Below are 56360 nucleotides of genomic sequence, written 5' to 3'. Positions count from 1 at the left end.
CCCCGCAATCCGCGAGCGCGTGAGCGACCGCGACACCGGCGCCCCCCGCGCCGATCAGAAGCACCTTGTCCAGGGCCGCGCCGTCCATGTTCCGGCGGAAACTTTCTGCGAAGCCCCAGAGGTCGGTGTTATGGCCGATGCGCCTGCCGTCCCGAAACACGATGGTGTTCACCGAGCCGACGGCGGCCGCGTTGGGCGACAGCTCGTCGAGCAGCGGAATCACCTCCATCTTGAACGGGTAGGTGACGTTGAGACCGTTGAAACCGGTCGTCTCGGCCGCGTGCACAATAGCTTTCAGGTTCTGGTCTTCTTCAGGGAGGGTGTCCACGTCAACGATGCGGTAGACCCCGCGCAGTCCTTGCGCAAAGGCCTCGGCCATATGCATTTCGGGCGTTCTGGAGCGGGCGATGCCCCGGCCGATCAGCCCGGCCAGCAATATGTCGTTGCGAACGGTCACGCAGGCTCCTCCCAGAGACCTTTTGGTAGTCGAACCGGCCCTTGATTTGGGCATTCCTCCAGGCTCTGCGGCCCGGTGGAGGTCAAATTGTACTAAACGGTTAATTCTGTCAAGCGAAATGTACCAGACGGTTAATTATGGCTGGCGGCGTCATTGCATTTGCGCTAGAAAAGGGCATGTCGATGAGTGGAACACAGGCGCCGGACAAGGGATCCCCTCGCGCCGGCTGGAAGCAGGATCCGGAAGGGGTCAGGGCCAATATCCTGGCCATCGCGCTGGAGGAATTCTCCACCAACGGGCTGTCCGGCGCGCGCATGGACGAGATCGCCGCCAAGACGAAAACCTCCAAGCGCATGATCTATTATTATTTCGGCGACAAGGAGAGCCTCTATCTGAAGGCCCTTGAGGCGGCCTACAGGAAGGTGCGCCAGGGCGAGGAGGAGCTAGCGCTCGACCATCTGCCGCCGAAGGATGCCCTGGAGCGGCTGGTGGAATTCACCTTCGACCACCACCGCAACAACCCGGCCTTCATCCGCCTGGTCATGATCGAGAACATCCACCACGGCCGCTACCTGGAACAGTCGGACGAGATCAAGAGCCTGAACCGGGCCGCGATCTCAAAGATCGAGACGCTCTATTCCAGGGGCGTCGCCGACGGCGTTTTCCGCATGGGCATAGAACCCCTCAGGATCCACTGGCTGATCTCCGCCATGAGTTTCTTCAACGTCTCCAACGCCATGACCTTCTCCATGCTGTTCGGCCCGGAGCTGCAGACAGCGGACGGGCAGGGCGCCCTGCGTGGAGATGTGCGGGAGGCGGTGCTCAGGTTCGTGGCGGTATGATGGGAGGAAGCGGTTGGTGGGCTTACGGGGAAGTTTCTGCGGTTGAACCTGTCGTTGGGAGTTAGGTGGGCTATTGGGGCGAACCATCTCACGTTGAACGAACAACGTCAGATTTTAGGTGTCGGCTGTCAGAAAGGTCACAAGCGACTGCTTTGCGATCCCATTTCGGACGTTCGCGACTAGGTTTTTGAGTCCCTCAAGCAGCCCTTTTCAGTGCGTGATGCAAAGTCTTGATAAGGCGGGAAGTTGCCCTTCAGTTCACTAGCATCGACGGCAAAATGCGAGGAAAGCTGGCTGTTGAGGCCGTTAGAACCGAAGGTACAGTGGCGTTGGAGGGTGCTCCAGACAGGACACGGTTTCACGGTAAATGGCAACCGCCCAACTCTTTGTAATTAACGTCCACCACCTGCTTTTAAGCGATTTGCTGCTGCTCGAATTCTCGCACGTTGCGCGGCCTCGTCTGAAGCGTCGATATCTCGCACGGCATTTAGGAATTGTTTCATTGCAGACTGGGGAACATTATCCGTTATACAGAGTCCAAATAACGTAGGAGTAAGTCCCAAAGGTTTCCGTCCCCCTTTACCTCGTCGTGCTTGATCCAAGAGAAGATGGTTAATCAAGAACTGTGGATGAATCACTATATCCGAAGGAAGGTTTCGACGATTAAGGGCATGGATTACCTTCGCCTCCTCAGTCATCCACCAGGTGTTATAGCCATAAAGATCAGAGGTTACGCGCTCACCAAGTTCAATGCGCTCTGCATTTACGAATAACGCCATTTGGGCATCGTTCAGTGCAAGCTTGGCATGGCCTGACGTAGCGCCACGGTCCCGGGAGATGTAAATTTCGTCAGCGATTTCACCGGCGAGATCGCAATCAATCTTCGATGTTGCACCATCCAATTCCACGAATTCGAGACCGAATTTTTCTACGAGAAACGAGCCAAATTCATCTATGTCACGATTAGGATCCGAAAACCAAGCAGCGCTGCCAAACTGGTTTAAAAAATCACTCCAATCGCGAGGTTGGCGGGTGTGCCCCAATTGCTCCTTCGATTGGCTGCACCGCAACGACATGGAGTCAGACGAACGACCGCAAAGGGCCTTAACTTAAAATGGGGTAGCTCTGAAAGAATGCCCACTTCAATGTCTTTCAAGGCGAAACCCGCCAGTCAATTCACGGCCCCATTTTCGTCGTTCGCCACAACGTGGAACTCGTTAACAAACCGAGCGTTCTCTCCAGCCTTCCCCGGTTCTCGAAGAAACGGTCCAGCGTTTCGTCGCGCCGGAGCCGGAAGCCCGGTTACGAGTGTGGCTGACGCTGATAGGGGATATCCAGGCGTGAACAGGGATAGCGGCGTCGACGCTGGCGCACCACCTGATATTCCGCGACGACCTTTCCAACGGCCCACTCAATCGGGCACATCCGCGCCTTTCCCCCTAAAGCCGGGCCGCCTGGACATGCATCCAGTCGAAGTCCCGGGCCCGGCCGAGGCTTAGCCAGCCTTCGGCCTCCCAGAACTCCCAGAATTTGACGGCGTCCGGTTTTGCCAGGCGCGCGTGCATGCGGTTCCACTTCAGCCGGTTGCGCTCGGGGTCGAAGTCGATCGCGATCGCCCAGGAATGCATGGAGTACTTGGAGCCGCCCTTCATCAGCCGGCAATTGTAACAGCCGCCGAACAGGTTGATCCCTAGGTCCTCGATACCGTCGTCGCCATATTCCTTGAAGACACGGTCGAACACCCGGGCCGCGCTGTCGTGGACTTTTTCGTGAACCATGAAGCCGTCGATTGTCTCGTTCAGATCCCAGGCGATCTTCATCTCGAAAGGAAGGTGGAGGCGTTTCAGGGGCGGCTTGCAGACCGCGCCGAAAAAGCTCGGGACATCCTTTTGCCGAGGCCACGTGGTCTTGGTCGGTTCGGCCGGGTTGAAGGGTCCCGGCAAAGCTAGGGTGTCGCGCCAGTTGTCCTCTTCCGGCAGGCCGGCCTTCCGGCGATTGAAGGCGTCGAAGGCGATTTCCGTGCGCGGCCCGAAAAGGCCGTCGATCCGGCCCACGTCGATCCCGGAGCCGTGGCAGATCAACTGGCCGATGGCGATCTTGCGTTGGGCAAGATCCCAGGCGCGCCAGTTTCCGGAGATGATCGCATCGTTGACAACCAGGGCGTCGTTCACGGCTTTGCTGGTAGCCTGATCGAACAATCCGTTGATCTCACCCTTGTAAAAGCCCCACATTCTCAGGGCGATTTGCAGGTCTTCGTCGTCGATTGCCGAAGGGACAAGGCTGGATTGCGGGTTGGGCTCCGTCAGGCCGGATGTGCCGGTCGCGTCGTATCCGCCGGCGAAGGACCAGCTGCCCGGGAGGTCGGCCATGGCGGTCGCCATGACATCGTTCAGCCGATTGCGCCAGCCGGCGAGAAAAAACTGCGCTTTCGGATGTTCCAGATAGCGTGTCTTGCGCGCTTCGGCGAGCGCGACCGCGAGACGGACAAGCTCCTCCCGCGAGGCCCCGGCGACCTTCTTGGCCTCGGCGACGCTGAGCCGGCCGTTGCCGGTCAAGCCGGCCGCGTCCTCCAGAAAACGGGCCATCGTGCCCGGTCCATGGTTGACCGCCCCGTCCATCATGATCAGGTCGATGGGCCTTGGAAGGTGGCTGCCCTTGATGACGTCGAAATAGCGGTCTTTGAAAATCTCCTCCGCTTCCGGTTTTGTCAGGTCGCGGACTTCCTGCTTGGTCACGGACGCAACGCCCCGCCATTTCGCAAGGACCTTATGGGTGATCCCGAAATTCGTCGGGCCGCCCTTGTCTTCGGGGTGGTCTGCGTAGCCGCCTTCCCATTTGAAGACAGTTTCCATGATCTCGGTAAAGCGTGGCATCGTTTCTCCCCCCAATCGTTTCCGGCCGCAACCCGACGTAGCGATAAATGAGAATTTTTCTATATAGATTGATTAATTCTGCGATAAAACTGATAGATAATTAAACATAGGACTCGATGGCGATCAATTCTATTTTCGATTTATTTGTTAGATTGCTGAAGATAATATCTCAGAGTCGAATAAGTCGTTTGAAATCTCCACGAAAGCGCCTTGTTGTGTTTTCTCTTTCCGTAAGAGCAACCAAAAGTTCGCAGGCGGAAATATATAACCTGTCCGGGTCGGTGCCCTAGCAGGCTGTTGAAATAGGCCCCAATTTGTCATCAACTCTGTTTAGGCGCTGCGCTCTTCCTCCTTGCCGCCCCGGACTTGATCCGGGGCCTGCTCGCCGATCGGGTCGTTTCAAAACCTGCTGGTTTTCGCGAGCTTTCCGCTAAAAACTCTCTCTGGAAATGAGTGGGTCCCGGGTCGCGCTCCGCTTGCCCGCGGTGACAACGGAGGAGAAACGACTTTTTACAGCCTGCTAGGGGACCTGCTCTTGCCTTCCGCCCCCTTGACACACTCCAAAACAACCATATAACTAGAATTATAGTTATATCGAGGTGAGGCGGTCATGGTGCTTGAGGAAGCGGCTCAGGGGTTTGCGGCGTTGGGGTCGGAAGCGCGGTTGCAGGTGTTGTTGACGCTGGTCCGGGCCGGGCAGGCCGGGCTGACAGTGGGGGATATCCAGGCGCGGACGGGGATGGCGGCGTCGACGCTGGCGCATCACCTGAAGTTTCTCGCCTCTGCCGGACTGGTGCTCCAGGAAAAGGAAGGCCGCTCGGTGATCAGCCGGGCCGCCTACGACCACCTGGAAAAGCTCGCCGGCTATATCCTGAGCGAATGCTGCGCGGATGAGGTGGGGTGCCGGATACCGGCGAACGTGGGAGTTCTGGCGGATGACTGATGTTGTGAACACGTCTCTTGAAAGCGAGACCTCCGGCGGCTCCAGTTGCTGCGCGCCGAAGACGGCCTGTTGCACGGTGCCGGAAAGCAAATGGTCCTGGAAAAACAATCCGGGACGCAAGGTCCTGTTCTCGACCTGGACCCTCGTGATCGGCGTGCCGCTTCTGGTGCTCGTTCTGGACCGGCCGGAATTCGTCGACTTCGTCGCCTTCGCCGTGAAGGCCTTCCTTGGGACGCTGCCCTATATCGCGTTCGCGGTCTTCCTGATCGCCTGGCTGAAGGCGTCAGGGGCGGAATCCTATGTCGGCAAGGCCTTCGAGGGGCGGGAGACCCAGGCGATCATGCTGGCGGCGCTGTTCGGCGGGCTGGCGCCGTTCTGTTCCTGCGAGGTCATTCCCTTCATCGCCGGGCTGCTCGCCGTCGGCGCGCCGCTGTCCGCGATCATGGCCTTCTGGCTGTCCTCGCCGTTGATCGATCCGCCGACGCTCCTGATCACCGCGGGCGCGCTCGGCTGGCCCTTCGCCATCGGCAAGGCGGTCTTCGCGGTCGCGCTTGGGCTTTTCGGTGGCGCGGCGGTGGCGTTTCTGATGCGCACCGGCGTGTTCGCCGATCCGGTCCGGGCACGGTCTTCCATCGGTGGCTGCGGCTGCGGCACCTCTCCGGCGACCGGGCGTCCGGTCTGGCGGTTCTGGAGCGACGAGGAGCGTACGGGCAAATTCGTCTCCGAGCTCAAGGGCAACGCCTTCTTCCTGGTGAAGTGGCTGGCGTTGGCCTATGTGCTGGAGGCGGTGCTGGTCACCTATGTGCCCGCCGATCTGATCGCGCGGGTCGTCGGCGGCAACGGGCTCGGCTCCATCGTGATTTCCGCGCTGGTCGGCATGCCCGCCTATCTGAACAGCTACGTGGCGCCGCCGCTGCTGGCCGGTCTCATGGAGCAGGGTATGGGGTCCGGCGCGGCCATGGCCTTCATGATCGCCGGCGCGGTCAGTTCCATTCCGGCGATGGCGGCGGTCTGGTCGCTGGTGAAGCCCCGGGTCTTCGCCGCCTATCTCGGGCTGGGGCTGATGGGCGCGATCCTGTCGGGCCTGATTTTCCAGCTTCTTGTCTGAAGGTCACTCGTCATGAGAACCAATGTTACCGTCACCGTCGCGCCTCATGGAGAAGGGGCAACGCGGTTGCTCGCTCCGGTGGGCCTGCCGACGCCACATCAGATACCGGTCGGGTTCGAAGTTTCCGGCGGCGGCGTCGCGCTGACCGGGGAGAGCACCACGGGGCAGATGGCGGCGCTGATTTCAGCAGAGGCCGGGGCGCCGGTCGAGGTCCGCTACAGCTATCTGGACGGCGGGCCCGGCTATCCGGAGGCGGTGTTCACGCAGCACTGCAATCGCTTCACCCGCGCCGCCCGCGACCTCGTCTACGACGCCATCAACATCGCCGACGCGACGGCGGACGGGCACGCGGCGATCGCGGCGCTGGTCAACGCGGCGGCGGAGAAATTCCGCTATGCCCACCCCGAGGTGCGTTTCAACGACGGCTGCGAGGAGGTACCCTATCTCGCCTGCGGCCAGACGGAAGGCTCCTGCGTCGACATCAACACCTACCTGATCGCGAGCCTTCGGGCCGCCGGCCTGGAGGCGGGCTATGTTACCGGCTATTTCTTCCCGCAGGAAAAGAACGGCTGTTGCGACGACATGCATTGCTGGGTGGTGACACGGCACAAGGGCGTGGTGCTGGAATGGGACATCGCGCACCATCTTAAAATGGGCACGCGCGAGATCTGCTGTGGCCTCAATCCGAAACCGGGGGACCGGGTCGCCGTGGCCCACTCCATGGGACTGACGTTTCCAGAACTTGGCGTGACGTGCGAAAAGCTGATCGGCGAACCGGTCTGGGTGTGCGGCGGCAAGCTGGAAAAGGCGGAGGTGACGATCACACGGGAGATCGTGGAGAGGGCGGAAGCGGCGGCCTGAAGTTTCGTTTCGGGGATCGTGGGGTTGAAGCTCGTCGTCGCCGGTGAAGCGCTTGTTCAAATTCCCCTCAACCGGGCTCTTGCCGCCCTCAGTGTCTTCCCGGCCAGGCCGGGAGCGCAATTGAGCGGGGAACAGCGGACCGCGAATTCCAAGCTGCCTCTTCCAACGGCAAGCATCCGAAAACGCTGTCTTCGTGAAGTGGCCAAGGCGGTAGCGGGGTCATTTCCGTTTGCGGCTGAACACCATTTTCTGACCGGCGAGCTTTTCCTGCGTTCCGGTCCAGGCATAGGCCAGCAGGGCCGGTTCCTGCTTGGACACGGTGATCCGGTGCAGGTGTTCCGGCGGATTGAAGATCATGGACCCCGGCGCATAGACGCCCTGGTGGTTTTCCGAGACCGCGCCGGAGAGGCAGACATAGCTTTCCGTAATGCCGTTATGGGCATGGGCGGGATAGGTGCAGCCCGGCGCGAACAGCACGAGACCCAGAATGATGTCGGTCGTCAGCACGGGGCCGTTCGGACCGCAGATTTCCGCATAGGCGTAGTTTCTCTCCAGGCCCCGGGGCACCTTTTCATAGCCGTATTGCCAGATCAGGTGGTCCTGGACGCTTTCCACCGCGCGGATCAGGGTCGCGGTGCGTTCCAGCCGGCCCCGGTCGAGCGAACGTTTCAGATGGGCGGTGACCGGCTTGTGCGCGGGGGCATTGAAGCGGATCTCCGCATCGGCCTTGCTGACCCGGCTGATGGCTTCGCGCACGGTGCGCTGGTGGGCGCGTATCTTGTCGCTGCCGCCGGACGACATCAGGCGGTAGGCCTCGTAAAATTCGCGCAGGAGATAGCCCCAGTCCGGGTGATCGGACAGTCTTTGATGCGCGGAGGTCTGCATATCCATTTCCAGCACGGCAACACTCTCAAGACAGTTTTGGCGCGGGAGTGTAGGTCTTCCAGTCGGGTCCGCTTTCGTCTATCCGACAACCGCAAAGACGAAACCGGCATGACAAGGCAAATGGTCGCGCAGTTCGCCTCTTGCGCCCGCGAAGAGAGCGGCTAATCTGCCGCGATCACACCACAGGACATTTCACATGACAGTCGTAGTCGTCGGAGCCGGAATTTCCGGTCTTTCCACCGCATGGTCGCTGGCAAAGCGTGGCGTTCCGGTCATGCTTCTGGAGCAGGGGCCGGTGCCCAATCCCCTGTCGGCTTCCGGCGATCAGCACCGGATCATCCGCCGGGCCTATGGCGGACAGGGCGGCTATCAGCGCCGCATCGGCGACGCCTATGCCGCGTGGGACGAGATGTGGTCGGATCTCGGCGAAAAACACCTCGCCGAAACCGGCTTCCTGCTGTTGTCCCAGGACGACGGCGACGGTGCGGATAGCTACCGGCAGGGGCTGGTCGAGGGCGGATATCCGTTCGAAAAGATGACGCCGGCTGAAACGGCGGCCCGCTACCCGTTCGTCGATCCGGCGACGATCCGCTACGGTGCCTACAGCGACGAAGGCGGTGTGCTGCTTTGCCAGCGGATCGCGGCCGGAGTGAGGGACTGGCTCACTGCCAGGGGCGCGGAGGTGCGCGCGAACGCGCAGGTGACCGGCGTCGATGCCGCTGCCGGTTCGGTGACGCTGGCGGACGAGTCCGTGGTGAGCGGCGAACACGTCATCGTCACCGCCGGAGCCTGGACACTCGGCCTGTTTCCGCACCTGCGGGAGAGCCTGACGACCTACCGGACCGCGGTCGTCTATCTCACGCCGCCGGAAGACTTGAGGGCGGCTTGGGAGCAAGGGCCTGCGATCCTCGATCCGGGCGGAATCATCGACGGCTACGTGCTGCCGCCGGTTGCCGGCACGGGCCTGAAATTTGGCGCGGGCATTCACAAGTACAAGGCGCAACCCGACCAGGACCGGACGCCCGCAGAGGGCGAGGGCGAAACCCTGCGCAATTACTTTTCGCCACCCTTCGCGCGGATCGAGGAGTACCGTGTCGACGATGTGGTCACCTGCGCCTACACGTTCACCTCGGACGAGCATTTCTTCGTACAGAGCGAGGACAGGGTCACCGTCGTTTCGGCCTGCTCCGGACACGGCTACAAGTTCGGCGCCGTCGTCGGGCAGAAGATCGCCGAAGGCTACGTTTCCAGGGATATGGAAAAGGCGCGGGTCTGGCTGGAAGCGCGGGATTAGGAACAGACAGGGATGCCGGTCGAACGGGCAGCTTGTTGTGCGAAGTGACGCGCTTTCCGGGTGCTTCCCGCTGCACAACGACATGGATTGCCGGGTCAAGCCCGGCAATGCCAACCTCTTTCAGAGAGTAACCCGGACCATACGTCCTCAGGCCTTGGAGGACACCATCCGCGAGAGGCTGCGGTCCTTCAGGACGAACTGGTGATATAGCGCGCCAACCACGTGCAATGTGATCAGGATGATGAAAGCGGGTTTTGAGAACTCGTGGATCTCGCCGGCCGCGCGGATGCCGCCGAACCAGGCGGCCAGGCCGGTGATCGGAACGACGATCATCAACAGGTAAAGCAGTCCGTGAACGGCCTTCGCGGCGAGATGCTGCAGTTTCGATCCGGGAACCGGCGCGGGAACGCCACGCAGGATCACGATGAGCAGTCGAATGACGGTGAGCACCAGAATGGCGATGCCGACCCAGATATGGGCGTTGCCCATGAAGGCGGTCGCCGTGTCCGGCGTGCCGCCGTTGCGCAACGCGCGGCCGAGGTCGCCGATGCTGTCGCCGAACACGAGCTGGAAAAGGATCAGGGCTGCGATCGACCAGTGAAGAACAATATGGACGGGGCTGTAGGAAGCTGGCTGTGTCCGGGACATGGCGGGCTGGAACTCCTGACAAGTGGAAATAGCCTGATCTGTCTGCCACAGGCGGCGCCGTCGTCCTATCGATAGTCTGTATCAGTTGGTATCGGAATGTATCCGCGGGTTTCTGGAGGGCGGGAGGAATTCCACGGACTGAACGGCTTTGAAAGATCCGCTGGCGCGGCAGCCCCCGTGCGGTGGGGATGCATTCGTCCGATACCGGCCGCAAGCTCGGGAATGCGTTGCGGTTCCGAAAACCACGCTGGAAACATAAGCTTGCCAGCTGCCCTTTTGACGCTGAAGGTCGTCACACACAAGCCGTCAATCGAGACGCGCTTCAGATTCAGGCGACGAGCTGATATGGCAAATCGTTCCGCAATCAGAGGGAGTGAGCGCGCATGGTCGAAATCAGACGCCTGACTGGCGAAGAGTTGAAGGCGACATTGGACGCGGTCGCGCGCCTGCGGATCACCGTCTTCCGGGACTGGCCCTATCTCTATGACGGAACGCCGGACTATGAGGCCAGATATCTCGAGCGGTACGGTGAGACGGACGGCGCCGTGATCGTCGGTGCGTTCGATGGGGCCAAGCTGGTCGGGGCGGCGACCGGAGAGCCGCTCGGCGATGAGGTCGAGGCGTTCCGCACGCCGTTTGAAGATCGGGGCTTCGATCCCGCGAACATCTTCTACATGGCCGAGTCCGTGCTCGATCCGGCCTACCGGGGCAGAGGGATCGGACACCGGTTTTTCGATGAGCGCGAGGCTCATGCCAGGGACCTCGGCTTCCGCCAGGCTGCCTTTTGCGCTGTTGTCCGGCCGGACGATCATCCCCTGAAGCCGGTGTCCTATCAGCCTCTGGACACCTTCTGGCGCAAGCGGGGCTACGAGAAGCTGGAAGGCGTGATCGTCCGCTTTCCCTGGAAGGACATTGACGAGCCTGTCGAAACCGAGAAGCCGATGCAGGTCTGGTTCCGGTCACTTGCAGGCGATTGAGCCCGCTTGTGTTTTCCGGATATCACACCTAGTCTTCGTGGCAGGGAGAGGCATCTCAAATCCCGGCCGAGGCCGGCGGAGAGGGCTTTCATGTTCCGACCGTTTCACCGGCGCCGCTGCCGCCTGGCGCCGGCTTTCATCTGTTTTCTAGTCTTGCTTCCTCTCGGGTGTTCCGCCATGGCCGAAGACGAGCTTTCCCTGGAAGGTCCGCAGGGGCTCCTCAAGGGGGCATACGTCGAAGCCGCGGACAATCGCGCCGTCGTGCTGATTATTCCGGGTTCGGGGCCGACCGACCGAGACGGAAACGGCGGCAACGGGCTTCATGCCAACAGTTACCGGCTCCTGGCGGAAGGCCTGGCGGAAAAGGGTGTTTCGAGCCTGCGGATCGACAAGCGTGGCATGTTCGCAAGCGCAGCCGCGATCAGCGACGGCAACAAGGTGACCGTCGAAGACTATGCGGAGGATGTGCGCCGGTGGGCGGAAAAGCTCTCCAGCAGGAGCGGCCATGAGTGCATCTGGCTGCTCGGGCACAGCGAAGGCGGGCTTGTCGCGCTCAAGAGCGTTGAAACCGGTGGGGCTCCGGTCTGTGGCCTTGTGCTCACGGCGACGCCCGGCCGGCCGATCGGAGCGCTGATGCGCGAGCAATTCAAGGCGAACCCGGGAACGGCGCCGTTGCTGCCGGATCTCAACAGGATCCTGGCGACCCTGGAGAAGGGTGAGACCGTGGCGCAAGAGGACATTCCCCCCGGATTGCGCTGGCTGTTCAGTCCTGGACTGCAAGCCTATATGATCAACCTGTTTTCCCACGACCCCGCGCGATTGATGGCCTCTTACGCGGGACCGTCCCTGATCCTGCAGGGAACCGGCGACATTCAGGTCAAGGTGAGCGACGCGCGCCTCCTGAAAGAGGCGGCCGCGAACGCTACCCTGACCGTTGTGGAGGGAATGTCGCACATGCTGAAGACCGTGCCGGGGGAGGGGCCGGACTCCGCAATGGAGACTTACACGAACCCGCGCCTGCCTTTGTCGGAAGCGGTCGTCCCCGCCATCGCCGACTTCGTGCTGAGGCCGCGCAACCGCTAGCCTGGACCTGACGTTCGCTTCCATGCGCGGCCCGTCCGGAACGACCTTCGGAGCCGAAAAGGCCCCAGGTGCTGGGTCCGGCCGTTACTTCAAGGCCCACTGGATCGTGACATTTGCGCCGATGGTTTGCTCGCCGGTCTCAACCGGAACAGGGTTGGAGCTCAGCAGCGCCTTGGCTTCCGTGCGCATCATGACCGGTCGCGGCATCTGCGTTCCGGTTTCGGCAATCGACACGATCCCGCCGAGGTCGACACCAGCGGCTTTGGCGAAGACCTCCGCCTTGTGCCGGGCATCCTCGACCGCTTTCTTGCGGGCCTCGTCCAGTTTCTCGTCCGGATCGCTGACCTCGAAGCGGATGCCGTCGACTGAATTGGCGCCGTTGTTCACGACAAGGGTCAGAAGATCGCCGAGCTTGCCGATCTCACGGACATTGACTTCAATGCCGTTGCGCACTTCGTATCCGACGATGGCAGGTTGTCCGCCGGAGCTGGAAGAGGCGGTTTTGTAACGGGGGAAGATGCCGAACCCGCTGGTGCGTATGTCGCGCGGTTCGATCTCCTGCTTCTTGACGGCGGCAATGATCCTGGAGAGCGCGGCGCTGTTCTCCGACAGGGCGGCATCCGCGGTCTTTGCCGTGGACACGACCCTGGCCGTGATCACGGCCATGTCGGGGGAAACGGACACCGATCCTTGGCCTTCCATCGTGATGCTGGCGGCAGGCGTAGCCTGGGCCTGGACCGGTAAGGCGGCGGAGAGACCCGCGACCAGGCCGGCGGCCAGAAGCGTTGCGCGCATCAGGGACGCGTGTTGACGGAAGATCGGGGAAAAGCGGGGACGCATCGGAATATCCTTTTCAAAAACATGCGTTGTTTGCGGTGAACGTTCGCCGCTTTTTGCGGCGGCGTTAAGGCCTGCCGGTTCAGCCGCCGTTCATCTCAAAGGCCGTCTCTTCGCCGGCGGTCATCCGGGCAGCCTGTCGCCGCCGGCCACATCCTTGTCGAGAAGGCCGACATCGCCCGTTTGCGACAGCAGCACGGCGATCGGCCGGGAGCCTTCGAAGCGCGCACAGACGATGACGATCATCACGGTCAGCGGCACGCACAGCACCATGCCGACGACGCCCCAGACAGCGCCCCAGAAGGCAAGCGACAGCATGATCACGAGACCGGAGAGATTGAGGTTGGAGCCCATCAGCCTCGGTTCGATCAGGTTGCCGATCGAGAACTGGATCAGGCCGAGACCGGTCGCGATGGCGAAGAAGGGTCCGAGCGTGTCGTAATAGACGATCGCCAGAAGGCTCGGGAAAATCACGCCGATCAGGGAGCCGATGGTCGGAATGAAATTCAGAAGAAAGGCAATGAACCCGAACAACGCCGCATAGGGCAGGCCGATGGCCAGAAGGACGAGGCTGGTGAGAACGCCGGTCGCCACGGAGACGGCCGTCTTGATGGAAAAATAGTGCATGGTGGAGCGGTTGATCTCCGCCCGGATGGCAAAGGCCGCCCGGGCCCGCTCCGGATCGGGAAACAGACGTTCGAATTTCCGGTCGAAGGTCGATTGCTCCAGAATCAGGAACAGCACATAGATGAACACCAGGCTGGCGGAGCCGGCGATGGTCGTGACCAGGCTCGCTCCGGCGGTGACCATGCGCGGGACCAGCGATTCCGGCAGGAAGTCCCTGATCTCGATGGGGTCGTTCAGATGGAGCATGGCGGAGGCTTCGGCGATCACTTCCTCGAGCCGGTTCTGATAGTCGGGCGCGTCCCTGGCGAGCTGGGTCAGGTTGGAGGCGACGATATCGAGAACGAAGGTGCTGACGGCGAAGATCGTCAAAAGCGAGAGCGTGAAGCAGACAAAGCGCGGCAAGCGCCACGCACCCAGGGGGATCCGCCGAAAGGCATGGGCGAGCGCGTTGATCATGTACCAGACGATCAGCGCGATCACGAAGGGCAGCAGCAGAGAGCGGCCGACGACCAGCAGCCAGCCGATCAGGCAGACGAGCAGCAGGCTGAGGGTGACGGTCAAAAGCGGCGATCGCATGGGCGCTCCGGCGGGAGAAACGGGGATGCTCAAGTCTGAAATCCATTTAGAGCGCAAGCGGCAGTCGAACGGAACCTTTTTCGCGGATACCGCGGAACTCTATAGCAATCGGCGCATCGCGTCACAATCCAAGGCCTTTTTCCGCCCGGTCACGCAAAGCACTTGCCCCTGAAAATGGCCGTGGTATAGGGAGGTCGTGCCACGCAACCGCCATTTCCGGCGCCCTGCGGCACAAGGGCCTGTAGCTCAACTGGTTAGAGCCGTCCGCTCATAACGGATTGGTTGGGGGTTCGAGTCCCTCCGGGCCCACCATTCCCTTTAGAATCAATGCCTTAAGATCCGGTTTTCCCAGGTGGGACATTCTGGGGGGACATTTCGGTGTTCAATCCGGTCTATCTGGCTCAGTCTCGAAACGGCGTTTACTACTTTCGTTGGCCGCTGCCCGAATAGTTTCACGCATATGGAGAACCGCTCAGGTTCAAACTGCATATCAATATAAGAAGAGTATGATAGGTGTCGCGATTTGGCCGATTTCTTAGACCAAAAAGCGAACGCGGGAACGAACACTGGCTAACTGCTAAAAGCGTTGAGAGAAATTAGGAGCAATTTAGCGGCTCATTTTGGCGTTTTTCGAGAAGTGTGAGGTGCCGGGGCGTTAACCGAGATAAGTTTTTTAACTTCGTGAAATTCAACCTATGCGTTAATGTTGTCATATTATATTCAGGAGATTGGCAATACATGATTTTCACACAAAATGATGTTGTTGCGCAGAATTGTATTGTTTGCAGAAAAACACCTCTCAACGTTTTCAATGCCTTACGTTTAGTTGATGGTGCTGTCAGCAATAGGACAGCGCGTGCGTGCAAACACGGTTCAGTGTCACTGCGCTGCTGCCCTACCCCTGTGAGCGTTTGACATGCCCTGGCTGATAACGGGCGCATCCGGTCAGCTCGGAGGTGCGCTTCTTAAGTTGCTTGCCACAAAAGAGCCAAGGCAAGACACGGTGACCTGTATTGCCCGAAGTTGGCAAAAAATTCATAGCTACGATATCCGGGCGTTAGATTTGGCGGTTCCAGGGAACCTGCGTTTGTTGCTTGAAAGTGTTCGTCCGTCAAAGATTATACATCTGGCTTCGGTGGCGCGCCCTGACTTGGCCGAGGCAAACCCTGAAATCGGTCAGGCGATAGACGTAGAGGCGACACGTATTATTGCTGAATACTGTCAAGCGGAACATGCATGGATGTTCTTTGCGTCTAGCGATTTTGTTCACCCAGGACGTCCCGAGGGTCTCTATGGAGATCACGAAGATGCCCGACCGATATGCGTTTACGGTCGCCAAAAGGCTGCGGGTGAAGAGATCGTACTTTCGAAGCAGGCTGGAGCAGTTGGTCGCCTCGCCATGATGTATGGACAAGTGCTCCACGGCAGGCCTGGTGGTTGGACGGCGGTCGCGGAAAAACTAAAAAGCGGTGAAGACGTTTATGGTTTGACCGATGAACTCCGGTCGCCCATTTCATTTCAGCAGGCAGCGCGCGCGATCTTGTGTTTGGCTGAGGACCGTTTCATTGGGCAGATAAATATCGGCGGTCGCTCCACCGTTTCCCCCTTTGAACTAATGTGCGTCATTGCCCGATCTGCTTCTTCGAAATCCAGGGTTGTGGAGATTTCGCAGAAAGAATACGCACAGAAAATGAGAAGACCAAAGAATGTGTCTCTGGACTCCTCCAGACTAAGAGCTCATTTCGGTAACGTCATCTATCAAGGTGGCTGTCTGTCTGACCCAGTCGTCAATCAAAGTCAGGTGAGGCCAGACACGGTCGGGCGTACGTCGTGAAAGAGAATTGTCTTGGCATAATTATACCGGCTTGGAATGCTGCAAAGACGATCCATCGTTCGCTTAACGGTATTTTGGAGCAAATGCTGAATGGCGACTTTGATCGCATCATCGTCTTGGTCGTGGTCAACGACGGCTCCGCAGAGAGCCTGAAGGCCGCTGAGTTGTTTCGCGAGCGTTTCGAGGCCTCGGGTTTTGAATTTCGAGTTCTGACCTCTCCGAAAGGCAGACGAAATGCTATCATGCGAGCGGAAGCTCAATTGCCGCCGTGTCATCGCCTCTATCTGGATCAGGACGCCAGTTTGTCGGCAAACGCGCTAAAAGAACTCGGCAAGTGCTTTACCGAGGCCGCAGGCCCAAATTTTGCAACGTTCCAGATTTCGTTCACGCGCTCAAGGTCGGTGCTCGTGCGGGCATTCATGAGGGCTTGGTTATTTTCTCCTTATGTGCGCTCCTCCCCGGTTACAGCGGGCGTGTACGCCGTTTCGTATGAAGGAAGAAAACTCTGGACCGAACTTCCTGATATTCAAGCGGATGATAAATTCGTGCGTCTGCTGTTCAAGCCGCATCAGAGAAGGTTGATTGATTCCGCTCAATACGAGGTCCTCTCCGAACCGGGAGTTCTGGCGCTAATCAAAGCAAGATGCAGATACCGTAGATATAACGCGGAATTGGCCGAACGCTTTGCGAACCGGCAAGCCTACGATTTTCCTCGATGGAGCGGTATTGTCGAAACGTTAAAAGCGCCTCGCATGTGGATTGATGTCGTAGTTGCTTTATCGTTGCTTCTGATTTCTGGCGTCTATGGAGGTCTTTTTGAGCACCGACGCCGAAACTCATAGCAGGTCGAAGTCTATCCTCGAAATTGTCATACCGGCCCGTAACGAGCAGCGTTCCCTGGCGTTGACCCTGTGCGCGCTAGTCTGCGAAGCCGTAGATTTTCGTTTGAACGTTATCGTGGTGGGCAATGCGGAAGGGCTTGATACGATGCGTCGTATCGTTGAGGACTTTCAACCAGTCTTCGCTGACCGACATCATGCACTCGTTTTCGTGACAGAACATGAGCCTGGCAAACATGCTGCGCTTAACAGGGGAGACGCGGCCCGGATCGGTACGGGACCGGTTGTTTACTTAGACGCAGACTGCATTTTGCTGCCAGGTACGCTTGGTGCTATCGGACATGCGCTTGACAAAGATATGCCTTGTTTCGTGTCTCCGCCACTGATTACCGTGCAGCCAACCGGCGTCTTGGCGAGGTCATATTTTAGGATATGGTCGCAGCTACCTAATGTCGGTCAACGGCCGATAGGAGCTGGCTGCTACGCAACAAATGCTTCAGGCAGGTGCCGTTGGAATGCGTTTCCGGAAGAAGCTCCAGACGATGCCTACGTGTGCAACTTGTTCTCGAGCGAGGAGAGCCACTTCGCAGGTACTGGAAAGTTTTTTGTCGGGGTTGAAGGTGTCAGTCTTCTGAGATCTGTTTCCCGATGGCGGCAGTCAGAGATGCTCTCACAACAAGATCCTGGAAATACAAAACGCAAGAGTAGCTGCCTCAGGTTGCTTGGGCAAAATTTTAGCAGTGCTCCAGGATTCTTGCTTGTTAAGACGATGTCCCGGGTCGTGCGTTGCCAACGGTGGCCATCCTGGATTCCCCCTCGGCAGCAAGCGGGGGCATCGATACAAGGGCGGCCAAGAGTGCGCATCGTGATTGTTGCCAAAAACAGCGAAAATCATCTGCTCTGTTGCCTTCAAAGCTTGAAGTCCAAATGGGCGGATCTGGAAATAATCGTGATTGACAACGCGTCTTCTGATGGAGGCGTAGCGACTGTTGATCAGTTTAGCGCGTGCGTGACCTTAGTGCAGAATACGGTGAGACAAAGCTTTGCGTTTTCTGCCAACCAGGGAGCGCGGTTGAAAGGGGAATACGATTATCTTTTGCTGATAAATCCGGAAGCTGTTGCGCAGGAAAACCTGATTGACACACTCTTGGCGCTGGCGTTTGCCAAACCCGACGCAGGTATCTATGGATGCGAGGTGAAAGATGCAGACGGTCACATCGACCCGTCAAGTTACTTGGGCTATCCGAGCCTTTGGTCTGCAATTTGCTTTGCGACTTGTCTGGGTGCCCAGAATGGTCCGGCGTGGCTTGATCCCGATATGCCTGGTAGTTGGAAACGGGACGACACAAGGGCCGTACCAGTGCTTCCGGCAGGTCTCCTGCTTATAACAGCGGATCTGTGGCAGCAACTGGACGGGCTGGACGAAGATTTTTTTCATTGTGGAGAAGACGTCGATTTCTGCCTTAGGGCACGAGAGGTGGGAGCCTATCCAACCTTTACGCCAATTACGTCCTACGTTTATGCGCGCGGATGCTTTCACCAAAGTACGTCAAATATGCAAGTGGCCATCTTGCGAGACACGATGAAACTCTACCGGAAACACCTTCCACCGTTTTCTTTCAAACTGGCGAGGTTGCTGCTGTCGTTTGGCGTCTGGGCACGCGCGAAGGGGAAAGGGTTTGCTCTCTTTCGTGGCGAAAGCTGGCCGGAAGTTCTGGTGCGCAAAAAAGAATGGCTTTAGTCGACAATTCGGCAGGAGGTTGCGCAATGCGTTTGATAAGACTGATCCAAATGGTTTGAAAATCTCAAATAGAACCTTTTTAGCGAATGCGAGGCCTCTTAAAGCAAGCCGGTTAGGGGGGCATAAGACTTGGCATGTCCGACTGTCGGGATGCCGTCAATTCTTGCGGAATAATGTTCCGATATTTCAGGGCGTCGGGCGTTGTTTTTTGCCGAAGATTGAATCGACTGCCGCCATTGATCCGGGGCCGAAGGCGCCGTCTATGGGGCCGTCGTAGAGGCCCTGATCCTTGAGGCGCCGCTGCAGGGCCCGGGCCGGTTCCTTGCCCCATGTGCCGTCACGCAGGTTTGACCGGGTGCTTTCGGCGCCCTGCCGGAGCGCCAATTCGAGCCATCGGGCGGCTTCGAGGGGGTCGCTTCGCACGCCATAGCCGTTGGCGTAGGCGTTGCCGACATTCTGCATTGCCAACGCATTGCCCAGATCGGCCGCCTTGCGGTACCAAGCCAGTGCCTCGCGCAGGTCCTGTGCAACTCCTTCTCCGTAATCATATGCCAGGCCGACATTGTTCGCGGCGTCGGAATGGCCGAGATCGGCTGCCTTGCGGTACCAGACGAGCGCCTCGCGGTGGTCCTGTTTCACGCCTCTTCCATTGAAATAGGCATTGCCGATTTCATACATTGCCACCGGATGGCCGAGGCTGGCGGCCTTTCGATACCAGACGAGCGCCTGGCCATGGTCCTGATCGACACCCCATCCCCTCGTGTAGTGAACGCCTATGTTCGCCATCGCTGTCGACTGGCCGAGATCGGCGGCCTTTCGATACCAACTGAGCGCTTCGCGGTAATCCTGCCGGACACCGGTTCCCTTGGCATGGACGACGCCGATGTTGACAAGTGCGGCCGAATTCCCGAGCGTGGCCGCCTTGCGGAGCCAGGCAAGGGACTGTTCGTAGTCACCCGACTTGTAGAGGCTGCGTCCGTACTGGAACAGAAGACGGGGCTCGTCGGGATAGGTTTCCACGGCCGACCGGCATGCGGGAACGGCGTTTTTTGCGTCCAGGCCTGCGAAGGATACCCCTTTGACATCCCCTGGTTTCATCTCGTCATCGGGAAATGCCGCGAGCCGGTCGCACTCCGTCACCGGTGCGGCCGAAGTCGTCGTTTCCGTTGGCCGGGAAAGCGCGCGCAACCGGTCTTTCGCCAAGCCAGCGGATGCACAAGAGGCGAACAGGCGGACATGGCTTTCATAAAGAGGTCTGGAGCCAAGGTCCTTGATCGCCTTCCACTGGATGTCGGCTTCGCCGCAGCGGTTCGAGGAAGCCGGTTGCTCGGCACCGTGCAGTGAGGCGACCGCTTGTGGCGGTGTAACCGGTTCCGGCGCTTTCAGATAGATGCTCTGCCCCGGCAGGCGTCCGTATTCGAAGGGCACCTGTCGCCTGTTGGTCTTCTCCTGGACGTAGTCGGCGACCTTTCGGAACAGGAGATTGATTTCGAGCCCGGGCTGTTCCAGATAGGTGAGCAGGCCTTCGGTATAGGGGCTGTGATCTCCTGCCCCGTCGAGGGCGGTCGTGCCTGCGGCGGCTGCGTAGCTCACAAGGATCCCCGGCTGGACCTCGATTTCGGCCAGTCCGCGTCCGATTGAGCGCGTCGCCAGCGTGCGGCGCATGTCACGAACGAAGGGGTTGTCACGGCAGGCGTCGAGCAGAACCAGCCTGAGGCCCCTGGCGCCTTCGAGGGCTGCCAGAACCGTGTCGAGCGACACCGCCTCGAAACGAACCCGATTGTCCGAGACAAGCCGGGCGTCCGTCGGTACCAGGTAATTCCGTCCGTCCATTTCCATGCCGTGTCCGGCATAATAGACGATCGCGATCTCGGCTTTGCTGACCCGGTCGGAGAAGTCCGCCAACCGGCTTTCGAATTCGTGTTTGGAAAGGTTCAGGGACAGGGTGACATCGAAGCCGAGACGGCGCAGCGCGGCTCCAACCGCTTCCGCGTCGGAGACCGGATTGGCCAGGGTTCCGACATTCCGATAGGCGGCATTGCCCACCACAAGCGCGACCCGACCGCCCGCGAGAGAAGCCGGGCCGGATATGAGCAGGAAAAACGCCAAGAGGGAAAGCAATGTCCCTGAAGAAACCGAGAGAGTTCTGAGCAATGGCAGCATCAGTCAACCGAACTCCGTAAAAACCGTTGTTTTGTTCGAGCGGTCTGCGTTCAGCAAGGCCTTCAACGCTAAAGGGAAGGCGGCAGTGTTAAAATCAAACAGTAATATTCAGCAATCTAACCACAGGGTCGGCCGAAAAGCCATGAATTAACGCAAAGGTATTTCTGTCGCCGGAGTGGCATTTTCCAGAAACGGCAAACTCAAGGCGCGGGTCTGTTGCGCCTGATCTGCTGCGGGATTTGTCAGTGTGGCGGCAAGGCGGTTTGTCTTGTGCTTAAACCCCTCCATTCGCTGACGCGTGGTTATGCATTCGCAAGCGTCACCTCGGACCGGATCGAACGAGTTGATGCATACAAGATCTTGGACTTGCCGGTCATCAGTGCATGAAAAGCCTTGCGGTCGAGAGGGGTCTTTTTTTGAAAATTTGAGATCCGCAGTGATAACCATATGAAAAAAAATCAGTTTTTGAATTGGGCGCGTCGATGGGCGGCCGGGCTCAAACCTTGAAACGGGGTTCAGCCGTTCCCTTGTCTGCGTGCTCGTGTATGCTTTCTGCCATCTTTTCCAAGGCCGCGAACGAAAGGTTAGAGGCAGGGACATGGCGGAAGCGACGGGCAGCAATCATACAATTCGGGCGCTGACGGAGATCAGGAAACGCATCCTGAGCGGCGAGCTTGCCGGCGGCGAGCGGTTGTTTGAGGTTCCGCTGGCCGAAATGCTGAACATTTCCCGTACGCCGGTGCGCGAAGCGATGTCCCGCCTGGCGGAAGAGGGGCTCCTGGAGCGGGCCAAGAGCACCGGTTTCGCGGTGCGGGCCTTCGGCGTCGAGGATGTAATCGACGCAATCGAATTGCGCGGGGTGCTGGAAGGCACCGCCGCGCGGCTAGCGGCCGAAAGAGGTGCCGATCCCGAGCTTTTGGCGCAAATGACGGAGGTCGTGGAGAGGCTGGATGCCTGCTTCCGGGACGACAGCGTCGATTTTGAAATCTACTCCAGGGGAAACGAGGACTTTCACCGCATTCTGACGCGGCTTTCCGGCAGTAAGATCATCGAATGGGAACTCGACCGCGTCGTGCATCTTCCCTTTGCCTCGCCCTCGGCCTTTCTGCCCGACAAGGTCAACCTGCAAAGCCGGCAGTCCTCGCTTGTCTTCGCACAGGCGCAGCACAGGGAAATTCTCGCGGCGATCAAGGCGCGTGAGGGAAGCCGGGCAGAGGCTTTGGCGCGCGAGCACGCCAGGACCGCGCGCCGGGATCTTGAGGAAGCGATGAAGAAAAAGGGCGAGGCCGGCCAGTTGCCGGGCCTCGCCCTGGTGGTGACCTGAACGGAAAGGCCGCGCGCCTTCGCCTTGAGACCGGGAGGAGCGAGCGGTTGGCGATGGCTTGCAGGCCCTTCGGGAAGGGGGTGTCCTGCCCTCGATGTATGCATCAAGGCGGGTGACGGCAAATTTTTGAGTGGCAAAGGGGTTAAAATGCGATAGGTATGTATACATGTTGACTTGACTTTTGGGAGGAAGAGATATGTCGGCAACCAGTTTAGCGGCGGTTTTGAGCCAAAGTGGCAATGTTGTCCAACTGCTGCGCAATTCCAAAATCGGAATGTATGTATACCCTGTGGTGACGCCGGAATTCAGCAACTGGCGTCTGGAGCAGCAGGCCTGGCGCGAGTCGGCGGTGCTTTTCGATCAGTGTCATCACATGGACGAACTGATCGTCGAGGGGCCGCAGGCGGAGGAATTCCTCGCCTATCACGGTATCAATTCGTTCTCGAATTTCAGCCTCAACCGCGCGAAGCATTTCGTTCCGGTCACGCCGAACGGCCATGTGATCGGCGACCACATCATTTTCCGCGAGCGCGAGGACAAGTTCATTCTTGTCGGGCGGGCACCGACATCCAACTGGCTGCAGTTCTGTGCGGCCTACGGCAAATGGAATGTCCGCATCAAGCACGATCCGCGCTCGACGTCGCGTCCCGAAGGGGAGCGGGTGCTGCGGACGCATTACCGCTACCAGATCCAGGGGCCGGATGCGCCTAAGATCTTCGAGAAGATGAACGGTGGTCCAATCCCCGATATCAAGTTCTTCCACGTGGACTGGATCAATATCGGCTCCAAGAAGGTGCAGGCCCTGCGTCACGGCATGTCCGGTGCGCCCGGGCTTGAAGTCTGGGGTCCTTATGAAGACAAGGCCTATGTCCTGTCGGTCATTCTGGAGTCGGCAAAGGAAGCGGGGGTCAATCTCGTGCGCTGCGGCAGCCGCGCCTATTCGACCAACACGCTGGAATCGGGCTGGATTCCCTCGCCGCTGCCCGGCATTTACACCGGCGACGGCATGCTTGCCGAATACCGCCAGTGGCTCGGTGCCGACAGCTACGAGGCGACCGGTGCGATCGGCGGGTCTTTCGTCTCCGACAATATCGAGGACTACTACGTCAATCCGTTCGAACTCGGCTACGACTTCTACATCGGCTGGAAGAAGGACGATTTCGTCGGCAAGGCCGCGCTCGAGAAGATGAAAGGCCAGACCAACCGCAAGAAGGTGACCTTCGAGTGGAACCGCGAGGACGTGCTCAAGGTCATCGCATCGGCCTTCGAGCAGGGGACTCCCTACAAGTGGATCGATTTCCCGCAGCCGAACTACGCCTCGACCAGCGCCGACATGGTGATGAACGGCGACAAGATGGTCGGCATGTCGATGTTCAACGGTTACTCCTACAACGAGCGCTGCATGCTGTCGCTCGGCATCGTCAATGCCGACGTCCAGGTCGGCGACGTTCTGACGCTCAAGTGGGGCGAGCCAGAGCCGACGGCAAAGACATCGACCGAAGCGCACAGGCAGGCGGAAATCCGGGTCCGGGTCTCGCCGACGCCGTATTCGAGCGAAGCCCGCGAGAACTACGCGGACAGCTGGCGGACCAAGACCGCGGTCTGACCGGTGAGGGCGTCCGGTGGAGGAGCCGGATGCCCGCTGCTCCGGTCAGGAGCCAAAACAAGCGAGTTAGCCGGGGGAGCTGCCACTAAAATCGAAATCGCCATTTACGCCGCCGCAGCGTAAGGTTTGAGGAGGTTGGGCAACAATCGCAAAGCGTGGGCCGAGCCTTTAACCATTGGGAGGAAATTGCATGTTCAATCTGACAGTGGGTCGTTCAGTCGCCGGAGCCGCGTTCGCCGGCGTCCTCGCCGCTCTTGCCGTCACGCCTTCGGCCCAGGCCGAAACGTTGAAACTGGCGCATTGGGTGCCGCCCGCGCATACGCTGACCGCGTCCACCATCGAGCCCTTAAAGAACGGTGTGGAAGCTTCGTCGGGGGGCGGTCTGACGATCGACGTCTATCCGGGTGGAGAACTCGGACGGGGCCCGCTTGAGCAATATGTCCGTGCCGTGCAGGGCGTGGCCGACATCACCTGGGGTCTGCAGGGCTACACCTCGTCGCAATTCCCGAAAACGATGGTGTCCGAACTGCCGGGCGTTCTTCCGGACGGCAAGGCCGGCTACGAAATCCTCTGGGACGCCTATGACGCCGGTCAGATCTCGGGAGAATTTCCGGGCACCGTGCCGCTGGCGCTGTGGCTGTCGGAACCCAACATCTTCATCATGAAGGATCGCGATATCCGCAAGCCGGAGGATCTCAAGGGCTTGAAGATCCGGGTCTCCGGGGCCGCCGCGGCTGCCGTCATCGAAGCGCTCGGCGCTACGCCGGTCCAGATGCCGGCGCCCGAGATCTACAACGCCCTGCAGACCGGTCTGATCGACGGCGTGGTGACCGGCGCCAGCGCCGTGACCGACTTCAAGCTCGACGAGGTGGCGAACAGCTACACCATCGGCGCCCCGCTCGGCCGCATCTCCTTCTATCTCGTGATGAACAAGGCGAAATACGACGGGCTTTCCGACGACTTCAAGAAGGCAATCGACGACAATTCCGGGCGCAAGCTTTCCGCCAGCGCGGAGGCCGGCTGGAACGCAAAGGCGAATTCGACCATCGAAGCCCTGAAGGCGTCCGGCGACAATACGGTCATCGAGCTTTCTGACGCCGAAATCGATGCGTTCGGTGCGCTGACCATTCCGGTTACCGAGAAGATCGTAACGGGTGCCGGGGCCGAGGACGTCCTCGCGACCATGTCCGGTCAGTAAGGCGCCCGTGTTGCCGGTACTCAAAAAACTCGCGGACAGGTTGATCGGCCTGTCCGCGATCTTCGGTTCGATCGGTCTTATCATTGAGGTCGTCGTTATTCTGGTGGATGTCACCGGGCGCTATTTCGGCGCGCCGCTGACCGGAGCCCAGGATATTTCCCAGATGACCATGGTGATCGTCGTGTTCGGCGGGATGGCTCTTTGCGACAAGCTCGGCGGGCACATCTCGGTCGATGTCTTCGAGCATGTCTTTCCGCCGCGGTTGCTCTGGTTCGGAGATGTGATTGGGCCCTTGCTCGGTGCCGTGATTTTCTGCGGAATTGCCTGGACGGTCTGGGAATCGGCGGCGCTGTCGAGGATGCTGAACCTGGCGACCAATATCATCTATCTGCCGAAGGCGTGGTTCCAGTACGTGATGGTGGTGCTGTCGCTGATCACGGCGTTCGGAATGGTGTTGCGGGCGCTTGAAATCGCCTGGAGCGGTGTTCCGCTGTCGCACAAACCGGACGAGGCGATATGAGCGCGACAGCTGTGGGCCTTTTGGGCATGGGCGTGCTGGTTGTCTTGCTGGCGTTGCGCGTGCCGGTCGCTTTCGCCATGTTCGCGGTCGGCTTTGCCGGAAACGCCGTGCTGAACGGTGTTCCCGCCGCGATGAGCCTGATGGCCTCCGAAAGCTTCACGCTGGCCTCCTCGGCGGAACTCGTCGTCGTGCCGCTCTTTATCCTGATGGGGAACGTGGCCACCGAGACCGGAATGAGCCGCAGGCTCTACGACGCGGCCTATGCGACCATCGGACGCGTTCGAGGCGGGCTGGCGTCGGCCACTGTCATCGGCTGCGGCGGCTTCGCCGCGTTGTCCGGTTCGTCGGTTGCCTCCGCGCTGACCATGGGCAAGGTCTCGCTCGGCGAGATGGAGCGATTCAAATACGACCCGCGTCTTGCTACGGGCGTTGTCGCGGCTGGAGGAACACTCGGGATCCTGATCCCGCCGTCGACCGGTTTCGTCATTTATGCGATCCTGTCACAGGAATCGATCGGACGGCTGTTTCTGGCCGGGGTTCTGCCCGGCCTGCTGCTGCTCGCGATGTTCGTTCTGACGGTTTCGCTCTTGTGCTGGGTCTTCCCGCAAATGGGGCCAACGGGGCCGAAAACGACGCTTCAGGACAAGATGCGCGGCCTTGCCGGCGCGGCGCCTATCCTGGCAGTCATCGCCTTGACCATCGGCGGGATCTACGGCGGCCTGTTTTCGCCGGTGGAAGCGGCCGCGGTCGGGGCGGGGCTGGTGATCGCCTACGGTTTCGCCAGCCGCAAACTGACCTTGTCGGGATTGTGGACCGCGACGCGCGACTCCGTCGTGACCACGGCGACCGTCATGCTGATCCTGATCGCCGCGCATATGATCAATCCGTTTCTGGCGCTGAGCCACATTCCGCAGACGATCGGCGAATTCATTACCGGACTGCAGTTGCCGATGCTTGGCACGCTGTTCCTGATCCTGGCCTGCTATCTGGTCCTGGGCTGTTTTCTGGAAGGCTTCGCCATGCTGGTTTTGAGCATGCCGATCTTCTTCCCGATCATCACGCAGATGGGAGTCGATCCGATCTGGTTCGGCGTGCTGGTGGTGCTGACATTGGAAATGGGACTGATTTCACCGCCTGTGGGCATCAATGTGTTTATCGTCAAATCGGTCGCAAGGGACGTGCCGCTCGGGCGGATATTCATGGGCGTGATGCCGTTCTGGTTCGCCATGCTGCTCACGCTGGTCCTGCTTGTGCTGTTTCCGCAGATCTCTCTGATCCTGCCGGACACGATGATCAATTAGCCGTGCCTGCCTTTTCGCCCGCGTGACTTCCCAAGAGAGGAGGCAAGGATGAACTGCATCCTGACCCTGAAATGCCAAAACAGACCGGGCATCGTGGCCGCGGTGGCAACGGAACTTTCCAACTGTGGCGGCGACATTACCGAAGCGCAGCAGTTCGACGACCGGCGGACCGGCATGTTCTTCATGCGCTGCGCGTTTTCCATGGAAAAACCCGTCGAGACGTTTACCGATGCCTTTTCCAGGCACGTCGGCAAGTTCGGTTTCGAATGGACCCTGCGGCCGGCGGACCGGCCACGGAAGGTTCTGATCCTGGTCTCCAAATTCGATCATTGCCTCGGTGACCTGCTCTACCGGATGCGGATCGGCGAGATCAACATGGACTGCGTCGGCATTGTCTCAAATCATCCGAGCTCCGCCCTGAACCTGACCCTGCACGAAGGGTTGCCGTATCATCATTTACCGATCACCAGCCAGACCAAAGCTGCGCAGGAAGCGCAGATCAAGGCGATCGTCGAAGAGACCGGCGCGGAGCTTATCGTGCTGGCGCGCTACATGCAGATCCTCTCAAACGACTTTTCCGCTTATCTGTCCGGCCGCTGCATCAATATCCACCATTCGTTCCTGCCGGGGTTCAAGGGGGCGAAGCCCTATCACCAGGCGCATGCCCGCGGCGTGAAGATGATCGGTGCGACGGCGCACTACGTGACCGAGGATCTCGATGAGGGGCCGATCATCGCCCAGGACGTGGAGCATGTGACCCATCGCGACACGCCGGAAGACATGATCCGCAAGGGCCGCGACATCGAACGCTCGGTTCTGGCTCGCGCGGTCAACCTCCACCTTCAGGATCGTGTCATGCTGAACGGAACGACCACGGTGGTGTTCGAATAGGTGGCCGTTTCTCGAGTTCTCCGACAAACTCTCGGATCGTCATTCCGGACAGAGTGCCGCGAAGCGGCATCGCGTGAGCCGGAATCCAGACGTCTGCGCGAGCGGCAGCGAGCACTCTATATCATATCTATTTGATTTTATTTTGTATTGAGCGCCTTCGGCGCAGAATATGTCTGGATTCCGGATCTGCGCTCGGCTGGCGCCTCACTTGTCCGGAATGACGGTTCGAGGGAGCGTTGATCGTCTGAGGCGGCAGGGTCGCTGCCACCTCTTGTTCTCTGTCCGGGCGGTGGATGGTTTAGTCGATAAATGTATGCATTTTTTAGAAGCAAAGAGGATCTTTGCCTGCAACAAACTCGCACTTTATCAGTGGATTTTGTAATTGTCTTTCGATTTAGATCTGAATTGTGTATACATTTTAGGGTCGATCTGGGAGGTGTCGCGATGTTGGAACGAGAGGGGGACTGTCAAGGTGCGGAGATGAGCCGGGATAGTGCCGTCGGCGACCTGGTGAGGGGCTATTCGATCGAGGTTCTCCCGCGCACCGCGGCGAAGATCGACGACTTCAAGGCGCTTTTGCCGGAAGGAACCTGCGTCTATATCGCGAATGTCGAAGGCACGGATTTCGAGGATATGCTCCTGACGGCACGAAGGCTGCGCGACGACGGGTTCCGTGTCATGCCGCACCTGCCGGCGCGTCTGATTCGTAATGCCGAAGACTTCAGGACCATGCTGTCGCGCTACCGGGAGGAGGCGGATGTGAACGAGGCGCTCCTGATCGGCGGCGGTACGTCCAAACCTATCGGCGACTACGACAACACCATGCAATTGCTTGAAAGCGGTCTGTTCGATAGGTTCGGTTTCAGCCGCCTGCATGTTGCCGGGCATCCGGAGGGCAATCCCGATATCGACAGGGACGGAACCTCGAGGCGTGTCGATGAGGCGCTACAGTGGAAGCAGTCCTTTTCCGAGCGCACGGATGCGGACATGGCAATTGTCACTCAGTTTTTCTTCGATGCGGAGCCGGTAACCCGGTGGGTAGCGCGCCTGCAGGAGATGGGCATCGGGCTTCCCATACATCTCGGTATCGCGGGGCCGGCGAAGTTGCAGACGCTGATCAAATTCGCCATGACCTGCGGTGTCGGGCCGTCCGTCAAGGTGTTGAAACGTAGGGCGATGGATCTTAGCCGTTTGCTGCTGCCTTACGAGCCGACCGACGTTCTTGAGGCGCTGAGCCGGGAAGTCGCGTCCCGGCCGGATTCCCCTGTCGAGAAAGTCCATTTCTTTCCGCTCGGCGGGATCAGGACCTGTGCCGAATGGGCCGGCAGGCAGCAGCACAAGGGCGCATGAGCGATGCTGTCTGGCGCCCCGTTCGGCTTCCCGCGTCCATGGCCAATGATAGCCCGAGGTTTCTGGTTTCAGAAGAGCAAGGATTTCATTTCGGGAGGCCCCGCCGGGGAAAGCGATTGGACGCCTGAACCGCTCAGAGCGCCGGATACACCTGCTTTCTCATTGATTTAAGTCATTCGTGCCCCTGGTGAACTTCTGCTAAGGCTGCAATACCATCTGAGATTGCCGCGAGGTCTCTCCAGGAGCAAGAGGTCGAAATGACGGATAACAGCGCGTCTCCGCAAGCAGGTAACGGTTCCGCGAACAATGGCGGAGGATATGGCGATCATTCGGGGCACGGGCAAAACGGGCAACCGCCGCACGGCTGGTATTATTTCGGTCCGCAACCGCCTTGGGCGGGAGGCGGGCAGGGGCCGTTTGGCGCCGCCGGCGGTTCGGCCGGCGATGCGGGTGTTCAACCGGACGCCGAGGCGGGCAACCAGGATCTGATGGATGCTTTCAACAGGCTGTCGCGTGGCGATCTCAGCGCCGAAACGCTGGGCAAGTTGTTCGATCTGAAGGACAGGGACTTCTGGAAAGGGGCTCTCCTGGGCTCCGCCGCCGTTCTGGCCGTCTCCAACATGCCGGCCATCAAGGCCTTGATCGCATCATTTACAGCTTCAGCCTTTTCGCAAAACACTCCAGCCTCGGAGACATCCAAAGCCGGGCCTGTCGAGGAAGCCAGTGAGGAGAGACAGGATGACGACAGCTAGTGGACAGGGTGGCCAGATTCAGACCCCTCATCTTACCACAACCGAAGTGGTGCGTGCCGGGCTGAGTGGCGCGGCGATCACCGGAACATGGACCGGTATCAACGAGGCGATCCGTTTCCGCAACAAGGAAACCACCGGCGACGAAGCCTTGCGCGCGACCGCTAACAGTGCCGCCATCGGCGCTGCGGCGGGCGCCGTCGCGCAGATTGCCTCACATTTCGCAAGGAGCGTGCCGTTGTTCGGCCTTGCCGTGGTCGCGGCGGGTGTGGGGGCCTACTATATCGCCAATTCCTCCAAGAACGCTGCTCAGGCCGACACGCCGACGGCGTCGGACGAAGGCCAATAGAGCGCTTCTCGCGGAGAGCGGTCCCAGGAGAAGGCTACTTGCGCCAGAGGCAAGAAGGACAGCAAGGAGACAACAATGAAAAATCCCGCAGACGGAAGCAAAGCCGGAAACACATTGACGAAAGGCAGCTTTCTGACGGGGGCTCTCGTCGGTGGCGCCGTCACCTATGTCTTGACGAACGAAGCGGTGCAACGGGCTGCCATAAACGGCGTGGCTCATGTGTGGCTCACCCTGAAGGGCGGGCTCGAGGAGACAAAAGAGCGGTTTCGCGACGCCGAGTCGGAAATCAAATCCTCCAAGGTGAAGTAAGCGCCTGTCATGGACCGTGCGCTTCGTCCGGTGACGGAACTGCCTCTTGGCGATGAGGCCTTGAAACGCCTGGAGGCGAGGGTCGATATCGTTCACGAAGGCCCTGAACGATTGCGGGTCAAGATGCCGGTCCTGGGACTTCCGGCCCTCGACACGGATCATCTGTGCCGGCTGCTTCGGGCCATCCTTGGCGTCAGTTCGGTGCGTATCAATCCGGATGCGATTTCCGTGATCGTGACCCATGACGGAACGCAGGCAGCGCGGACGCGTGTTCTGGACAGGCTTGCGAACCTGCGCCGCGAGACCCTGAAGTTCCGCAGGATCGAGAGCGACGACGGTCCCAACATCCTTCACCTTGCCGGGCGGGCCGCTCTTCTGGCCGCCCGCCCGTTTCTTCCCCCACTTCTTGGCAACGTCCTTTGTGCCGCAACCATCGCGCCGAGAGTCCTGAAGGGCGCGCAGTCCGTCGCGACGGCGGGCGTCACGGTGGAGCTGCTTGACGCACTTGCCGTGGGTATAGGGGCCCTGCGCGGCCAATTCGGAATGGCCCTGACCACCGACACCATGATGTCCACGGGAGAATATCTCGAAGAGACAACCATGCGGCATTCCGGAGCGCTCCTGCATGAGTTGCTCATGCCGAACCCTGAAACGGCCTGGATCGACAGCGAGGGTGGCGCGGTTGAAGTGCCGTTCGAGCAAGTCAGGAAAGGCGATCTGGTGATCGTGCAAACCGGGGGGCTCGTTCCGGTGGACGGTGTGGTGCACAGCGGCTCGGCCGAGATCAACCAGGCCTCGATCACCGGTGAGAGCGTTCCGGTCGGCAAACATCCCGGGGACAGCGTCATTGCGGGAAGCGTCGTTCAAAGCGGCCAGGTGAAGATCGAGGCGCAACAGGTCGGCGACGAAACGACGACCGCACTTGTCGCTTCCCTCATACAACAAGCACTCGACGAAAGATCCGAGACCGAACGGCTCGCCGAAAAGCATGCCGACCGGCAAGTGTACATGACCCTGGGGCTGGGCCTGGCCACCCTGCTGCTGACCCGGGACCTTCGCCGTCTCAGTTCGGTTTTTCTGGTTGATTATGCCTGTCCGATCAAGCTCAGCGCACCTGTCGCGGTGCGCGCGACCATGTCGGAGGCGGTCTCGCGGGGCGTTTTGATCAAAGGCGGTCCCAGTATCGAGAAACTCGCCGAGGCGGACACGTTCGTGTTCGACAAAACCGGCACTTTGACCCATGGAACGCTGTCCGTGACCGATGTGGTGTCCCTGGAGCCGAAGGCGTGGCCGGAGGAGCGGTTGCTCGCGCTTGCAGCTTCCGTCGAAGAGCACTCCCACCACCCGGTGGCAAATGCGATCGTGAGAGAGTCGAAAGTGCGTGGCACGGCCCACGTCTCCCATGGGGACGTGACCTTCGAGGTGGGATTGGGATTGCGTGCCGACGTGGCAGGAGACTCCTTCCTGATCGGCAGCCGTCATTTCCTGCAAACGGTCGAGGCGATCGATTTCGACCCGCACACGGAGACGGCGGAGCGGCTCGTGCAAGAGGGCAAGATGCTCCTGTACATGGCCTATGGAGGCAAGCCGATCGGGCTTGTCGGATTGCGCGACGAGTTGCGCGAGGATGCCTGCAAGACCATGGAACGGCTGCACCGCGCCGGGATCAAGCGTCTGGTCATGCTGACCGGAGACCGGAAAACCCGCGCAGAGACGTTCGGAAGAACGCTGGGTTTCGACGAGGTCCACGCGGAGCTTCGTCCCGAGGACAAGTCGCGTATTCTCACGGAGCTTCAGGCCAAGGGAGCGAAAGTCGCGTTTGTCGGCGACGGCATCAACGATGCACCCGCGCTTGCGGCTGCCAATGTCGGATTCAGCATGCCGCAGGGCGCCGATCTTGCGCAGGCTTCCGCCGACATCATCCTTCTCGATGACCGGATCGGGGCGGTTGCCGATGCCCGCGAGGCGGCGGACCAGGCTATGCGGATCATCTCCACAAACACGACTGCCGCCCTGGGTATCAATACGGGACTGTTTATCGCGGCGTCGACCGGTCACCTGTCACCCGTTGCCGCGGCTCTGCTGCATAACGGGTCGACGATCGCTCTACTGGTTCATGCTCTTTTACGCGCCGGTTTGCCGCAGCCGCGCAGCGCGCAAAACAGGCTTCTTCCCTGAAGGGACGAATTTGCGCTACATCGCTTCCATTAAACTTGACTATTTTCTTCAAAATAGCCAAACTTTGAGATCTGAATGGAATGTCGAGGTCGCAAAGTGGTCTCTTGCGTACATCATGTGCCGGGGCGGGCCCGCTTCAAGCTGGAGGCTCTGCGCCGGGATCCGGAAATGGCTGACAGGCTCCTGGCAGAGGTCGGAGCGCTGCAAGGCGTTGATGAAGTAGAGATCAACCGCCATGCGGCGTCCGTGATCGTCTATTACTCAACGGCGACCGGACAGCTGACCAGCATCATGGACCTCATTTGCAGCCATTGCCCGAAGTCATCGCTGAATCACCGGGCCGAGACCGCGGCGGGCCCCACCGCAGCGGCCGCCACCCCCCGCACCGGGGACACCCCGCGCGGCGTGCAGCCGAAGGTTGCCCGCGCCGTCGGCGAAGCCGTCAGCAGGGCGCTTGTGAACACGCTGATCAATCGCGCCCTGGACCGTGGGCTGACCACGATGAAAATCGGCTTGCGATAGATCTCTCAGTCGACGAATGCGGACTTGCTCCGTCCTATCCATTTTCAGCAATACGCCCCCCGCGAGAGCGGCTGCCTGGTCCGCTTGCCGGACGCTTATTGATATCGGTCAATTTAGATTGAAAAGTGGAGTGCTACCTTCACAATTTGAAACCGTACGGTTCTATATCAAAGGCGGCAGGAACGCATTCCTGTCTTTCGTAGAGAGCGGCGCTTACCGGACGAAGTCTTGATTTCCTGGCGAGGGAGGTTGGCTTTTGAGGTCAAAGGCGTTTATTGGCGCGGAAGGTCGGCGCGGATGAAGCCCTGCCGGAAAAACGCATGTGGCGGTGCTGCCGCTTGTTGTCGGCACCGCCGCGCGCCGGACAACCAAAAAGGAGACCGACGATGAAGGTGTTCTCTTGCGCAGGAACAGCGATCGGACTGGCTGCTGCCGTTCTTGTAAGCGGCACCGGGTATGCGGAAGATGGCCAGAGCTTCGATACAAAGGCGGCGCTGGGCGAGGCGCTTTTCTTCGATGTGAACCTGTCGAAGAATCGGACCCAGGCCTGCGCAACGTGCCACAATCCGGATTTCGGGTTTGTCGACCCGCGCCCGACCGATGCCGGGCTGGCGGTGTCGCTCGGAGATGACGGCGTTTCGCTCGGAGACCGGAATGCCCCGACGGCTTCTTACGCGAAATTTTCTCCGGAGTTTCACCGGATGGAGGACGGCAACTATCGCGGTGGCCAGTTTCTCGATGGCCGGGAGCCGGACATCAAAGGCCAGGCCGGTGGACCGCCGCTCAATCCGGTTGAAATGGGGATGCCCGACAAGGCATCCGTCGTCGACAGGCTGAAGGAAAATGCGGCTTACGTGAAGGCTATTGACGCGTTGTTCGGGGAGGGCACCCTTGACGATAACGAAACCGGCTACGAAGCGATGAAGGCCAGCCTCGCAGCTTTCGAGGAAACGGACCTGTTCGCGCCCTTCGATTCCAAATATGACCGCTATCTGCGCGGCGAAGCGAAGTTCAGCGATCAGGAGGAACTGGGCCGTCTTCTGTTCTTCTCGCAGCAGTTCACCAACTGCAACCAGTGCCACCAGCTCAAGACGTCCCAGGTTTCCAGAGAAGAAACCTTCTCGAACTACGAGTATCACAATATCGGTATTCCGGTGAACGCGGCGGCACGGGCGGTCAACGGTCAAGAAGAAGGGTTTGTCGATCCGGGGCTGGTGAACAATCCGCTGGTTTCCGATCCGGAGCACTTGGGCAAGTTCAAGGTTCCGACCCTGCGCAATGTCGCCGTGACGGGTCCTTACATGCACAACGGCGTCTTCAAGGATCTGCGGACGACCGTCGTCTTCTACAACAAGTACAACAGCAAGGCCTCCGGCGCCCAGACCAACCCGGAAACCGGGGAGCCCTGGGGGGGGCCTGAAGTCGACGGCAATCTGTCGCTGAAGGAGCTGGAGCACGGGCCGGCGCTCGACACCAAGCGGATCGACGCGCTTGTCGCCTTCCTGAAGACGCTGACGGACAAACGCTACGAGCACTTGCTGGAGGAATGACGCCGGCAGCGGCGGACCTGGCGGTTTCTGCTAAACCACGACCTCCATCAGCTCCTGTTCGCCGACACCGAAGACACGTTTGTAGCGTTCGACCTCGCTTTCCGGTCCGATCGCCTTGTTCGGATTGTCGCTGAGCTTCACCGTCGGCTTTCCGTTCGCGGAGATCGCCTTGCAGACCAGGGAAAAGGGGGCGAGGGCGTCGTTGGCGGTGAGGCCGCGGAAGTCGTTGGTCAGAAGCGTTCCCCAACCGAAGGAAATGCGGACGCGGCCGGAGAATTGTTCATGCAGTTCGATGATCTTGTCCGTGTCCAGCCCGTCGGAGAAAATGACGAGTTTTTTCGCCGGATCTTCGCCCTTGGATTTCCACCAGCCGATCGCGGTTTCGGCTCCTTCGGCCGGGTCGCCTGAATCGATGCGAATTCCCGTCCAGCCGGCAAGCCAGTCGGGGGCGTGTTTGAGAAACCCCTCCGTGCCGTAGGTGTCCGGCAGGATAATGCGCAGATTGCCTTCATGCTCCTCATGCCAGTCGCGCAAGACGTCATAGGGAGCTTCGGCAAGCCGGTCGTCCGTTTCGGCCAGGGCGGAGTAGATCATTGGGAGCTCATGGGCATTGGTGCCGACGGCCTCCAGATCCCGCTGCATGGCGATGTGGCAGTTCGAGGTGCCCGAGAACTTGTCGCCCAGACCTTCGATCATGGCCTGAACGCACCAGTCCTGCCACAAATAGGAATGGCGGCGGCGGGTCCCGAAATCGGCGATCTTCAGTTCTTGCAGCGGTTGCAGGCGCTCAATCTTTTCCCAGAGCTTGGTCATGGCTCGGGCATAGAGGATCTGAAGCTCGAATTTTTTCATGGAGTTGAGCACCGCGCGGGACCGCAATTCCATGAGGATCGCCAGGGCCGGGATTTCCCAAAGCATGACCTCCGGCCAGGAGCCTTCGAAGGTGAGTTCATACTGGCCGTCGCGCTTTTCGAGCTCGTAGGCCGGCAGACGCAGGTTCTCGAACCACTCCATGAAATCCGAGCGGAACATCTGGCGCTTGCCGTAAAACATGTTGCCGCGCATCCAGGTGCTTTCACCGCGCCTGAGCGACAAGGAGCGCACATGATCGAGCTGCTCGCGCAGTTCGCCCTCGTCGACCATTTCGGCGAGCCGGATATCGGTGGAGCGATTGATCAGAGAGAAGGTCACGGAGGTGTCCGGCTTGTTGCGGAACACCGACTGGCACATCAGCAGCTTGTAGAAATCCGTGTCGATGAGAGAACGGACGATCGGGTCGATCTTCCATTTGTGATTATAGACGCGGGTAGAAATATCGACCATGTGCCCGGTTTTCCTCCTGTAGTTGGGCGCATAAGGCAGGAGTGGACACGGGATTGCAAGTCCTGGATACGCCAAGAAAGCATCGTCCGGGTCCGATCGTCGCAAGATATGCCCGCCGCTCTTTGAGTTCATGATTTATTGTCAAAACTCTCAAGGCGGCTTTTTCGTGATTGACCTTGAAACCGACTGTCATTTGTCCGTATCCAAGGACGTCTGAATGCCGTTTCCGAAAGTGCATCCCTGGCTCTTTTACGGAAGCGCAAGTTGGTTTAAGCGCTTACGACATAGGTCTTTCATACCTAAGTCTATTAATTCTAAGTAGCCTTGTGTACCCATAAGTTGCTGATAGTGTTCCCAAGTCAGTTCTGGGGAAACCGGCGATACCCTCAAATTGTTTTCCTAGGCGTTTCACGGTCCAGCGAATGGCCTTCGGGTCATGGCCGGGGCGGGAAGGTCCTTGGAGTGAGACCCGCGCGACGGAAGGCCGGGCGGGATTCAGGGCGGATACCGGTCGGGATCCCGGTTTTTCCAACGGACTGATATCGTGGCCCGTTCAGCCGTTGCGGCAAGGCTGATCTTAAGCGGAGGAGACATATGTCCGAAAACTCATCCAACAACGCCTATTGGTCAGCCAATATGCGCATTATCGTCGTCAGCCTCATTATCTGGGCGCTGGTATCCTTTGGATTCGGCATCCTGCTGCGTCCGCTGTTGAGCGGGATCAGCGTCGGGGGAACGGATCTCGGTTTCTGGTTCGCCCAGCAAGGATCGATCCTGGTCTTCCTGGCCATCATCTTTTTTTACGCCTGGCGCATGAACAGGCTGGACCGTGAACACGGCGTGGACGAAGAATAAGGACGTCGGCAGAGATGGATCAGTTTACAATCAACTTGCTGTTCGTGGGTGGCTCTTTCGCGCTCTACATCGGCATCGCAATCTGGGCCCGCGCTGGCTCGACCTCCGAATTCTATGCCGCGGGGCGGGGCGTTCACCCGGTCACCAACGGCATGGCGACCGCCGCCGACTGGATGTCAGCGGCTTCCTTCATTTCCATGGCCGGCCTGATCGCCTTCACCGGTTATGACAACAGCTCGTTCCTGATGGGCTGGACCGGCGGTTATGTGCTTCTGGCGTTGCTGCTTGCTCCCTACCTGCGCAAGTTCGGCAAGTTCACGGTGTCCGAATTCATCGGTGACCGGTTCTACAGCCAGACGGCGCGGATCGTGGCGGTTGTCTGCCTGATCGTGGCCTCCACGACCTACGTGATCGGTCAGATGACCGGTGTCGGCGTGGCCTTCGGACGCTTCCTGGAAGTGGACAATACGACGGGTCTTCTGATCGGCGCCTGTGTGGTGTTCGCCTATGCCGTGTTCGGCGGCATGAAAGGGGTGACCTACACCCAGGTGGCGCAGTACGTCGTGCTGATCACCGCCTATACCATTCCCGCAGTCTTCATTTCGCTGCAACTGACCGGCAACCCGATCCCGGGTCTCGGCCTCTTCGGCGATGATGTCGCCAGTGGCATGCCGCTTCTGACCAAGCTTGACCAGGTCGTGACCGAGCTGGGCTTCAGTTCCTATACGGCCCACCACGCCGACACGCTGAATATGGTGCTCTTCACCCTGTCGCTGATGATCGGTACCGCCGGTCTGCCGCATGTGATCATGCGCTTCTTCACCGTGCCGAAGGTTTCGGACGCACGCTGGTCGGCTGGCTGGGCCCTGGTCTTCATCGCCCTGCTTTACATCACGGCTCCAGCGGTCGGTGCGATGGCACGTCTCAACATCACCGACATGATGTGGCCGAACGGCGGTATCGAAGGCGGTGCGGTGACGGTCGAGCAGATCGCGGACGATCCGCGCTACGACTGGATGGACACCTGGCAGAAGACCGGTCTTCTCGGATGGGAAGACAAGAACGGCGACGGCAAGATCCAGTACTACAACGACAAGAACGCAAACATGCAGGCGGTCGCCGAGGAGAAAGGCTGGAAAGGCAACGAACTGACCAACTTCAACCGCGATATCCTGGTTCTCGCCAATCCGGAGATCGCCAATCTGCCAAGCTGGGTGATCGGCCTCGTGGCGGCCGGCGGTCTGGCGGCGGCGCTTTCTACTGCGGCCGGGCTGTTGCTCGCCATTTCGTCGGCGGTCAGTCATGACCTGATCAAGGGGGCGATCAACCCGCAGATTTCGGAGCGAGCAGAACTTCTGTCCGCCCGGATTGCCATGGCGGTTGCAATCGCCATTGCCACCTATCTGGGTCTGAACCCACCGGGCTTCGCGGCGCAGACGGTGGCTCTGGCCTTCGGACTGGCGGCGGCCTCGATCTTCCCGGCGCTGATGATGGGGATCTTCTCGACCCGCATCAACAACACCGGAGCCGTTGCAGGCATGCTGGCGGGCCTGATCGTGACGCTTGTCTATATCTTCCTGCACAAGGGTTGGTTCTTCATTCCCGGAACCAACAGCTTCACGGACGCCGATCCGCTGCTCGGACCGATCAAGTCGACCTCGTTCGGCGCGATCGGGGCGGCGGTCAACTTCGCGGTGGCCTATGTTGTCGCCGGAATGACCAAGGAAACCCCGCAGGCGATCAAGGATCTTGTCGAAAGCGTTCGTATCCCCCGGGGTGCGGGGGCCGCGCAGGACCACTAGGTTCCGGTATCCGCCTTCCCGTGACTTTACGGGGAGGCGGTGCCTGACACGTGTTCGATCCTTGTGAGAGTGTTTCGTCTCACGAGCATGTCCTGCCCGGCTCGTCCGGGCAGGATTTTCCTTATTTATCGAGGCCGTTCACATGCCATTGACGCCCGAGCAGATCCTTCGGTTTCTCAGCACCGTTCACCCTTACGATTCCCTGCCGCAGGACCGGCAGGTCCAACTGGCTAACGAGTTCGAGCCTCGAAAAGCCGACAGTGGCGAGCGCATCTATGAATTCGGCGAAGAACTGCCCGGGATTTTCCTCATCTACGACGGCGCGGTGGAAATCACCGATCAAAACGGGGAAGTTGTCAGTCAACTGGGGCCTCGGAACTCCTTTGGCGAACGCGGATTGTTGCGGGACGGAACCGCTGCCACCAACGCGCGGTCTCAGGACGACAGCATCCTGCTTGTGCTGCCCCATGGCCTGGTCCGGGAGCTTATCGCCGAGTACAGAACCGTTGCGCGGTTTTTCGACCGTGCCGGAAAAACGACGCAACCACGCGCGAACGACCTCGCCACCAGCCTGGCCGAGACGCTTATGGCCGCAACGCCGATCACCTGCCAGCCGGACGCGAGTGTCCAGGAAGCCGCCCGCCAGATGCGCGACAAGCGAGTCTCTTCGCTCTGCGTAACGGACGCAGACGGCGCCTTGCTGGGCATTGTCACGACGCGCGACCTTTCCGGCAAGGTGATCGCCGAGGGGCTCGCCGTAAGCACCCCGGTCAGGGAGGTGATGTCCACCGGTCTGCTCACCCTGCCGCCTTCCTCTATCGGCTCCGACATTCTACATCTCATGATGGAGCGCCGTATCGGTCACGTGCCGATTGTCGAGGCCGGACGCCTGGTCGGGATGGTCACCCAGACCGATCTGACCCGCTTCCAGGCGGTCAGTTCAGCCAATCTCGTCAGCGAAATCGCCCATGCAAGCTCCGCGGAGGAGATGGCGAAAGTGACCGCCGGCATTCCCAAGCTGCTGGTTCAGCTTGTCGCAGGAGGCAGCCGCCATGACATCGTCACCCGTCTGATCACGGATATTGCCGATGCCACGACCCGGCGCCTGCTGGCGCTTGCAGAAGAAAAGCTCGGTCTGCCTCCGGTCCCCTATCTCTGGCTTGCCTGCGGATCCCAGGGGCGGCAGGAACAGACGGGTGTGAGCGATCAGGACAATTGCCTGTTTCTGGACGACAGTGTCAGCGACGTCGACCGGGACGGGTATTTCGCCGATCTGGCCGCCTATGTGTCAGACGGGCTCAACACCTGCGGCTATGTGTATTGCCCCGGCGACATGATGGCGACGAACGCGCGCTGGCGTCAGCCGGTCAGGGTCTGGAAAGAGTATTTCAAGGGATGGATCGACAAGCCCGACCCAGAAGCGCAGATGCTGAGCTCGGTCATGTTCGACCTCCGCCCCATCGGAGGCCAGACCGCGCTGTTCGACAATTTGCAGGACACCACGCTGAAGGCGGCGAGCGAGAATTCCATCTTCGTCGCCCACATGATCAGCAATTCGCTGAAGCATTCGCCTCCTCTCAGTCTGCTGCGCGGTCTTGCGACGATACGCTCGGGCGAGCACAAGAACACGCTGGACATGAAACACAACGGCGTGGTGCCTGTCGTCGATCTGGCGCGAATCCATGCCCTGAGATCGCAAATCGGCGCCGTCAACACACGCGCGCGGCTGGTCGCCGCCCGCGAGAACGGGCAGCTCAGCCAGTCCGGGGCGAGCGATCTTCTGGATGCCTACGACCTGATCGCCGAAAGCCGCCTCGAGCACCAGGCCGGGTTGATCAAGCAGGACCTGCCGCCCGACAATTTCCTGCAGCCGTCAACTCTGTCGGACTTCGAGCGCAGTCATCTCAGGGACGCCTTTGTGGTGGTCAAGACGATGCAGTCGGCGATCGGACACGGGCGGGGTATGCTGAGCTAGAAACGTATCGCCGATTGCGGCCAGGCCTGGAGGAGGCCGCGCCGCAGGCGAAAGGGGAGGGAACACATGTTTGTTGAGCTGATCGCGACCTTCATAGCCGGCATTGCCGCAGCGGGTCTTGTCATGCTCGTCAACCGAACATTGGGCGGGCGTCTGCCGCGCTGGTTCGCACCCGTGGCGGCGGGTGCGACGATGATCGCAGCGACGATTTACAACGAGTACGGCTGGTATGATCGCACAAGGGAGGCCTTGCCCGAAGGAGTTGTTGTGGCGCAAACGGCCGAAAGCAAGGCGCTCTACCGGCCCTGGACCTATCTCGTGCCGTTCGTCGAGCGGTTCGTTGCCGTCGACACCGCAACGCTCAGGGAGCATTCCGGGCAGCCGGGGTTGAAGCTGGCCGAAGTGTATTTCTTCGGGCGCTGGTCCGCCGTCAACAAGTTGCCGGTGCTCGCGGACTGTGCAGGGCTCAGGCGGGCCGCGCTCGCGGATGCGATCACCTTTGAAGACGACGGATCGGTAGACGGTGTGGCCTGGGTGAACGTATCCGCGGACGACCCGGTCCTCTCCACGATTTGCGGAGAAGCCTGATGTTTACGTCTCTCAGCCTGCGCCTGCGTATCTTCCTGTTTTTCCTTGGCGTCGCGGCAGCCTGTGCCGGGATTGTTTGCAGCGCGCTTTATCTGGGCTACCTCAGGGGCGGGGAAGAGGATGCAACCTCAGGCCTCGTTTTCTCCGGTGTCCTTTCCGTATTCGGTATTCTTGCGGTCACCACCGGGGTCTGGTTTCTATTCGACGAGAATGTCGCCAAACCGATCGAGCGTCTTGCGGCGGCGATGCGGGTGCGTGCCCACGCGGATGCGCAAACATCTCTGGACCTGCATCAGGCTCGGTATCTCGGCGACCTCGCGCCCGCCGTCGATGCCGTGACCGGCAAGCTGTCACAGATATCGGCCGATGTGGAAGAGCATCTGGCGGAGGAAACGGCCCGCCTGATGGCGGAAAAGGCGCATCTGGCGATTCTCCTGACGGAAATACCCGTCGCAATCGTCCTGGTCAGCCCGGCGCATCTGATCATGCTTTATGACGGTCAGGCGGCCGATCTTCTGGGGCAGGTGCATGTGCCCCGCCTAAGCGCCTCGATCTTCGATTATTTCAACGAAGAGGATCTTCGGGCGGCAAGCGCCAAGCTCACGGGCAAACGCAGCGAGGTTCTGGCCAAAGTGCGCTGCAGCCGGGGAAACCTGACTTTCGAACTGCGCCTGAAAAAACTCAGCCAGGCTTCCGGTTACATGATCCTCGTCGACCAGACCCACGCGCGCATCGACCCGCGGGCCGATCGGCCGCTGATCTACGATTTCGATTTCCGAGAACATGAAAGCGAACAGGCCATTGAAAACCGGCCGCTGCAGGACCTGACCTTTGTCGTGTTCGACACGGAGACCACCGGACTGACGCCTCACAAGGATGAAATCGTGCAGATCGGCGCGGTCCGCGTGATCAAGGGCCGGATTGTCGCCGGCGAGGAAATGGATCAGCTTGTCAATCCCGGCCGCAGCATTCCGATTGCCTCGACCAAAGTGCACGGTATCACCGACGACATGGTCGCGGACGCGCCGGATGCGGAGCAGGCTGTCGGCCGGTTCCATGATTTCTCCCGCGACGCGGTGCTTGTCGCCCACAATGCGCCGTTCGACATGGCCTTCATGCAGCGCTATGGAAAAGCGCTCGGCTTCAAGTGGGATCATCCCCTGCTCGACACGGTGCTGCTGTCGGCGGTTCTGTTCGGTGAGAATGAGACGCACACACTTGACGCAGTGTGCGAACGTCTGGGAGTTCACGTTCCCGAAGAGGCGCGCCACACGGCGCTTGGCGATGCCAAGGTCACCGCCGAGGCGCTTTGCAAGATGCTGCCTATCCTGGCTTCCAGAGGATATGGAACATTCGGTGAGGTCATCGAGCAGACCCGGAAGCATGGACGGCTCCTGAAGGACCTGAACTGATCTCGGAAAATTCCGCAGGTTGAAAGCGGTTCCCTGAAGACGGCTGTTTTCAGTTTTCTTCAGGCCGCGACTGTCGCGGATACTCCCGCAAGACGTCCGTCTATGCGCTCGCTGCGATAGTCGGACCAGTCATGGGGTGTGTTCGGATCGCCGTCGGCGTCTTCTTCCGGGCAAAGCGCGGTGAGTACATCACCGGTTACGTCCGAGCACCAGCCTTCGGACGGGTTGTATTCCAGAACAGCGCGTACATTCTCAAGCTGGCCGCTGCGGATGTCGTCGACGATCCTCTGGAAGGTCATGTCCTCCAGATCTGTTTCCGGGATGTAGAGGCATCCCTTCAACTCGCAAACCACCGAGAAGAACGAGAAATCAAGGTTCAGTGTCATTCATACCTCCAGCACATGGAGGCTGAGTCTATACGCGTTATGCGTACATTTCAACTTTTGTTATCGATTCGCTTAGGCGGTTGTGCGCGAAATGAGACTGCGATGCGGCGATCAGAGCGGTTTGAACACCATGACGACCTTGGCCTTGATCTTGACTTCCGTATGGTCGAAGTCCCCTTCACGGTAGACGATCGTGTCCTGGAATCTGGGGTCGTCGGATTCCGGCATCAATTCCGACTGTCCGTTCAGCCGGATGAGGCGTTTCGCCGTCCGTTCGATTGTCATGCCGTTATCGCGCGAGCGTTCGACCAGCACCAGATCGTTTTCTTTCAGCTCGATGCCGGCGGCAAGATAATCAACGCATAAAAGCAGATCTCCATTGGCCGCGACCCTGTTGAGGGATTCGCCACGTACCCTGACGACGAACTGTGCCTGGGGCGGAAAGCGGACATCGTAGGATATTGTTGATTCTTCGGCATTTTCCGTTTCGAACAATGCAGCCTCCATCCACAGTCCGGCTGCGACTTCGCCGACAATCGGAACGCCACTTGAGGGCAGTTCCGGAAGTTTGCGCCGGATCTCCGCGACCGTTCCGTCCGCCAGGTCCAGAACTTCCTCGCGTTTTATCGGCGGAGTTCCCTTGCCGGGAAGGACCGCAAGGAGCTTGCTGATGAAATTCGCCGGGAGCGCCCTGTCGCCATAGGCGGGGGAAAAATAACGCTGGATGGAGGAGGCCTGGGAATAGCCCATCTCGCGCGCGATTGCTCTTAAGGAAAGACCGGATCTGTCCTTCAGGGCGTGAAGCTTGTCGTGGAGGGTCTGCTCGCGATGTACCATGGTGGCCGCCGGGTGTTGTCTTTAGAGTACGCGACGTCACTATATGCGTACGCGTTGCCGTTGACAAGTGTACGTAATGCGCGTACGTATTTGTCGTGTTCAGATGAGCGTACGGGAGACTAGACGACGATGGCGAGGAGCCTGAAGAGCGAGATCGAGGAAGCGCGGGAACGGGTCGCGCAATGCCGGATCAGGGCGGAGCGGCCGCAGTCGCGGCTAGAAGACGAGTTTGCCCTTGAGAAGGCGCGCAACCGGCTGCTGACGCTGGAACTGAGGCTACTGAAGCAGGGGCTGGGGCACATGGGGGCGAGGCAGCAGCCCAGAGCCGAAGCATTCAACGGAAAAAGAACAAAGCCAGAACACTTGCCGCGAACCGCCCGGCAGCGGGCTGAAGAAGCATTTGCCGGACTTCAGGCCGGGGCAGGCTCGACCTGGCACGTTGCCAACAAAAAAGGAGGTGCTTGATGGTTTCGGGTGCGGAAGTGGACCGAGTTGCCGCCGAGTTTGGCATTCACTTCGTGAATTCCGCCAAACGCGCGGACGGCCGTCACCAGTCCAAGGCTCGAAGCACGTGTCGGGGGCTCTTGAAGAAACACGGTGCCGGACATTTGCGTCTGGTTCTGGGAATGATCAACACGGCCCATAACCGGGGCAACTGGTCGGCGCCAGTCATCACCGCGGTGTCCTGGCTGGTTCTGAACAAACCGGACTGGGTCGAGCGGGGCGATTTTCTCGACCTCTTCGACCGGCTGGATCTGGCGACGCTGATGGCAAGGGCCAAGGAATTGAACCCGTCGGCACCGACCATCACCCTGTCCGTGCTCTTGTCCTATGAACTCGACGGTCTTCTGAAGGCGCAAACGCAGGGGAAAGCCGCATGAAGACTATTGTCAAAAAGACTTATGTACCTAGTATGGGTTGCATCAATCACCGGCTGTATTTCCGTTTATCGTCAGAACGCTCTGCTTTTGCTGCGCCGAACGGTTTTACGACGGGATGGGGCGAATATTTCAGTCAGCTATTGAATTCAGGGGCAGAGAGATGCAGGCCTACCAGACAAAAGCACAGGTGTTCGCTTTCGAGCGCGGTGTGGAAGCCTTCCGGGAAGGCAAGTCGCTTGATGACAATCCCTATCCACCCAAGGCCGATTACCACGGCCTTTGGGACGAGGGATATCGAAAGGAGCGTCAGGCGCAGCAGGGATAGACCGGCTTGGCACGTTTCCGGTAATCTCACGCCGGCCTCTCTTTCGGAGGGCTGAGATGGGACCGGATACGCCTGAAGAGATGATGGGCCGGTTCGTCGAAGCCTTCGAAGTCATCGCGGCAACCGCCAAGGGCGACGGTCCGAAGACCGTTCTGGCGGCCTGGCCGGATTACCGCCGCAAGATCGCCCGCAGACGGCGGGTCTATTCTCCAGCGGCAATCGGCCGGGCGGAGGAAGCGCTCACCTGGTTTTCTCTGATCGAGGACACGGATTCGCGTCGGGCGCTGCAATTCGAGATCATGTGCAAGGCAGGTGGCGGAAAATTCAGCAAGGTCTGCGAGAGCTTTGGCTGGAAGCGTTCGACGGTCACCAGCCGTAACAAGGTTCTCTTGAAGAAACTGGCCTGCAGGCTGAAAGAAGCGGATTAAAAATCCGCGAAACGCTCCACCGCGCTCACCAACGACAAGCATCACCTGTACCTGTGGCAGGTGGTGTCTGTTCAGAAACGGTTCCTGCCTTCATCGAATGACCGACGCTGAGCGAGAAAGACCGTTGCGTTGAACGACAGACGCTCAACGCCCAGCCGAGAAAGCTTCTTGAGCCTCAACACCATTTTCGGTTTCCCTGTCTGACCCGTGGTTTGAGACCGGGCTGACCGCTGGACGGCGTCGTCAGTTCACGGATAAAACAGACGCTCTCAAGTTACAGTGGGTACATGTGCTAACCGGCGCGGCGGTCTGCGCTGCAACGACAGCTGCGCCTGACGATCGCTGCATGGCGAAACTGAGCGTCATGTCCGAAACGTTTCTTCGGCTCAAAGCACACTTCCCGACATGAAAGAGGAATCCATGCCTGATGAGGACGACGCGGCCGATGTCCTGAAATGGCCGACGGCGAACGCGCGGCAAAAGGCATGCGCGGCGTTTTGCGCGCATATCGCGGCCGGGTACTCGATCGAGAGTTTTCCCGATGCCGACCGCAAGACCATTCGCTATTACGCCGAGCAGTTCCCTGAGGATTTCCCACCCGAGAAGCTGGAGACAGCGGCGCGGCGCGGGCTCATGGAATGGGAGCGGATCGGCAAGGAGGGGGCGCGGGGCGATCTTGCGAAGTTCAACGCCAGCGCCTGGGCCTTCAACATGAAGAACCGGGCCGGCTGGCGCGACCGGTCGGAGGCCGAGGCCCATGGAATCCGGGGAGGCATCTGGGGCGGGGCGGAGGAGGGTGCAAAAGTTGAAACATTCAAGCCGCGCAGCTCTCAGGAAATTGCCCTGGGGGTCATGGCGCTGCTGACGCGCGAGGATAATAATTCGAATGACAACGGCTCTGGAGACACTGATTGAGCGCATCGACGGACTTGCGGCACCCGAGCGGGTGGATTTGCAAAGGAGGCTCGACGCGGCCGGCGTCCTGGATCAGTTCGAGGTCTGGCGGCCTCAGCCCGGGCCGCAGACGGAGGGCTATTTTTCCAAGGCCGACCTGACCCTTTATGGCGGGGCGGCGGGTGGCGGCAAGACGGACCTGATCGCCGGGCTGGCGCTGTTTGCCCATCACAAGGCGGCCATATTCCGCCAGTCCCTGAAGTCGCTCAAAGGGCTGATCGAGCGCATGAACGCGCTGATGCAGAAGGCTAGTCTGGGCAAGATCACCGGCGCTCCGCCGCGCTGGGTGGGCCCGGACGAACGGCTGATCGAGTTCGGACACCTGGGACTGCCTGGGGCGGAAGAGGACTGGCAGGGGCGCGATCACGATCTCAAGGCATTTGACGAGGGCGCGCAGATGGACCCGCGCAAGATCCTATTCGTGCTCGGCTGGCTGCGCTCGGCGCGGCAGGACCAACGCTGCCGGGGGCTGATCGCCACAAACCCGCCGCTGGGCGGGCAGGGGGATTTCCTGATCGAGTGGTTCGCGCCCTGGCTCGATCCGCTGCATCCCCTTTATGGCACCGTCAAGCCGGGAGACCTGCTCTGGGCCGTCTTCATCGACGATGGCGATGCGGTGCGCACGGTCTGGGTGGACGGGCCGGAGCCTGTCGAGGTGGAGGGCGATGTCAGGACGCCGAAAAGCCGGACCTTCATTCCGGCGAAGCGCCAGGACAACGCATATCTGGGCGAAGCCTACGATGCCCAGCTCGACCAGATGCCGGAGCCGCTGCGCACAGCCTTGAAGACCGGCGACTTTCAGGCGGCACGCCGGGATCACGACTGGCAGGTCATCCCCTCCGACTGGGTGGAGCGTGCCTTTCAGCGCTTTGACGACGGCGTCGACAGGGACCTGCCCATGGATGTGCTGGCGGTTGATGTCGCCCAGGGTGGCAAGGATCGGACGGTGCTGCAGCCCCTTCACGGAAGGCGGTTCGAGCAGAACATCGTGCGCAAGGGGGCGGATACAAGAGATGGGGCAGACGTCGGCGCGCTGATCGTTCAGGAGCGGCGGGACAATGCGCTGATCGTGGTCGACTGCACCGGCGGCTGGGGTGGCGACACGGTCGGGTTTCTCTCCCGGGAAAACGGGTTGCCGGTCGAAAAATGCGTCTTTTCCGCCCAATCGGGGGAGACGGCGAAGGACAGCCGGATCCCCTTCTACAATCTGCGCGCCCAGCTTTACTGGCGCCTGCGCGAGGCGCTTCATCCGAAGAGCGGGCAGGGCCTTGCGATCAAGCGCTCGGCGACGGTCAAGGCGCAGTTGACGGCGCACCGCTGGAAGATCAAGGGCGGCAGGATCCTGATTGAAAGCAAGGAAGACATCAAGGACCGCCTAGGCTCGTCACCGGACGAGGCGGACGCAATCGTCGAGGCATTGGGATGGAAGGACAAGGCTGCCGCCAGGCAGATTTCGAGAAGCCGGGCCGGAACGCGCGCGGCGGAGCTGGACGATCCGCTCGCCGGCTTCTGATCAAGGATCTATGCGTGCGCGACGCGAGCTATATCGCGGCCAATATGCGCGATCAGGATTACCGGGAAATCGCCTGTCTCTGGAAGGACTGGGATACGCGGCTTCTCGGGATCTGCGCGCTGGAAACAGCGGTGCCGGGCATGGTGTGGTCGGTCTGGTACGAGGGCGAGCCGGCGGCGGCCTATGGTTTCAGCCGGGCGGCGGCCTTCGACCCGGATCACTGGCAGGCCTGGGCTTATGGTACGGATCGGTTCAGGCGGTGCGTGCCGCTGATCACGCGGCATCTGAAGAGCCTCAGGCCCCTGATCGAACGGGAGTGTCGGCGCTTGCAGGTGATTACCCATGCAGAGCATGACATCTCCCATAACTGGATCGAGGCGTTCGGCGGGCGGAAGGAAGGGGTGTTGCGCTCCTACGGCCGGTGCGGAGAGGATTTTTACGTTTATGCCTGGGTGCGGAACGAACCGTCTTGCTGACTGTTTGTCAGGGGTGTGTCATCGCCCGCGTATGGCGCATGAGATACATCTGACAGGAGAGGGCAGGAGACTGTCCTGGAGACCGGTTGGATTGCCCAAGGTTGAGACCTAAATCACAGTCGTGCCCACAGTGTAGGTTATAGATCTCCGGGGGCAATTTCGTTTCAGTTCCCCTTTTCGGAGTTTTTGGATGAGTTTTGTTCTCGGTCAAATGACGCAGCCTTTTGGCGGCAATATCTCGCAGCTTCGGGCGATTATCCTGGCCGACTACCGGGCCACGGAGGCCAATCTCGGCTTTCATGCGGGCCGGCTTTCGAATGGCTTCAAGCTTCTGCTTCTAAAATCGCCACCCCGGCCGGACGATTTCGAATTTCAGGGCACGACGCTCCGGTCCGGAGGGCGCTTCGGTCTGCCGGCGGCAACTTACGCCGAAGATGCAAAGCGCGAGGCCGTGCACGACAGTATTATGAGCGAACGCGGGGCGGCGGGATACCGGGCGTTACAGGAGCACGTGCTGGGGGTATCGTCGTTCACCGGACCGGACAGGTTCGTGAAAGTCATGCCCGATACCCGGCATGACGGCGCGATGAGTCCCGCGGATCAATATCCGATGGGCGGCGGTTTCCTGCAGTGGGACCTGAAGAAGCCCGGTCTGCCGTTTCTCTACGCGGCGAATTTTCGTCCGGACGGTACGGTGATCACGGAGAAGGAAACGTTCCAGCTCAACAGCGGAAAATTCCTGGCCGACTATCCGCAGCGCCAGAAGTTGCAGAAGTTTCTGCAGACGGTGTGATCCATGTGGGTCAGGGGGTGAGCGCGGCCGGCACCGTTCACTGACCCGAGTGCGATCATGAAATCGATGCCGGTTCATGGCGCGCTGTGCGGAATTATTTCCCTGGTTTTATCGGCAGTCTGAGATTGCTCCTGTGGTGAGAGGCTGGCGCTCGATCCGGGTGAGGGCGGAGGCTATCGTTGATTAGCGCGATATGTTGACGACCCAAACGGATGGTCGTGGCTCCGCCTTGGCCAACTTGACCAATACGTCAGATGTGATTGGGCCGGAGGCCATCCACTCCTTGAAAATAGAGCTTTTCCAATCTCTCAATCCATGGTAGTGGGATTTGGAACATATAGAGAACAAGCTTGGTGCCTGAGCCTCCAGCTCGTTTGTCTCGATTGGAAAAGGCGCAAGAGCTTGCGCGGTGAGCGAGTTCATGCGGGAGAAGTCAATTAAGTGACTGTGCAATTCCAATTGTCTGGGTGCGATACCCGAACAGGAGCCCGTCAGGTCCTGTCATCGAAGCTTCAGGCCATACGGGCCGGCGAAATGTGAATGGGGAAGATAAAAAGGCTTTATATCCATGGAAGTACTTGTTGCTCTTACAATTATTATTTTGCTTTTGGCGAGATCATATATCAATGTCTACCTTTACCGGCAGGATAAAAAATCTTTATTAAACAATGTGTCTCAGTTTGTTATTTTGTTTTCTACATTATTTTTTCTTGTTTCTATCATTGGTCTAGTCGTGTTGAGAGAGTCTTTTCAAGTTTATCACGCATTTTTATATAATAAAATTTACTATATCCCAATATCTATATTTGGGTTGGACTTGTTATTTAATCTAATTCAGCTGGCTCGTGTTTCGGTTTATAAGTTTACGGCAAAAATTCGCTTTCTGCGGGCTGTTTCACTGTTGACTGTTGGCGTGATATGGTCCGTGGGGGTGATTGCAGCTTTCTCTCCGAAGTGAGTGCCCGATACTCCAAGACCAACCTCAACCGATAGGCTCCAAACGCGCAATCAGATGGATTCCTGTCAAATACGGCTGGTATTTGTACCCTTTCCGATCATCCAGACTCATTTGACCGTAACGGATTGACCTCTGGCGAGGCGGTTTGTGCGCTTTGCGCGGCCCTCCTCAAGCGCAACCCAACGACGTCTGGCATCAATTCCGTCCAGCCCTTAAGCAATCTTCCTTGAATGATGCCTTTCTGAAGGCGGTTGGCTCAAAACGGCTCACCGCCAGCGAAGCGACGCTTGCGCGAGACAGTGCTCGCCAAAAACTCGATCCACTAAGTAACGAAAGCGCATGAGCTGACCTTCGCCGCGCGAACCGAAATCGATGCCTGAACCAACTTCTGGAAAGGGAGTGAAGAATGGAAAAGATTGAACTGAGAATTAACGATGCCCCTTTGGGGTATGGACACCTCTATATTGTTTACACCAACCGGCAGGGAGAGGAATTCATCGTCCGGGGAGGACCGGGCTTCCGGCTGGTGTTGGACGATATCGACGTTGAAATCGGTCGATATACGCCCGCTTCCCTCGATTTGGAGCCGCCTGATGAACGTTCGCCGGAGAACAATGTCGTGCTGGAAACAGGGGCGGATCTGGAGGACAAATATCTCCGGATGGCTTTTTTCGCGCAGTTGGTCGAGCAAGCCGAGGTCGGCTACGATACCCTCGCGGCGGCAAACAGCGACAGTTCCGACTTGATCGTGAACAGCAACACGCTGGCAGCGGCGGCCCTGGCTTCCGTCGGTATTAAGGTCACCAAAGAGAACCTACCGGCGTCGGAAAAACATCGTCCGGCCGCGGGCTTTGATAACATTGAAGCCTTCCGGGCGCCATTTGTTGACTTTCTGTCAAAGACTTACAACGTCGACGCGTCTCAAGAACATATATTCAGGCCGGTCTACGAGAAATTGCAGTCCGATTATGTGGATCGGTACCGGGGCAGGGTCTCGGAAATTTCTAATTTCACCCATGGTCACGGCGAACCGGACTATCCGAGGCCGTTTCTTCATGGCATCGACTGGCGCGCGACGGAAAAGCACCTACGCGAACGCTACAAAGACGACCCGGCGCTTCACGATATCCTGGGTAAACTGGTCATGGCGAGAGAGATCCCCGATGCCTGGGAGGTGGAGTTTCTCCAGAAATACGGCGACGACGTTGTCTTTGGAAACAGTCCCGACGGACTAAGCGTGACGAGGGGGAGTTTCAAGAGATCCCTTCCTTCCGGGCCGGAACGTCAACCACCGAGAGGTCCGCAGAAGTCGGGCCTGAGCGAAGTTCCGGACCAGCGGGTTTTGGCCGAAACCGAAATTGCAGATGTTTCGATTTCCTCAGAGCCGGCAGATGTCGTTGCAGCTTCAAACGGAATGGATCTTGGAACAAATCACGAACATGCTGCCCGAAAAAGCTCATACGACACCTTCAAGAAGCTGGGCCGGTCGCCGGAGGAAGAGGCACTTGGGATTGAGGAATACAACGCGCTCCTTAAGAAGAGCTATCTGGATCTGGGCGGGGACGAGGAGGCGGCGCAGATGCTGGCGCCGGAACTCTTCAAGATGAACTGGGGCCTGTCGGCATTCGCGCCGGATCCGGAAGGCACGGTGATCAAGGACCCGGTCGAGAAAGTCTACCCGGATCTTGAGAAGGATGGGCACGGGTATGTACGACGGGAGGTCGAGACGTTTTTGAAAAGCCGGGGCCTCCAGACCAAGAAATGGTATTTGACGCCGAGCGCCAGAACCAGCTCGGATGCCAGGAAGGGCTTGCTCGACAACGACGGATACGGCCCGCGCATGACTCTGATTCTGGAAGACGAGACAGGCGCGCGGAGCGAGGTGACAGCCAGTTTCCAGGCGGATACGGCCAGCGCCCGTCGGCGGCAGCTTGCTGCGCGTTGGCAGGCGGACCGGGAGGATGCGCTGCGTTTCGGCATCGAAGTGCCGGACGAACCGGTGGAGGCGGCGCGGGTTAGGTTGGCAATGCCTGTACCCGCGCCTGAGCCGCGCCGGCAATCGGTTCCGGCCGGGAGTGGAGGCGCAATCGAATGAATGCGCCGGAAAGCGCCAAACAGAGATGGCGAGTGAAGCGATTGAGCAGGCATTGTTTTTTGGAAAATCCTGTCTGAACAAGGATTTGAGATCTTTCCGCCCGATGGACGCTTCGTCAAAACGGGGCTAAAACAGGTCCTATCACGGTACCTTGGAGAAATGCGGCCGACACAACGCCGCCGGATGTTCTGACGTCCCCTGGTTTTCTTCAAACAAGATGTAAATAGCCATTTCCGGGGTCCTGTCCTTTCGGGAAACGTCCGGCTTTGACCGTGGCCATCTTCAAAACCTGATTTTCAATATCCAGAGAGGTCAAACTCATGTGCTTTTTCGGAGGCGGCTCGAAGCAGTCTGAGCCTGAACCAACACCGCCGCCACCGCGCGAACCCGATCCGCAGCGGCAGGCGAGCAACCTGCAGCAGAACGAGCGCCGCCGCCGGGCGGCGGCCTATAGCACACGGGCAACGACACATACCAGTCCATTGGGCGTTTCCGACCATGGAAGCGCGTCCAGGCCCGGTGTGACGCTTCTGGGGCGGGCCTGACGCCATGGGTATTGTTGACGATCTGAAGACGGAGCTGCAGACAGCGAAGTCCGACCGCCAGTGGTATGAGACCGACTGGCAGGACTATGTGACCTACACGGCGCCTGACATGGAGCGGGCTTTCAACCGGCCGGGCGGGATCACCGCCATGGACGGTATGAGCGCATTCCGGCACTCGGCGGCGCGGGAGCGCTCGCGCAAGCTTTACGATCCGACGGCGGTCTGGCTGCTCGACCGGCTTGCCTCCGGCGTCGGGTCCCTGACCATGCCGGAAGGTTTCAACTGGCACGGTATCGGTTTCGGCGATCCGTTCGCACCGCCGCCAAGTCAGGCGGACGAAGAGTTTTTCGAGCTGGTGCGCGATCATCTTTTCCGGCTGCGCTCGTCCGCACGTTCCGGCTTCGCGCTTGCCAACCGGTCACGGCTCCTGTCGACGGTCAAGCTCGGCACAGGCGTGCTGTTCCCCCTGGAGAACGAAGACAATCTGGCCGATATCCGCACGCCGGTCCATTACCGCTATGTTCCGCTCTATGAGGTCTATCTGATCGTGGACGGGCAGGGGGGCGACTGCGGTTTCTTCCGGGTACGCACCCTCAAGGCCTGGCAGGCGGTGAAGGAATTTGGCGACAAGGTTTCGCAACAGGTTCGGGAAGACGCCCAGGATCCGAAACGCAAGACCAACGAGCATGTGTTCGTGCATGCCTGCTTCGCGCGCGACGGTGGCTATGCGGATGCGGCGGACATCCGGAAATCGCGCTACGAGAGCATCCATTTCGAGGAGGAAAGCAAGCATATCTGCAAGCGTGGCGGGTTCTTCGAATACCCGCTGGTGATCAGCCGCTGGGATCGGGACGGCTTGTCGCCCTATGGCTCGCCGCCGCAGGCGAAACTCATGAGCGACATCAAGAGCCTGCAAAGCCTGGCGCGTGACGGGTTGATCGCCAGCTCCCAGGCGGTGCGCCCGCCGATTGCCACCCATTCCCAGGAGCGGCAGCTCGATCTCAATCCGGGGCGCACCAATCCGGGGCTGATCGACGAGCAGGGGAGACCCTTGTTCCGCCCGATGATCGATACGGTCAATCCGGGCGCGGCGGATGCCCAGATCGAAAACATCCGTGAAAAGCTGCGGGTTGGGCTTTATGGCGACCTGTGGCAGACGCTTCTGGAAGGCAATGGCCGGACGGCAACGGAGGCCAACATCCGGCGCAAGGAAATGGCCGACATGATCGGACCTTTTTCCACCAACATCATGGCCGGTAACGAGAACCTGTTCGAGCGGGAAATCGGTATTCTGGGCCGCCGGGGAGCTTTTCAGCCCGGTTCGCCTCTGGCGCCGCCGGAAAGCCTCGCGGACAAGGATGTGACGCTGATCCCGACCGCGCCAATCGACCAGATGCGGGAGGCGGGCCATTTCGAGGCGATCATGGGCTTCCAGGAGTATCTGGGCATTGCCGCCGGTGCGGATCCGACGCTTCTGGATCTGCACGACCGGGAAGAGGAATACGACCTGACGCGGCGGTCGCTCGGCCTGCCGGCGAAACTCAAGCGGCGGCCGGAAGAGGTAGAGGAATTGCGCCGGCAACGCGCCGACGAGGCGGAGCGGAAAACGCAGTTCGCGGCGGCGGAAAGCATCGCGCGTATGGCCAAGGACGGCGCGCCGCTGGTGAAAACCCTGAGTGAGGAGGGCGGTCTTGACGGTCTGGTCCAGCCTTAGGCGCATCACGTCGCGGCGGCGCGAGAGAGCGGCGGCGATCGAACGGGCCTACCGGTCCGTTTTTTTGTGTCCGGAGGGGGAAGTGGTTCTGGCGGATCTGGCGGCCGAATGCGGCCTCTACCAGGCGCCGCCCATCGGGCTCGGACCGCGTGAAAGCGGCTATCTGGACGGGCGGAAGGCGCTTTTTGCCCGCATTCTCGCAATGATCCGCATCTCACCGGAAGAACATGCCGCGCTCCAGGAAGCCGCGCGCCTGGAAACCCTGCCTGACATCGAGCCGGAAGAGGATTTTTAGACCATGGAAGACATCATCGAAGCAGGCCCGGACAGCCAGAAACTCGGAGAACCGGACGCCGGAATGCAGGAAACCGGCTTTTTGGAAAGCCTCAGCGACGATAACCGCGCCCTTGCGGCCGAACATGGCTGGCGGGACGCGGGCAGTGTCGTAGAGGGATATCGTGCCCTTCAAGCCGATCTCGACGGGTCCCTGAAAGTGCCGGACGAGGCAGCGGGGGCGGAAGAAAAGTCGGCGTTTTATCGAGACGTTTCAAAGAGCTGGACGCCGAAGGAGGGGTACCGGTTCAAGATGCCGGAGGCCTTGCCGGAGAGTTTTCCCTACGACCAGGCTTTTGCACGGGAGGCTGGCGAATGGTTCCAGGAGGCCGGGCTTCACCCGGAGGCGGCGCAAAAGCTCCATGACAAGTGGGTCGGCAAGATGGCCGAGCAATTCGCGGCCCAGGAAGACACCTCCGCCACTGTTGCCCGACAGCAGGTTGAAAAGGCGGAAGCCGCGCATCAGGCGCTGGTCAGGGAATACGGGCCGCCGGAGAGCGACGGCTATCAGAACGTTGTGGCAAAGGCCGACCGGGCGATGAGCGGACTTAAGGCGTCCGGGGTCGATCTTTCGGATTGGTTTGCGGACAAGGGGGCGCTGTCGCAGGCCGACGCCAACGGGCTGCGACAGGTGGCCGACCCGACGGCGGTGAAACTACTCGCCTTCATTCACGACAGTGCCTTCGCCGAGGACGGGCTTTCCGGTCTTGCGGACGCCGGCGGCGGGGCGAACCCGTTCGATCGGGACGCGCCCGATCTCAAGGTTCAGTCGGAGCTACTGGAACGCAATCCGGCGCGGGCGCGGCAATTGATCCTGGCGGCGGGGCGGAAGCCGGGTCTGTTTGGGGTTTAAAGGGGAGGAGTGTTCTCCGGAAGGGGGGAGTTGTCATCATGAGATGAATTGAAGATTTTCCAGATCTCACTTTATAGTTGATTTTAGAACATAAAGGGAACAATCTGAAGGCGACGGAAACGGGAAATCGGAGTTCATTGGTGAAATCAGCAAAACCAATCGGCGTTATCTTCGCGAGCCTCCTCGCGGCCTGCACCTCACATCAAGACCACGTCGCAACGGGAGCGCAGAATACCAAGGCGCGGGACTCTTGCGATCCGGGAACGGTGATCGAACGACTTGAGAATGAGATGAAGACCGGTCTTGGCGGTTCCGGCCGTGAAAAGATGTCTCTGTTGTACGATGCGTATTTTCAAATAATGAAAAAATGCAACAAGGTTCAGGACGTGGATTTTGTTGTCAAACAGGAATGGGGGGATAAAAGAACCGCCAAATTCTTAGGTTTTCCTTCCCTCAACCCTTATTATTACACCCAGAAAAAGTCTTGGGCTGGCGGGCTCTGCCTTAGCCGGGAAGGCAGGGAGAGTGGGTTGCTCGGGGCGCCGAAATGGTACTGCGAAAAGGGTGGTTGGACTGACGAAATCTAAATAGGGTTGTGGTATGAACCTTGGGAAAAAGCATACGATACGCATTGGTGAGTTTAAACTATTTGGCGTTGCTTCTCATATTGTTATCACCGGTCACGATGAGGTGGGCAAGCAGATCTGGGAAATCAACGGACTTGCGACCGGTAAAGACGGAATTACGAAATCAATCGGATTGAATAGCCCCTAGATTTGTAGACGCCTTCTTCCCTAATTTTGAGGCAAGGAGGCCATGATGGGCACGAGCAATTTCAGTGACGATTTCAAGCGGGACGCGGTGGCTCAAATCACCGAG

General features: G+C 59.6%; 54 protein-coding genes, 1 tRNA gene and 1 pseudogene (1 of these 56 running past the window's edge). 45 read left to right on the top strand and 11 right to left on the bottom strand.

Features of this window, described 5'->3' with window-relative positions:
- Positions 1 to 457, bottom strand: partial view of a shikimate dehydrogenase gene (locus tag JF539_RS24350; protein ID WP_328809313.1) — the 5' portion only. 428 nt of this gene lie to the left of the window's left edge; 457 of the gene's 885 nt are visible here — the first part of the coding sequence; the start codon lies at positions 455 to 457; the stop codon falls past the left edge of the window.
- A gap of 176 nt (positions 458 to 633) precedes the next feature.
- On the opposite strand from JF539_RS24350, the gene JF539_RS24345 reads away from it, so the two are divergent.
- On the top strand, positions 634 to 1299 hold the full coding sequence (locus tag JF539_RS24345) for a TetR/AcrR family transcriptional regulator (RefSeq protein ID WP_207143376.1): 666 nt from the start codon (positions 634 to 636) through the stop codon (positions 1297 to 1299).
- A 392-nt stretch (positions 1300 to 1691) separates the two neighbouring features.
- On the opposite strand, the gene JF539_RS24340 is transcribed toward JF539_RS24345, so the two are convergent.
- Positions 1692 to 2342 carry a hypothetical protein gene (locus JF539_RS24340; protein WP_207143374.1) on the bottom strand — a complete coding sequence of 217 codons (651 nt, stop codon included), beginning with the start codon at positions 2340 to 2342 and terminating at the stop codon, positions 1692 to 1694.
- Between the two features lie 396 nt (positions 2343 to 2738).
- The gene (locus JF539_RS24335; protein WP_207143372.1) at positions 2739 to 4172 is read right to left on the bottom strand and encodes a glycosyl hydrolase 108 family protein; all 1434 of its coding nucleotides are present in this window, start codon (positions 4170 to 4172) and stop codon (positions 2739 to 2741) included.
- 610 nt (positions 4173 to 4782) lie between these two features.
- On the opposite strand from JF539_RS24335, the gene JF539_RS24330 reads away from it, so the two are divergent.
- Genes JF539_RS24330 through JF539_RS24320 form a run of 3 tightly spaced genes read left to right on the top strand, consistent with a single transcriptional unit; the run spans position 4783 to position 7084 of the window.
- Positions 4783 to 5115, top strand: a complete 333-nt coding sequence (locus JF539_RS24330; RefSeq protein ID WP_207143370.1) for an ArsR/SmtB family transcription factor — start codon at positions 4783 to 4785, stop codon at positions 5113 to 5115.
- Positions 5108 to 6223, top strand: coding sequence for a permease (locus tag JF539_RS24325; RefSeq protein WP_207143368.1), 1116 nt, complete (start codon positions 5108 to 5110; stop codon positions 6221 to 6223). Before JF539_RS24330 ends, JF539_RS24325 begins: the two co-directional genes overlap by 8 nt.
- Positions 6224 to 6235: 12 nt before the next feature.
- The gene (locus JF539_RS24320; protein ID WP_207143366.1) at positions 6236 to 7084 is read left to right on the top strand and encodes a transglutaminase-like domain-containing protein; all 849 of its coding nucleotides are present in this window, start codon (positions 6236 to 6238) and stop codon (positions 7082 to 7084) included.
- 219 nt (positions 7085 to 7303) lie between these two features.
- Here the strand turns inward: JF539_RS24320 and JF539_RS24315 are convergent, their stop codons facing one another.
- Complete coding sequence (locus JF539_RS24315) at positions 7304 to 7969, bottom strand: dimethylsulfonioproprionate lyase family protein (protein WP_209017573.1); 666 nt, start codon at positions 7967 to 7969, stop codon at positions 7304 to 7306.
- Between the two features lie 196 nt (positions 7970 to 8165).
- Here JF539_RS24315 and JF539_RS24310 point away from each other — a divergent pair, with 196 nt between their 5' ends.
- Complete coding sequence (locus tag JF539_RS24310; protein WP_207143365.1) at positions 8166 to 9263, top strand: NAD(P)/FAD-dependent oxidoreductase; 1098 nt, start codon at positions 8166 to 8168, stop codon at positions 9261 to 9263.
- 147 nt (positions 9264 to 9410) lie between these two features.
- Here JF539_RS24310 and JF539_RS24305 read toward each other — a convergent pair whose 3' ends face one another.
- Entirely contained in the window at positions 9411 to 9911 is a 501-nt protein-coding gene (locus tag JF539_RS24305; RefSeq protein ID WP_207143364.1) for a cytochrome b, read from the bottom strand.
- A 383-nt stretch (positions 9912 to 10294) separates the two neighbouring features.
- Here JF539_RS24305 and JF539_RS24300 point away from each other — a divergent pair, with 383 nt between their 5' ends.
- Positions 10295 to 10888 carry a GNAT family N-acetyltransferase gene (locus JF539_RS24300; protein WP_207143363.1) on the top strand — a complete coding sequence of 198 codons (594 nt, stop codon included), beginning with the start codon at positions 10295 to 10297 and terminating at the stop codon, positions 10886 to 10888.
- A gap of 177 nt (positions 10889 to 11065) precedes the next feature.
- On the top strand, positions 11066 to 11971 hold the full coding sequence (locus JF539_RS24295) for an alpha/beta hydrolase (protein WP_209017572.1): 906 nt from the start codon (positions 11066 to 11068) through the stop codon (positions 11969 to 11971).
- Between the two features lie 84 nt (positions 11972 to 12055).
- On the opposite strand, the gene JF539_RS24290 is transcribed toward JF539_RS24295, so the two are convergent.
- A complete protein-coding gene (locus JF539_RS24290) occupies positions 12056 to 12811 on the bottom strand; it encodes an SIMPL domain-containing protein (RefSeq protein ID WP_207143361.1) in 756 nt (251 codons plus the stop codon).
- 120 nt (positions 12812 to 12931) lie between these two features.
- Positions 12932 to 14011, bottom strand: coding sequence for an AI-2E family transporter (locus JF539_RS24285; RefSeq protein WP_207143360.1), 1080 nt, complete (start codon positions 14009 to 14011; stop codon positions 12932 to 12934).
- Positions 14012 to 14246: 235 nt separating this feature from the next.
- Between JF539_RS24285 and JF539_RS24280 the strand changes: the two genes are divergently transcribed.
- The 5 genes and pseudogenes from JF539_RS24280 (at position 14247) to JF539_RS27775 (ending at position 18425) form a co-directional block, all read left to right on the top strand.
- Positions 14247 to 14323 (top strand) — tRNA-Ile (locus JF539_RS24280).
- Positions 14324 to 14927: 604 nt separating this feature from the next.
- Entirely contained in the window at positions 14928 to 15845 is a 918-nt protein-coding gene (locus tag JF539_RS24275) for an SDR family oxidoreductase (RefSeq protein ID WP_207143359.1), read from the top strand.
- On the top strand, positions 15842 to 16687 hold the full coding sequence (locus JF539_RS24270; RefSeq protein WP_207143358.1) for a glycosyltransferase family A protein: 846 nt from the start codon (positions 15842 to 15844) through the stop codon (positions 16685 to 16687). Before JF539_RS24275 ends, JF539_RS24270 begins: the two co-directional genes overlap by 4 nt.
- Positions 16650 to 17126: pseudogene (locus JF539_RS28145) on the top strand (glycosyltransferase family A protein); the annotation flags it as partial. The gene JF539_RS24270 and the pseudogene JF539_RS28145, both read left to right, overlap by 38 nt.
- A gap of 414 nt (positions 17127 to 17540) precedes the next feature.
- Positions 17541 to 18425: a glycosyltransferase gene (locus JF539_RS27775; RefSeq protein ID WP_328809312.1), complete on the top strand. Its 885-nt coding sequence runs from the start codon at positions 17541 to 17543 to the stop codon at positions 18423 to 18425.
- Between the two features lie 186 nt (positions 18426 to 18611).
- Here the strand turns inward: JF539_RS27775 and JF539_RS24260 are convergent, their stop codons facing one another.
- Positions 18612 to 20534 (bottom strand): caspase family protein, encoded by a 1923-nt coding sequence (locus JF539_RS24260; protein WP_207143356.1) that lies wholly within the window; start codon positions 20532 to 20534, stop codon positions 18612 to 18614.
- Positions 20535 to 21186: 652 nt separating this feature from the next.
- Here JF539_RS24260 and JF539_RS24255 point away from each other — a divergent pair.
- The 13 genes from JF539_RS24255 to JF539_RS24195 all read left to right on the top strand — a co-directional run bounded on the left by JF539_RS24255 (position 21187) and on the right by JF539_RS24195 (position 34435).
- Entirely contained in the window at positions 21187 to 21912 is a 726-nt protein-coding gene (locus JF539_RS24255; protein ID WP_207143355.1) for a GntR family transcriptional regulator, read from the top strand.
- A 196-nt stretch (positions 21913 to 22108) separates the two neighbouring features.
- Positions 22109 to 23518 (top strand): vanillate/3-O-methylgallate O-demethylase, encoded by a 1410-nt coding sequence (gene ligM, locus JF539_RS24250; protein ID WP_207143354.1) that lies wholly within the window; start codon positions 22109 to 22111, stop codon positions 23516 to 23518.
- Between the two features lie 190 nt (positions 23519 to 23708).
- Positions 23709 to 24716, top strand: coding sequence for a TRAP transporter substrate-binding protein (locus tag JF539_RS24245; protein ID WP_207143353.1), 1008 nt, complete (start codon positions 23709 to 23711; stop codon positions 24714 to 24716).
- Between the two features lie 10 nt (positions 24717 to 24726).
- Entirely contained in the window at positions 24727 to 25236 is a 510-nt protein-coding gene (locus tag JF539_RS24240) for a TRAP transporter small permease (RefSeq protein WP_209017571.1), read from the top strand.
- Positions 25233 to 26537 carry a TRAP transporter large permease gene (locus JF539_RS24235; protein WP_207143351.1) on the top strand — a complete coding sequence of 435 codons (1305 nt, stop codon included), beginning with the start codon at positions 25233 to 25235 and terminating at the stop codon, positions 26535 to 26537. Before JF539_RS24240 ends, JF539_RS24235 begins: the two co-directional genes overlap by 4 nt.
- A 48-nt stretch (positions 26538 to 26585) precedes the next feature.
- Complete coding sequence (gene purU / locus JF539_RS24230; RefSeq protein WP_207143350.1) at positions 26586 to 27428, top strand: formyltetrahydrofolate deformylase; 843 nt, start codon at positions 26586 to 26588, stop codon at positions 27426 to 27428.
- Between the two features lie 480 nt (positions 27429 to 27908).
- On the top strand, positions 27909 to 28778 hold the full coding sequence (locus tag JF539_RS24225) for a methylenetetrahydrofolate reductase (protein WP_236042651.1): 870 nt from the start codon (positions 27909 to 27911) through the stop codon (positions 28776 to 28778).
- Positions 28779 to 29035: 257 nt separating this feature from the next.
- Entirely contained in the window at positions 29036 to 29530 is a 495-nt protein-coding gene (locus tag JF539_RS24220; RefSeq protein ID WP_207143348.1) for a hypothetical protein, read from the top strand.
- Entirely contained in the window at positions 29517 to 29876 is a 360-nt protein-coding gene (locus tag JF539_RS24215) for a hypothetical protein (RefSeq protein ID WP_207143347.1), read from the top strand. Before JF539_RS24220 ends, JF539_RS24215 begins: the two co-directional genes overlap by 14 nt.
- Before the next feature lie 75 nt (positions 29877 to 29951).
- Entirely contained in the window at positions 29952 to 30185 is a 234-nt protein-coding gene (locus tag JF539_RS24210) for a hypothetical protein (protein ID WP_207143346.1), read from the top strand.
- 9 nt (positions 30186 to 30194) lie between these two features.
- A complete protein-coding gene (locus tag JF539_RS24205) occupies positions 30195 to 32363 on the top strand; it encodes a heavy metal translocating P-type ATPase (protein WP_207143345.1) in 2169 nt (722 codons plus the stop codon).
- 75 nt (positions 32364 to 32438) lie between these two features.
- Complete coding sequence (locus JF539_RS24200) at positions 32439 to 32885, top strand: HMA2 domain-containing protein (RefSeq protein WP_236042650.1); 447 nt, start codon at positions 32439 to 32441, stop codon at positions 32883 to 32885.
- A gap of 386 nt (positions 32886 to 33271) precedes the next feature.
- Entirely contained in the window at positions 33272 to 34435 is a 1164-nt protein-coding gene (locus JF539_RS24195; protein ID WP_207143343.1) for a cytochrome-c peroxidase, read from the top strand.
- A gap of 30 nt (positions 34436 to 34465) precedes the next feature.
- On the opposite strand, the gene pncB is transcribed toward JF539_RS24195, so the two are convergent.
- On the bottom strand, positions 34466 to 35758 hold the full coding sequence (gene pncB / locus JF539_RS24190; RefSeq protein ID WP_207143342.1) for a nicotinate phosphoribosyltransferase: 1293 nt from the start codon (positions 35756 to 35758) through the stop codon (positions 34466 to 34468).
- Positions 35759 to 36352: 594 nt separating this feature from the next.
- Between pncB and JF539_RS24185 the strand changes: the two genes are divergently transcribed.
- The 5 genes from JF539_RS24185 (at position 36353) to JF539_RS24165 (ending at position 42390) form a co-directional block, all read left to right on the top strand.
- A complete protein-coding gene (locus tag JF539_RS24185; protein WP_207143341.1) occupies positions 36353 to 36613 on the top strand; it encodes a DUF4212 domain-containing protein in 261 nt (86 codons plus the stop codon).
- Positions 36614 to 36627: 14 nt separating this feature from the next.
- Positions 36628 to 38415, top strand: coding sequence for a sodium:solute symporter family protein (locus JF539_RS24180; protein ID WP_207143340.1), 1788 nt, complete (start codon positions 36628 to 36630; stop codon positions 38413 to 38415).
- A 142-nt stretch (positions 38416 to 38557) separates the two neighbouring features.
- The gene (locus tag JF539_RS24175; protein ID WP_207143339.1) at positions 38558 to 40390 is read left to right on the top strand and encodes a DUF294 nucleotidyltransferase-like domain-containing protein; all 1833 of its coding nucleotides are present in this window, start codon (positions 38558 to 38560) and stop codon (positions 40388 to 40390) included.
- Positions 40391 to 40456: 66 nt separating this feature from the next.
- On the top strand, positions 40457 to 40978 hold the full coding sequence (locus JF539_RS24170; RefSeq protein ID WP_207143338.1) for a hypothetical protein: 522 nt from the start codon (positions 40457 to 40459) through the stop codon (positions 40976 to 40978).
- Complete coding sequence (locus JF539_RS24165; RefSeq protein ID WP_207143337.1) at positions 40978 to 42390, top strand: 3'-5' exonuclease; 1413 nt, start codon at positions 40978 to 40980, stop codon at positions 42388 to 42390. Before JF539_RS24170 ends, JF539_RS24165 begins: the two co-directional genes overlap by 1 nt.
- Before the next feature lie 59 nt (positions 42391 to 42449).
- Here the strand turns inward: JF539_RS24165 and JF539_RS24160 are convergent, their stop codons facing one another.
- Positions 42450 to 42776: a hypothetical protein gene (locus tag JF539_RS24160; RefSeq protein WP_207143336.1), complete on the bottom strand. Its 327-nt coding sequence runs from the start codon at positions 42774 to 42776 to the stop codon at positions 42450 to 42452.
- Between the two features lie 111 nt (positions 42777 to 42887).
- Complete coding sequence (locus JF539_RS24155; RefSeq protein WP_207143335.1) at positions 42888 to 43613, bottom strand: LexA family protein; 726 nt, start codon at positions 43611 to 43613, stop codon at positions 42888 to 42890.
- Positions 43614 to 43742: 129 nt separating this feature from the next.
- On the opposite strand from JF539_RS24155, the gene JF539_RS24150 reads away from it, so the two are divergent.
- The 15 genes from JF539_RS24150 to JF539_RS24080 all read left to right on the top strand — a co-directional run bounded on the left by JF539_RS24150 (position 43743) and on the right by JF539_RS24080 (position 56068).
- Positions 43743 to 44078 (top strand): hypothetical protein, encoded by a 336-nt coding sequence (locus JF539_RS24150; protein WP_207143333.1) that lies wholly within the window; start codon positions 43743 to 43745, stop codon positions 44076 to 44078.
- On the top strand, positions 44078 to 44494 hold the full coding sequence (locus JF539_RS24145; RefSeq protein ID WP_207143331.1) for a hypothetical protein: 417 nt from the start codon (positions 44078 to 44080) through the stop codon (positions 44492 to 44494). The genes JF539_RS24150 and JF539_RS24145 overlap by 1 nt, the downstream gene beginning before the upstream one ends.
- A gap of 160 nt (positions 44495 to 44654) precedes the next feature.
- Positions 44655 to 44819 carry a ribosome modulation factor gene (locus JF539_RS24140; RefSeq protein ID WP_207143330.1) on the top strand — a complete coding sequence of 55 codons (165 nt, stop codon included), beginning with the start codon at positions 44655 to 44657 and terminating at the stop codon, positions 44817 to 44819.
- Between the two features lie 56 nt (positions 44820 to 44875).
- Positions 44876 to 45247 carry a DUF6362 family protein gene (locus JF539_RS24135; protein WP_207143329.1) on the top strand — a complete coding sequence of 124 codons (372 nt, stop codon included), beginning with the start codon at positions 44876 to 44878 and terminating at the stop codon, positions 45245 to 45247.
- A gap of 420 nt (positions 45248 to 45667) precedes the next feature.
- Positions 45668 to 46162 carry a hypothetical protein gene (locus JF539_RS24130; RefSeq protein ID WP_207143328.1) on the top strand — a complete coding sequence of 165 codons (495 nt, stop codon included), beginning with the start codon at positions 45668 to 45670 and terminating at the stop codon, positions 46160 to 46162.
- Entirely contained in the window at positions 46134 to 47714 is a 1581-nt protein-coding gene (locus JF539_RS24125; RefSeq protein ID WP_207143327.1) for a hypothetical protein, read from the top strand. Before JF539_RS24130 ends, JF539_RS24125 begins: the two co-directional genes overlap by 29 nt.
- A 14-nt stretch (positions 47715 to 47728) precedes the next feature.
- Positions 47729 to 48190 (top strand): hypothetical protein, encoded by a 462-nt coding sequence (locus JF539_RS24120; RefSeq protein ID WP_207143326.1) that lies wholly within the window; start codon positions 47729 to 47731, stop codon positions 48188 to 48190.
- Positions 48191 to 48380: 190 nt separating this feature from the next.
- Positions 48381 to 48983, top strand: a complete 603-nt coding sequence (locus tag JF539_RS24115; protein ID WP_207143325.1) for a hypothetical protein — start codon at positions 48381 to 48383, stop codon at positions 48981 to 48983.
- Positions 48984 to 49551: 568 nt separating this feature from the next.
- Entirely contained in the window at positions 49552 to 49941 is a 390-nt protein-coding gene (locus tag JF539_RS24110; protein WP_207143324.1) for a hypothetical protein, read from the top strand.
- A 406-nt stretch (positions 49942 to 50347) separates the two neighbouring features.
- Complete coding sequence (locus JF539_RS24105) at positions 50348 to 52036, top strand: hypothetical protein (RefSeq protein WP_207143323.1); 1689 nt, start codon at positions 50348 to 50350, stop codon at positions 52034 to 52036.
- A 320-nt stretch (positions 52037 to 52356) separates the two neighbouring features.
- Entirely contained in the window at positions 52357 to 52581 is a 225-nt protein-coding gene (locus tag JF539_RS24100; protein WP_207143322.1) for a hypothetical protein, read from the top strand.
- 4 nt (positions 52582 to 52585) lie between these two features.
- Positions 52586 to 54295, top strand: a complete 1710-nt coding sequence (locus JF539_RS24095) for a portal protein (RefSeq protein WP_207143321.1) — start codon at positions 52586 to 52588, stop codon at positions 54293 to 54295.
- The gene (locus JF539_RS24090; protein ID WP_207143320.1) at positions 54273 to 54590 is read left to right on the top strand and encodes a hypothetical protein; all 318 of its coding nucleotides are present in this window, start codon (positions 54273 to 54275) and stop codon (positions 54588 to 54590) included. The genes JF539_RS24095 and JF539_RS24090 overlap by 23 nt, the downstream gene beginning before the upstream one ends.
- A gap of 3 nt (positions 54591 to 54593) precedes the next feature.
- Positions 54594 to 55481 (top strand): hypothetical protein, encoded by an 888-nt coding sequence (locus JF539_RS24085; protein ID WP_207143319.1) that lies wholly within the window; start codon positions 54594 to 54596, stop codon positions 55479 to 55481.
- A gap of 140 nt (positions 55482 to 55621) precedes the next feature.
- Positions 55622 to 56068, top strand: coding sequence for a hypothetical protein (locus JF539_RS24080; protein ID WP_207143318.1), 447 nt, complete (start codon positions 55622 to 55624; stop codon positions 56066 to 56068).
- Positions 56069 to 56360: the final 292 nt, after the last annotated feature.

The organism is Roseibium aggregatum (assembly GCF_017309185.1).
GTDB classification, from domain to species: domain Bacteria; phylum Pseudomonadota; class Alphaproteobacteria; order Rhizobiales; family Stappiaceae; genus Roseibium; species Roseibium aggregatum_B.
This window is presented reverse-complemented; position numbering and strand designations above follow the sequence as displayed.

Excerpts from the sequence above, each read along its gene's own strand:
- JF539_RS24175 (WP_207143339.1), top strand. The coding sequence starts at position 38,558 with ATGCCATTGACGCCCGAGCAGATCCTTCGGTTTCTCAGCACCGTTCAC.
- JF539_RS24325 (WP_207143368.1), top strand. The coding sequence starts at position 5,108 with ATGACTGATGTTGTGAACACGTCTCTTGAAAGCGAGACCTCCGGCGGC.
- JF539_RS24225 (WP_236042651.1), top strand. The coding sequence starts at position 27,909 with ATGAGCCGGGATAGTGCCGTCGGCGACCTGGTGAGGGGCTATTCGATC.
- JF539_RS24155 (WP_207143335.1), bottom strand. The coding sequence starts at position 43,613 with ATGGTACATCGCGAGCAGACCCTCCACGACAAGCTTCACGCCCTGAAG.
- JF539_RS24295 (WP_209017572.1), top strand. The coding sequence starts at position 11,066 with ATGGCCGAAGACGAGCTTTCCCTGGAAGGTCCGCAGGGGCTCCTCAAG.
- ligM (WP_207143354.1), top strand. The coding sequence starts at position 22,109 with ATGTCGGCAACCAGTTTAGCGGCGGTTTTGAGCCAAAGTGGCAATGTT.
- JF539_RS24125 (WP_207143327.1), top strand. The coding sequence starts at position 46,134 with ATGACAACGGCTCTGGAGACACTGATTGAGCGCATCGACGGACTTGCG.
- JF539_RS24185 (WP_207143341.1), top strand. The coding sequence starts at position 36,353 with ATGTCCGAAAACTCATCCAACAACGCCTATTGGTCAGCCAATATGCGC.
- JF539_RS24235 (WP_207143351.1), top strand. The coding sequence starts at position 25,233 with ATGAGCGCGACAGCTGTGGGCCTTTTGGGCATGGGCGTGCTGGTTGTC.
- JF539_RS24215 (WP_207143347.1), top strand. The coding sequence starts at position 29,517 with ATGACGACAGCTAGTGGACAGGGTGGCCAGATTCAGACCCCTCATCTT.
- JF539_RS24170 (WP_207143338.1), top strand. The coding sequence starts at position 40,457 with ATGTTTGTTGAGCTGATCGCGACCTTCATAGCCGGCATTGCCGCAGCG.
- JF539_RS24095 (WP_207143321.1), top strand. The coding sequence starts at position 52,586 with ATGGGTATTGTTGACGATCTGAAGACGGAGCTGCAGACAGCGAAGTCC.
- JF539_RS24285 (WP_207143360.1), bottom strand. The coding sequence starts at position 14,011 with ATGCGATCGCCGCTTTTGACCGTCACCCTCAGCCTGCTGCTCGTCTGC.
- JF539_RS24205 (WP_207143345.1), top strand. The coding sequence starts at position 30,195 with ATGGACCGTGCGCTTCGTCCGGTGACGGAACTGCCTCTTGGCGATGAG.
- JF539_RS24150 (WP_207143333.1), top strand. The coding sequence starts at position 43,743 with ATGGCGAGGAGCCTGAAGAGCGAGATCGAGGAAGCGCGGGAACGGGTC.
- JF539_RS24305 (WP_207143364.1), bottom strand. The coding sequence starts at position 9,911 with ATGTCCCGGACACAGCCAGCTTCCTACAGCCCCGTCCATATTGTTCTT.
- JF539_RS24160 (WP_207143336.1), bottom strand. The coding sequence starts at position 42,776 with ATGACACTGAACCTTGATTTCTCGTTCTTCTCGGTGGTTTGCGAGTTG.
- JF539_RS24195 (WP_207143343.1), top strand. The coding sequence starts at position 33,272 with ATGAAGGTGTTCTCTTGCGCAGGAACAGCGATCGGACTGGCTGCTGCC.
- JF539_RS24335 (WP_207143372.1), bottom strand. The coding sequence starts at position 4,172 with ATGCCACGCTTTACCGAGATCATGGAAACTGTCTTCAAATGGGAAGGC.
- JF539_RS24130 (WP_207143328.1), top strand. The coding sequence starts at position 45,668 with ATGCCTGATGAGGACGACGCGGCCGATGTCCTGAAATGGCCGACGGCG.
- JF539_RS24330 (WP_207143370.1), top strand. The coding sequence starts at position 4,783 with ATGGTGCTTGAGGAAGCGGCTCAGGGGTTTGCGGCGTTGGGGTCGGAA.
- JF539_RS24145 (WP_207143331.1), top strand. The coding sequence starts at position 44,078 with ATGGTTTCGGGTGCGGAAGTGGACCGAGTTGCCGCCGAGTTTGGCATT.
- JF539_RS24180 (WP_207143340.1), top strand. The coding sequence starts at position 36,628 with ATGGATCAGTTTACAATCAACTTGCTGTTCGTGGGTGGCTCTTTCGCG.
- JF539_RS24345 (WP_207143376.1), top strand. The coding sequence starts at position 634 with ATGTCGATGAGTGGAACACAGGCGCCGGACAAGGGATCCCCTCGCGCC.
- JF539_RS24105 (WP_207143323.1), top strand. The coding sequence starts at position 50,348 with ATGGAAAAGATTGAACTGAGAATTAACGATGCCCCTTTGGGGTATGGA.
- JF539_RS24165 (WP_207143337.1), top strand. The coding sequence starts at position 40,978 with ATGTTTACGTCTCTCAGCCTGCGCCTGCGTATCTTCCTGTTTTTCCTT.
- JF539_RS24200 (WP_236042650.1), top strand. The coding sequence starts at position 32,439 with ATGGAATGTCGAGGTCGCAAAGTGGTCTCTTGCGTACATCATGTGCCG.
- JF539_RS24210 (WP_207143346.1), top strand. The coding sequence starts at position 29,952 with ATGAAAAATCCCGCAGACGGAAGCAAAGCCGGAAACACATTGACGAAA.
- JF539_RS24310 (WP_207143365.1), top strand. The coding sequence starts at position 8,166 with ATGACAGTCGTAGTCGTCGGAGCCGGAATTTCCGGTCTTTCCACCGCA.
- pncB (WP_207143342.1), bottom strand. The coding sequence starts at position 35,758 with ATGGTCGATATTTCTACCCGCGTCTATAATCACAAATGGAAGATCGAC.
- JF539_RS24300 (WP_207143363.1), top strand. The coding sequence starts at position 10,295 with ATGGTCGAAATCAGACGCCTGACTGGCGAAGAGTTGAAGGCGACATTG.
- JF539_RS24115 (WP_207143325.1), top strand. The coding sequence starts at position 48,381 with ATGAGTTTTGTTCTCGGTCAAATGACGCAGCCTTTTGGCGGCAATATC.
- JF539_RS24255 (WP_207143355.1), top strand. The coding sequence starts at position 21,187 with ATGGCGGAAGCGACGGGCAGCAATCATACAATTCGGGCGCTGACGGAG.
- JF539_RS24110 (WP_207143324.1), top strand. The coding sequence starts at position 49,552 with ATGGAAGTACTTGTTGCTCTTACAATTATTATTTTGCTTTTGGCGAGA.
- purU (WP_207143350.1), top strand. The coding sequence starts at position 26,586 with ATGAACTGCATCCTGACCCTGAAATGCCAAAACAGACCGGGCATCGTG.
- JF539_RS24320 (WP_207143366.1), top strand. The coding sequence starts at position 6,236 with ATGAGAACCAATGTTACCGTCACCGTCGCGCCTCATGGAGAAGGGGCA.
- JF539_RS24100 (WP_207143322.1), top strand. The coding sequence starts at position 52,357 with ATGTGCTTTTTCGGAGGCGGCTCGAAGCAGTCTGAGCCTGAACCAACA.
- JF539_RS24275 (WP_207143359.1), top strand. The coding sequence starts at position 14,928 with ATGCCCTGGCTGATAACGGGCGCATCCGGTCAGCTCGGAGGTGCGCTT.
- JF539_RS24315 (WP_209017573.1), bottom strand. The coding sequence starts at position 7,969 with ATGCAGACCTCCGCGCATCAAAGACTGTCCGATCACCCGGACTGGGGC.
- JF539_RS24290 (WP_207143361.1), bottom strand. The coding sequence starts at position 12,811 with ATGCGTCCCCGCTTTTCCCCGATCTTCCGTCAACACGCGTCCCTGATG.
- JF539_RS24220 (WP_207143348.1), top strand. The coding sequence starts at position 29,036 with ATGACGGATAACAGCGCGTCTCCGCAAGCAGGTAACGGTTCCGCGAAC.
- JF539_RS24140 (WP_207143330.1), top strand. The coding sequence starts at position 44,655 with ATGCAGGCCTACCAGACAAAAGCACAGGTGTTCGCTTTCGAGCGCGGT.
- JF539_RS24085 (WP_207143319.1), top strand. The coding sequence starts at position 54,594 with ATGGAAGACATCATCGAAGCAGGCCCGGACAGCCAGAAACTCGGAGAA.
- JF539_RS24245 (WP_207143353.1), top strand. The coding sequence starts at position 23,709 with ATGTTCAATCTGACAGTGGGTCGTTCAGTCGCCGGAGCCGCGTTCGCC.
- JF539_RS24135 (WP_207143329.1), top strand. The coding sequence starts at position 44,876 with ATGGGACCGGATACGCCTGAAGAGATGATGGGCCGGTTCGTCGAAGCC.